Consider the following 57,430-nt stretch of genomic DNA (forward strand, 5'->3'; position numbering starts at 1 on the left):
TGGACGACCCGGCCGACGACCCGGTCGACCCGCGGGTCGCCTCGCACATCGCCTCCACCGCGATCGAGGGCGGCACCGCCCACCCCGAGCTGAAGCTGCTCGGGACGCGCTGAGCGGTGGGCCACGGGAGGGAGGGGTTGGTAAAGTGACGATGCGTCAATCGGCCGCCCTACCATGTCATATGCATGGAGGGCATAATGACGGATGTGCCTTCAGTGCCGCAGAACCGACTCAAGTGGCTGACCCTCGCGGTGTGTTGTCTGAGTCTGTTCATGGTGGGCCTGGACACGACGGTCGTGAATCTGGCCCTTCCCGCCATCCAGCACGATCTGGACGCCACGGCCACGGGACTGCAGTGGACGGTGGACGCCTACACGGTGGTGCTCGCGAGTCTGCTGATGCTCTCCGGCTCGATGGCCGACCGGTTCGGCAGGCGGCGCACCTTCCAGACCGGCCTGCTGCTGTTCAGCCTCGCTTCGTTGCTCTGCGGCCTGGCGCCGGACACCGGGACGCTGGTCGGGTTCCGGATGCTGCAGGCGGTCGGCGGGGCGATGCTCAACCCGGTCGCCATGTCGATCATCACCAACACCTTCACGGACCTGAGGGAACGGGCCAGGGCGATCGGGATCTGGGGCGGCGTGGCCGGAATGAGCCTGGCCTTCGGCCCGGTGGTCGGCGGCGCGCTGGTCGATCTGGCGGGCTGGCGGTCGATCTTCTGGATCAACATCCCGTTCGGCGTCCTCGCCCTGGTCCTGACCGCGCTGTTCGTCCCCGAGTCCAAGGCGCCGCACCCGCGCCGGCTCGACCCCGGCGGGCAGCTGCTGGTGATCACCCTGCTGGCGGCGCTGATCTTCGGGATCATCGAGGGGGCACGCCAGGGCTGGGGTTCGTGGCCGATCGTCGGCTGCTTCGCCACCACCGTCCTGGCCGCGGCGGCCCTGGTGCGGCACGAGCGGCGGCGCCCGGAACCGTTGCTGGACCTGCGGTTCTTCCGCAGCGTGTCGTTCAGCGGGGCCATCGCCTCGGCGGTCTGCGGCTTCGCCGCACTGGCCGGCTTCCTCTTCCTCAACTCCCTTTATCTGCAGAACGTGCGGGGGTACTCCCCGTTGCACGCCGGGCTCCTGACACTGCCGATGGCGGCGATGACACTGGTCTTCGGCCCGCTGGCGGGCCGGGTGATCGGTGCCCGCGGGCCTCGGCTGCCGCTGGTGGTGGCGGGGAGCGGGATCGCGCTCTGCGGTCTGCTGCTGACCGGGCTCACGGCGGACACCCCGATCTGGTTCCTGGCCCTCGCCTACGTGGCGTTCGGCATCGGCTTCGGCATGCTCGACGCCCCGATCACCTACGCGGCGGTCTCCGGGATGCCGCCGTCCCGGGCCGGGGTGGCCGCAGCGGTCACCTCCACCGGTCGCCAGGTGGGGGCCTCGCTGGGGGTCGCCGTGCTGGGTTCGGTCACGACCGCCCGGATCGCCGGTCCGTTCGCCACCGGGTTCCCGGCCGCCAGCCACCTCGGTTGGGCGATCATGGCCGGCTGCGGGCTCGCGGTGCTGGCGCTGGCCGTCCTCACCATGGGCCGGGCGGCCCAGCGGCCCACCGAGGACCCGCCGGGCCCCCTCGACCGGGTCACGCCGCCGAGCGGCGCACGGACGCCATGACCGGACGGACGCCGCAGGCCCGCCGGGTGACTCCGCTCGCCGCGTTCCGCGCCCGTCTGCTGGCCGAGGTCAACGCCTCGGTGCACGGGCCGAACCTGCACCTGGAGCGGTACGACCGGCCGGCCGGGGATCCCGGGCTGTTCGGTCCGCAGAGCGTCGTGTGGCGCGTCAACGGTCACCCGGCCGGGATGCTCACCGGCGGCTTCGCGGCCCTGTTGCTCCAGTCGCTGCACCCGCTGGCCATGGCGGCGGTGGACGGGCACTCCGACTTCCGGTCCGACCCGACCGGCCGGCTCAACCGGACGGCGCGCTTCGTCACCACCACCACCTTCGGCTCGACGGCGGCGGCCGGGGAGGCGATCGAGGCCGTCCGGCGGCTCCACCCGAGGATCCACGGCAGGGCACCGGACGGACGGCCGTACCGCGCGGACGATCCGGACCTGCTCACCTGGGTGCACACCGCGGAGGTCAGCTGCTTCCTGGCGGGCCATCAGGTCTTCTCGGCGACGCCGCTCTCGGCCGCGGAGTGCGACCGCTACTACGCGGAGGCCGCCCTCGTCGGCGAGCGGCTGGGGGCGGCGGGGGTGCCGCGCTCGGCCGCCGAGGTGGACCGGTACCTCGCGCGGATCCGCCCGGAGCTGCTGGCCACCCCCGCCGCGCTCGACTGCGTCCGGTTCCTGCGCGGCTTCGGCCGCAGCCCGCGAGAGCGGGTGGCCACCGGGCTGCTGATGAACGGGTCGATCGGCCTGCTGCCGAGGTGGGCCAGGGCCGAACTCGGGATCCGCCGGCCCGGCCTGGTACGAGCGGGCTGGGACCGCCCGGCCGCCCGCGCGATCGGACGGGTGCTGGTGTGGGCCTGCGGGCCCTCCGAGATCCAGCGGGCCGTCCGGCAACGGATGGCGGCCGGCGGATAGCACCCGGGGGCGGCCGGACCCTCCGCCCCGGGGCGATCCCCGCAGACCCTTCCCGGGCCCGACGCCCGGGCTACGACGACATACCGGCGCCGGCCCTCCGCGCGCCGCACCGTGAACGCGACCATCGCACCGATTGCCCAGGAGGCTTGGACATGGCACCAACCGCGAAGCCCATCGAGGTCGAGCTCCGACCGCTGTACAAGGCCCACTACCGATTCCAGTTCCTCAGCGCGGCCTTCCAGTTCGGCCTCTTCACCATCCTCGAGCAGGAGCCGGGCATCGCGATGCCGGACATCGCGGCCCGCGTCGGCCTGAAGGAGCAGCCGACCCGAATACTGCTGCTCGGCTGCACCACCATGGGCCTGCTGCGCAGGGAGAACGGCGGCTACTACAACACCCCGCTCACCCAGCCGCTCGCCGACAACCTCGACGAGTCGCCCGCCGCCTTCATCCCGTGGGAGCAGCAGGGCATCTACCGGGCGATGTCCTGGTTCCCCGAGGCGCTGAAGGCCGACACCAACATCGGACTGCAGCGGGAGATCCCGGGCACGGCGCCGACCATGTACGAGCGGCTGGCCGACCATCCGGAGCTGGAGTCGACCTTCCACACCATGATGGCCTCGGTGAGCCGGCTGGTCGGCGAGGAGCTCAAGGAGAAGCTCGACCTCTCCGGGTACAACCACCTGCTCGACATCGGCGGCGGCACCGCCATCAACGCCTCGAACCTGGTGGAGCGCTGGCCCGGGCTGCGGGTCACCATCGCCGACCTGCCCTCGGTCGCGGCCAGTGCCAACGCCACGATCCAGAAGCTCGGGCTGGCCGACCGGGTGAACGCGGTGAGCCTCGACGTGTTCAAGGACGAGTTCCCGGCCGGGTGCGACTCGCTGCTCTTCGCGCACTTCCTCGAAATCTGGTCCGCCGACCGGATCCGGGCCCTGCTGGCGAAGGCCTCCCGCGCCCTCGCCCCCGGCGGGGGGATCTTCGTGGTGACGCCCTACCAGAACGACGAGGAGACCGGGCCCGACCGGGCGGCCTACCTCTCGGCGTACTTCCACACCATCGCCTCCGGCGAGGGAATGGTCTACACCGGCCGGGAGTACGAGCAGTGGTTCGCCGAGGCCGGCATCGAGCCCACCGGGCGGGTGGCGCTCGGCGCGGACACCGTGGTGATCTGCGGCCGCAAGCGGGCCTAGGCCTGTCCGGCGCTCAGGCGGCACGCCACGGCTCGGGCGGCTCCGCCCGCCGCACCCGGCGCCCCGGCGCGGCGCCCCGCCTCCGTATCCTGGCCCGATGCTCGAACCCGCACTGCTGCCGACTCCGCTGGTGGACTGCACCGACGAGGTGCTGGCCCGGGCCGGGGTGGAGCTGCGCCTCAAGCGGGACGACCTGCTGCACCCGGCGGTGCCGGGCAACAAGTGGCGCAAGCTAGGGCCCAACCTGGCGGCGGCGGTCGAGCAGGGGCAGACCAGGCTGCTGACCTTCGGCGGTGCCTACTCAACCCATCTGCGCGCGGTCGCGGTGGCGGCCGGCGTGCTCGGGCTGGAAAGCGTCGGGCTGGTCCGCGGCGAGGAGCTGGCCGATGCCCCGCGCAACTGGTCGCTGCGGGCGGCCGAGGCGGCCGGCATGCGGCTGGAGTTCCTCTCCCGGACGGCGTACCGGGAGACGGCCGGCCGGTGCGGGGCGGAGGACGCCGTCGCGGCCGAGCTGCAGCGGCGCTGGGGGCCCTGCCTGGTGCTGCCGGAGGGCGGCTCCAACGCCCTGGCGGCGACCGGGGCGGCGGCCGTCCCGGCGGAGCTGCCCGACCTCGGCGGGCGGGACGTGGTCTGCTGCCCGGTCGGCACGGGCGGCACCCTGGCCGGGATCGCGGCTGGCCTGCCGCCGGGCGCGCGGGCGCTCGGGGTGGCGGTGCTGCGCGGAGGCGCCGGCTACCTGGAGGGCGAGGTCGCCCGGCTGCACCGGGACGCCTTCGGGCGGGAGTTCGGCAACTGGCGGATCGACCACGACCACCACGGCGGCGGTTACGGCCGGGTGCCGCCCGGGCTGGCCGCCTTCGCCGAGGGGTTCGAGCAGCGCCACGGCATCGCCCTGGAGCGCCGCTACGTCGCCAAGCTGCTGGCCGCCCTGTACGAGCTGGCCGGGGCCGGGGCGTTTCCGGCGGGCACCCGGCTGACCGCGGTCGTCACCGGTCTGCCGGACCCGCCGGAAGCGGCCTGAGAGCGCGTCTGCCGGCCACGCCCGGTGTCTTGTCCGGTCGGTCTCGGCCGGTCGGTCGGGGCCGGTCGCCGCGCGGCGACCGGCCGCCCGGGGCCTAGCCGAAGGTCAGGTCGGCGCAGGGGTCGGTGTCGGCCCCGCGGCTGTTCTCGGCGATACCGGTGGGCACGCCGCTCGGCGTGGGGGTGGCGCCGGGTGTGGGGCGGGTCGTGGCGGCGGCCGTCGGGCCGGCCGGGGCGTCGGCGGCGTCGAGCCCGGTGGCCGGCGTCGGGTGGTAGTCGCGGCCCAGCGTGACGGTGATCCCCTCGGAGCCCGCCTCCTCGACCAGCCGGGCCCCGGGGAAGAGCGGTGCCAGCTGGTCGGCGACGGCCTTCAGCGCCGGGTCGTACGCGATCTCGGTCTGCAGCCGGCCGCCGTTGGTGGGGCCCAGGGCGACGTTCTGGAAGCCCTTGGCACGGACCGCCTCCGCGCCCTTGCCGGCCAGCCCCGGGGCGCCGACACCGTTGACCACGGTGATCGGCGCGGCCGTCTGCTCGGGCGAGAGCGGGGTGGGCGAGACGGCGGAGGTGGGCGTGGCCGGGGCGGGGGCGGACGAGGCGTCGCCGACCCGGCCGGTGCTCTGCCCGTCCAGCGTGCGGTCCTCGCGCAGCAGCTTCCAGAGGGTGTCGACGTCCGGGTGGACCAGGGCGACCCGTTCGCCGGAGTAGCGCCAGGGGGTGGTGACGAAGGTGATGTCGGAGAGCTTGATGCTCTGCAGCGACTGGGCGAAGTCCACCAGCTTCATCGCGGTGCCCAGGCCCTCGTCCACGGTCAGCGAGCGGGTGGCCGCGTCGGCCAGCGGGAGCAGGGTCGGCAGTGAGAAGCCGAGGCCCTGGACCTTCCTGATCATCGAGGAGAGGAACGCCTGCTGGCGCTTCATCCGGCCGATGTCGGAGTTGTCGCCGATCCCGTACCGGGCCCGCAGGTAGTCCACCGCGGGCTGTCCGGAGAGCTTCTGCATGCCCTTCTTGAGGTGGATGTTGTGCGAGTTCACGTCGTTGGGGACGCAGGCGTCCACGCCGTTGACGGCCTCGGTCATCGCGGCGACGCCCTTGAAGTCGACCACGATGGTGTGGTCGATCCGCAGGCCGGTCAGCGTCTCGACGGTGTTCTGCGTGCAGGCCGGGTTCCCCTTGGGGAACTCGCCTATGGTGAACGCCGAGTTGAACATCTGGTTCGTCCTGGGCGATGTCCAGCCGCCGTTCGGCAGCCGGCACGACGGGACGGTCACCAGCGCGTCGCGGGGTATGGAGACGCCGACGGCGTGCTTGTGGTCGGCGTAGATGTGCAGCAGCACCGCGGTGTCCGAGTGGCCGACACCCTCCTCGCCGCCGCCGAGGTCGGCGTTGCCGTCGTTGCGGGTGTCCGAGCCGAGGACCAGGACGTTGACCGGCACCGAGGCGCCGGGCGTGACCGGGACGGGGGCCGGCGGCCGTTCGGTGGCGACGCCGCCCGCGTCGAAGGTGGTGATGTTGCTGTCCAGCCGGTGGTAGAACCAGGCGCCGGCCCCCGCCACCGACAGCACGAGAACGGCGGCGAGGCCCACGGCGGTCCGTACGATGCGCCGCCGGCGCGAGCTGCTGCTCATCCCCCCGGGCCCCCCGTCTTCTGGTGTCGTTCCCTGCACGCACCGGCTCATGGGCAGGCCGGTGCGAATCTCGAACGTTAGACGCTTCGGGGGAGTGTTCGGTTACATCCGATGGCCGGCCAATTGCTCCGGAACGGCCGCCGCGGCCGTGATGCTGCTCACGCCCCCGGGCCGGAGGCGCCCGAGAGCATCCGGCGGAGCAGGTCGCGCAGCGCCGTCCGCTCGTCCGGGCCGAGGGCGGCCAGCGGCTCGCGGGCGAAGTTCAGCGACTCCCGAAGCTCCTCGGAGGCGGCCGAGCCGCTCTCGGTGGCGGCGACCAGCTTGACCCGGCGGTCCTGCCGGTCGGCCTCCCGGGTGACGAAGCCGCGCGACTCAAGCCGGTCGACGATGCCGGTGATGTTGGACGGCTCGCAGCTGAGGGTCTGGGCGATGTGGCGCATCGGCATCGGGCCGCGCCGCAGCAGGGCGAGGACCTTGGCCTGGGCGCCGGTGAGCGAGCGGGCGGCGGCGGCCTCCTCGTACTCGCGATGGAAGAGCGCGACCAGGTTGGCCATCAGGTCGACGACCTCACGGGTGATCTCGTCGGGCTCCGGCGCGCCGGACGGGGTCGGCTGGGTGTCCATGCCTCACAGTCTACCTGAACAGTTGACAACATGAACCTTTCATGTCCATCGTTACTTCAGTAAGTCAACCTTTTAGGCGACAAGGAGTACCCCCAGATGGCCGAGCAGGAAGCGCCCGCCACCGCCCGCGAATGGCACCTCGCCGCCCGCCCCCAGGGCTGGCCCGTTCCGACCGACTTCGCCCTGGTCGAGGCGCCGGTCCGGACCCCGGGACCGGGCGAGATCCTGGTCCGCAACGCCTATCTCTCGGTCGACCCGTACATGCGCGGCCGGATGAACGACGCGAAGTCCTACGTCCCGCCGTTCGAGCTCGGCCGGCCGATGGACGGCGGCGCGGTCGGCTACGTCGTCGCCTCGGAGGCCGAGGGCTTCGCCCCGGGCGACGCCGTGCTGCACGGGCTCGGCTGGCGCGAGTACGCCACCGTCGACGCGACGCAGGCGGTGAAGGTCGACCGGTCCGTGCCGCTCTCCGCCTACCTCGGCGTGCTCGGCATGACCGGCCTCACCGCCTACGCCGGCCTGCTGGCGGTCGGCGACTTCAAGGAGGGCGACCGGGTCTTCGTCTCCGGCGCGGCCGGCGCCGTCGGCTCGATGGTCGGCCAGATCGCCCGGCTCAAGGGCGCCTCGCTGGTGGTCGGCTCGGCCGGCTCGGCGGAGAAGGTCGCCAAGCTGACCGACGAGTACGGCTTCGACGCCGCGTTCAACTACAAGGACGCGCCGGTCGCCGAGCAGCTCGCCAAGGCCGCCCCGGAGGGCATCGACCTCTACTTCGACAACGTCGGCGGCAGCCACCTGGAGGCCGCGATCGGCGCGCTCGGCGTGCACGGCCGCGCGGTGCTCTGCGGCGCGATCGCGCAGTACAACGAGACCTCCGCGCCGGCCGCCCCGCGCAACCTGGCGCTGGCGATCGGCAAGCGGCTGCGCCTGGAGGGCATGCTGGTGCGCGACCACGCCGCCCTGCAGCCGCAGTTCGTCGCCGAGGTCGGCGGCTGGCTGAAGGAGGGCAGGCTGCGCAACGAGGAGACCGTGGTGGACGGCTTCGAGAACACCGCGGAGGCCTTCCTGGACCTCCTGCGCGGCGTCAACACCGGCAAGATGGTGGTCCGCCTCGACGGCTGACGTCACGTCAACACAGCTGCCGCCAGGCCGCCCCGCCGCCCCTCGGGCGTGCGGGGCGGTTTGCGTACCGGGCGCAGGAGATCCGGCCGCACTACCGCATTCCGGCCGGATCCGAAAGCGCGTCATCCATCGTGCGGGGCGGCGCGGTACGGTGGTCCCGCCTGGCGATGGGGCCGTTCGGGGGAGAGATCCGACCGAGGGGTGGACCTCGTTGAGGATTCGACTAGCATTGAGCGAAAGCCTGTCCGTTTTGCTCAATTTAGTGGCTTAATGTCGGCTAACGTGGGTAACTGTGGATCAACTACAGGCGCGAACGCGAGGCAGCTGGGGAAGGCGACCCTCGTCCACAGCCTGGAGGTCCCGGTGACGACACGTGGAGTCCTGTACGTCCACTCCGCGCCCCGCGCGTTGTGCCCGCACGTCGAATGGGCCGTCGCGGGGGTGCTGGGTGTGCGGGTGAGTCTGGACTGGATCCGCCAGCCGGCCGCGCCCGGACACTGGCGCGCCGAGCTCTCCTGGCAGGGCGAGCCCGGTACGGCCTCGAAGCTCGCCTCCGCACTGCGCGGCTGGCAGCTGATGCGGTACGAGGTCACCAGCGAGCCCTGCGCCACGGCGGAGGGCGAGCGCTACAGCAGCACGCCTACGCTCGGCATCTTCCACGCCGTCACCGGCATCCACGGCGACATCCTGATCCCCGAGGACCGGCTGCGCGCCGTCCTGCTGCGTGCCCGCAGCGAGGGGGCCGACCTGGAGGCCGAGATCTCCCGGCTGCTCGGCAAGCCCTGGGACGACGAGCTGGAGCCGTTCCGCTACGCGGGCGAGGGCGCCCCGGTGCGCTGGCTGCACCAGGTGGTCTGACCGCGAACGGCGAAGGGGTCCGGCGCTCGTGGCGAGTGCCGGACCCCTCTGCTGTCAGCGGTCTCAGACGGTGCGGAAGGCCAGCACCACGTTGTGGCCGCCGAAGCCGAACGAGTTGTTCAGCGCCGCGATCCGGCCCTCGGGCAGCGGGCGGGGCTCGTCCCGGACGATGTCCGCGTCCACGTCGTCGTCCAGGTCCTCGACGTTGATGGTCGGCGGGGCCAGCCGCTTGTACAGGGCCAGCACGGTGGCGACGGTCTCGATGCCGCCGGCGCCGCCCAGCAGGTGGCCGGTCATCGACTTGGTGGCCGAGACGGCGATGTGGTCCAGGTGCTCGCCGAGCTCCTTGCGCAGCGCCTTCAGCTCGGCCGTGTCGCCCTGCGGGGTCGAGGTGGCGTGCGCGTTGACGTGCACGATCTCGGCCTTGTCCAGGTCGTTGCGCTCGAACAGGTCGGCCAGCGCGCGGGCCACGCCGGCGCCGGTCGGCTCGGGCTGGGCGATGTGGTGGGCGTCCGAGGACAGGCCCTGGCCGATCGCCTCGCAGTAGATCCGGGCACCGCGTGCCTCGGCGTGCTCGACCGACTCCAGCACGACCACGCCCGCGCCCTCGCCGAGCACGAAGCCGTCGCGGCCCTTGTCGTACGGGCGGGAGGCGCGCTGCGGCTCGTCGTTGTTCTTGGACATCGCCATCATGTTGGCGAACGCCACGATCGGCAGCGGGTGGATCGCGGCCTCGGTGCCGCCGGCCACCACGACGTCGGCGCGGCCGGTACGGATCATCTCGATCGCGTAGCCGATCGCCTCGGCGCCGGAGGCACAGGCGGAGACGGGGGTGTGCACACCGGCACGGGCGCCGACCTCCAGACCGACGTTGGCCGCCGGGGAGTTGGGCATCAGCATCGGGACGGTGTGCGGGGAGACCTTGCGGACGCCCTTCTCCTTCAGCACGTCGTACTGGTCGAGCAGGGTGGTGACACCGCCGATGCCGGAGGCGATCACGGCGCCCAGGCGCTCGGGGGCCAGCTTCGACGACTCGTCGGTGGCGGGGGTCTCGTAGCCGGCGTCGGCCCAGGCCTCGCGGGCCGCGATCAGCGCGAACTGCGCCGAGCGGTCCAGCCGGCGGGCGAGCGGGCGGGGGAGGATCTCGCCCGGGTCGACCGCGGTGCGCGCGGCGATCCGGACGGGCAGCTCGGCGGCCCACTCCTCGGTGAGGGCGGCCACACCGGAGCGGCCCGCGACCAGGTTCTCCCAGGTCGTGGCGGCGTCGCCGCCCAGCGGCGTGAAGGCGCCGATACCCGTGACTACCACGGTACGGTTTTCAGCGGTCACTGGTTCTTCTTCTCTCACGTTGCGGGGTTTCGGCGGCGGGCCGGGGGGTGGGGCCCGGCCGGGCGCCCGCAGGGGCGTCCGGCCGGAGGGTCGGCCGGCTCGGGGAGCCGGCCGACATCAGGCGTCGAACGAGTCGAACGCTCAGGCGTTGGCGAGGATGTAGTCCACCGCGTCGCCGACGGTCTTCAGGTTCTTGACCTCGTCGTCCGGGATCTTCACGTCGAAGCGCTCCTCGGCGGCCACGACGACCTCGACCATGGAGAGCGAGTCGACGTCCAGGTCGTCGGTGAAGGACTTGTCGAGCTCGACGTCCTCGGTCGGGATGCCGGCGATCTCGTTGACGATCTCAGCGAGACCTTCCAGGACCTCGTCCTTGGTAGCCATACTGGCTGCTCCTCTTCGGTGTTGAATGCGGCCGCCCGGCGGACGGACGCAGGCTTTTGATGGGGGTTGGGGCGAAACGCGCCTAGGGGAGCGTAACGACTGCCGCGGCGTAGACCAGACCCGCCCCGAACCCGATGATCAGCGCGAGGTCGCCGCTGCGTGCCTCGCCGCTCTCCAGCATGCGCTCCATCGCCAGCGGGATGGACGCCGCGGAGGTGTTGCCGGTCTCGGTGATGTCGCGGGCGACCGGCACCGACTCGGGCAGTTTGAGGGCCTTGATCATGGCATCGGTGATGCGCATGTTGGCCTGGTGCGGGATGAACGCACCCAGCTGGTCGGCGGTCACCCCGGCGGCGTCCAGCGCCTGCTGGGCCACCTTGGCCATCTCCCAGACCGCCCAGCGGAAGACCGTCTGGCCCTCCATCCGCAGGGCCGGCCACTTGCTGCGACCGTCGTCATGGGCCTCGCCGACGCCGTTGACGGCGTCCTCCTTGCCGAAGGCGGTGTCCCAGGCCTGGGTCTGCGAGATGACGTCCTTGTGGGAACCGTCCGAGCCCCAGATGACCTTGCCGATGCCGGGCGTGTCGGACGGGCCGACGATCGCGGCGCCGGCGCCGTCACCGAAGATGAACGCGGTCGAGCGGTCCGACTGGTCGGTCAGGTCGCTGAGCCGCTCCACGCCGATCACCAGCACGTACTCGGCACTGCCGCCGCGGACCATGCCGTCGGCCAGGCCCAGGCCGTAGCCGAAGCCCGCGCAGGCGGCCGAGATGTCGAAGGCCGGGGCGGTGCCGCAGCCCAGCCGCTCGGCGATCTCGGTGGCGATCGCGGGGGTCTGCTTGAGGTGCGAGACGGTCGCGACGATGACGCCGCCGATCCGGTCGGGGTCGATCCCGGCCTGGGCGATGGCCTTTCCGGCGGCCTGCACCGACATCTCGGCGACGGTCTCCTCGGGGCCGGCCCAGCGGCGCTCGGCGATCCCGCTGCGGGTGCGGATCCACTCGTCCGAGGAGTCGATCCAGTTCAGGACCTCGGAGTTCGGGATCACCCGCACCGGACGGTAGCCCCCGACACCGTGGATGCGCGAGTACTGCGCACCGGTGACGGGGTTGATCTGGGCCTTGGTCATGCCTGCTGCTCCTGACCGCCGTGCTCCGCGACGAGCTCGCGGGCCTTGTCCAGGTCGGCGGGGGTCTTGAGGGCAAGCGTGGCCACACCCTTGAGGTTGCGCTTGACCAGTCCGGTGAGGGTGCCCGCGGGGGCGAGCTCGACGACGGCGGTCGCGCCCAGCTCCCGCAGGGTCTCCATGCAGAGGTCCCAGCGGACCGGGTTGGAGACCTGCGACACCAGACGGTCCAGCACCTCGGCGCCGGATGCCACGACCTGGCCGTCCTGGTTCGAGACGTAGGCGACCTTCGGGTCCGCGACCGGCAGGGTCGGGGCCAGCTTGGCCAGCCGCTCGACACCGGGCGCCATGTGCGCGGTGTGGAACGCGCCGGCGACCTTGAGCGCGATCAGCCGGGATCCGGCCGGCGGGTCGGCCTGCAGGGCCTCCAGCTGGGCCACCGTGCCGGCCGCGACGATCTGGCCGCCGCCGTTGTTGTTGGCCGCGGTCAGGCCGTGCTCGGCGAGCTTGGCCGAGACGGCCTCCGGCTCGCCGCCGAGGACGGCGATCATGCCGGTCTCGGTGGCCGCGGCGGCCTCGGCCATCGCGAGGCTGCGCTCACGGACAAAGGTGAGTGCGTCATGGGCGGAGAGCACGCCGGCACCGGCGGCGGCGGTGATCTCGCCGACGCTGTGGCCGGCCACGGCGCCGACCAGCGCACGGGCGCGGTCCTCGTCGGGGAACAGCTCTCGGGCGGTCACCAGGCCGGCCGCGACCAGTAGCGGCTGGGCGACGGCGGTGTCCTTGATGTCCTCGGCGGACGCCTGGGTACCGGCGTGCACCAAGTCGAGCCCGGCGACCTCCGACCAGCCGTGGAGGCGGTCGGCGACACCGTCCAGCTCCAGCCAGGGGCTGAGGAAACCGGGGGTCTGGGCACCCTGTCCAGGGGCGACGATTACGAGCACGGTTCAACCCTCTCTCGCCGGACGCCCGGGGGCGGGTAGGCGACGGTAACGAAGAAAAGCATCCGGGATTGTAAGTTCCCTACATCGGGCTCAGCTCGGCTCCCCGGCGGCCGTGAGTCGTCCCAGCGCCAGTGCGATACGCAGCGTGAACGCCGAACGTACGTCGGATGGAGCGTAGCCCGTGACGTCTGTCACACGTCGGAGCCGGTAGCGCACCGTGTTGGGGTGGACGAAGAGCATCCGGGCGGCTCCCTCCAACGAGGAGGCCTGCTCCAGGTAGACACTCAAGGTCTCCAGCAGTGCCGAGCCGGCCTCGTCCAGCGGTGTGTAGATCTCCTCCACCAGCTGACGGCGCGCCGCCTGGTCGCCGGCGAGCGCCCGTTCGGGCAGCAGGTCGTCGGCCAGCACCGGGCGGGGCGCGTCCGGCCAGGCGGCGCAGGCCCGCAGGCCGGCCGCGGCGGCGTGCGCCGAGCGGGTCGCCGACAGCAGGTCGGGCACGGTCGGGCCGACCACCACCGGGCCCGGCGCGAACTGGCCGATCAGCGCCCGGGCCGCGTGCACCGGCTCCTTGTCGCCGCCGACCACCACCACCAGGCGCTTGCCCAGCACCCCGGTCAGCACGTGCAGCTTGGCGTACCGGGCGGCCCGGCGGATCGCCTCCACCACCAGCTCGCTGTCGCCGTCGGGGGCGCTGCCCATCACCACCCGGACCTGGCTCGGCTGGCCCCAGCCGAGCGCGGCGGCCCGGGAGAGCACGCCCTCGTCGGCGTCGCCGGAGAGCAGCGAGTTGACGACCAGCGCCTCCAGCCGGGCGTCCCAGGCGCCGCGCGCCTCGGCCGCCTGGGCGTACACCTGGGCGGTGGCGAAGGCGATCTCACGGGCGTAGACCAGCACGGACTCGCGCATGTCGGCCTCGTCACCGGGGGCGGCCACCTCCTCGATGGCCTCCTCCATCACCTCGATCGTGGTGCGGATCAGCTCGACGGTCTGGCGCAGGGTGATGGCCCGGGTCAGCTCGCGCGGCGCGGTGCCGAAGACGTCGGTGGAGATCGCCTGCGGGGCGTCGGGGTGGCGGTACCACTCGGTGAAGGCGGCGATACCGGCCTGGGCGACCAGACCGATCCAGGAGCGGTGCTCCGGCGGCATCCGCCGGTACCAGCCGAGCTGGTCGTCCATCCGCGCGATCGCGGCGGTGGCCAGCTTGCCGGCGGACTTCTCCAGCCGCTTCAGCGTCGCGGCCCGGCGCTCGGCCCGCTCGGCGGCGAGTCTGCGCTCCTGCGCGGTCAGACGCGGCGCAGCGCGGCCGGGCCGGTCGCGGCCGGCCCCGGGGGCCGGGCCCTTCCCGTCCTGGTGGGGCTGGGCGGTGGGATCGCTCTTGGAGTTCGCGGATGCGGCTGGCACAAGGACAAGACTGCCTCACCGGAGTGACTGCTCGTGCACAGCCCCCGGCGGAGCGGCACGGTGGCAGCCGTCACACCGGCTACCGTGGGGCCCGTGACCGACGCCCCCGCCCGCCCCCGCGCCGACCTGCGCCGTACCGCGGAGCGCTACCTCTCCGCCCCGGCCGAGGGCATCGAGACCAGACACGCGTTCTCCTTCTCCGGCCACTACGACCCGAGGAACACGCACTTCGGCGCGCTGCTCGCGTGCAACGAGGAACGGCTCGCCCCCGGCTCCGGGTTCGACGAGCACAAGCACCGGGACACCGAGATCGTCACCTGGGTGCTGGAGGGCGCGCTGGCCCACCGGGACTCCCACGGCCACGGCGGCGTCGTCCGTCCGGGCATGGTCCAGCACCTGAGCGCGGGCTCCGGCGTCACCCACACCGAACGCAACGTCGGCGGCGCCGAAGGGCCGGTCCGCTTCGTCCAGATGTGGCTCCAGCCGGACGTGTTCGACGCGCCCCCGGCGTACGGGCTGCGCCGGGTGGAACCGGCGGACGGCGGGTTGACACTGCTCGCCTCCGGGCTGGACCGGGACGCCGGCACCGACGCGCTGCGGCTGCGCCGCAGCGACGCCGCGCTCTGGCTGGCCACCGCCGGGCCGTGGCAGCCGCTGCCCGAACTCCCGGCCGCCGCCTGGCGGTACGCGCACCTGACGGCCGGTTCGCTGGGCTACCGCACGGTGCCCGGACCGCAGGGCGGCGGGCGCTCGATGGCGCCCGGCGACAGCGTCCGGATCACCGGCGGGGCCTTCGCCGACCCGACGGCCGGCGAGACCGGCGCCGAGCTGCTGCTCTGGGAGATGCACTCGCCGGTGTCGTACGGCTGACAGGCCCTGCCCGGGCGGGGAGTCCGGCTCCTTCTCAGGAGGGGAGGCCGGCCAGCACCGCGTCACTGAGCGCCGGCCAGACCTCCGCGGCCCACGGCCCGAAGTCCCGGTCGGTGAGCGCGACGCAGGCCACGCCGGCCTCGGGGTCCACCCAGAGGAAGGTGCCGGACTGGCCGAAGTGGCCGAAGGTGGCGGGGGAGTTGGCCGTCCCCGTCCAGTGCGGCGCCTTGCCGTCCCGGATCTCGAAGCCGAGGCCCCAGTCGTTCGGCCGGCGGTGGCCGAAGCCCGGCAGCACGCCGCTGGTGCCCGGGAAGGCGACCTCGCGGGTGGCCGCGCGGACGGTGGACGGGTCCAGCAGCTCGGGCGACTGCAGCTCGGCCGCGAACAGCGCGAGGTCCGCCACCGTGGAGAGGCCGCCGGCCCCGGCGGGGGACTTGTGCGCGGTGTTGATCAGCGTGGAGCGCATGCCGAGCGGCTCGAACACGGCCTCGGCGGCGTACCGGCCGAACTCGATGCCCGAGGCCTGCTGGAGGGTCTGCGCCAGCACGTCGAAGCCGGCGTTGGAGTAGAGCCTGCGGTTGCCCGGCTCGGCCATCACCCGGTGCTCGTCGAAGGCCAGGCCCGAGGTGTGCGCCAGCAGGTGGCGGACGGTGGAGCCCTCCGGCCCGGCCGGGTCGTCCAGTTCGAAGACGCCCTCCTCGACCGCGACCAGCACGGCGTACGAGGTCAGCAGCTTGGTCACCGACGCCAGGGGGAACAGGTGGTCCTGCGGGCCGTGCCCGCCCAGCACCGCGCCGTCCGCACCCCGCACCACGGCCGCCGCGGCGTGGGGCACCGGCCAGGTCTCGATCATCCGCAAGCTCTCCATGCGCCCGACTCTAACGGGACGGTGCGAGCCGGTTGGCGGGACCACCCGGGTGGCAGGCTTGCTTGGAGTGCACTCCAACTCATTAGCGTCGTACCGACCCACCACCGCGTGGGCCACCGCACACCACTGGGGGTTCCGGTCATGGCAATGCTCACGCCGATCAAGGTCGATCTGCGGACGTGTTCCGACGTGTTCAACACACCGCTCGGCGAGCCGGACCGCACCCCCCGGCACAGCATCAGCGAAGTGGCGGCGGCCAGCGGACTGACCGCCCACACCCTGCGCTGGTACGAGCGGATCGGCCTGCTCGACCCGGTCGGCCGGTCCGCCTCCGGCCAGCGCCGCTACCGCGACGCCGACCTGCACCGGCTGGCCTTCCTGGGCCGGCTGCGGCTGACCGGCATGACGGTGGCCGACATGCTCCGCTACGTCGAACTGGCCCGCCGTGGTGAGCAGACCCTCGAGGACCGGCGCGACCTGCTGGTCGCCCACCGGGACGAGGTCCGGCAGCGGATCGCCGACCTCCACGCAACCCTCGCCGTCATCGACTACAAGATCGATCTCTACGCCGGCAAGATCGCCGACCGCGGCGAACCGGCGGACCGCCCGCAGAGGAAGCAGAGCGCATGAGTCTCCCCACCCTCCCCACCGCCCAGCTCGGCACCGACGGTCCGGTCGTGGGTGTCCAGGGCCTCGGTTGCATGGGCATGAGCGAGTTCTACGGCCCGACCGACACCTCCGAGGCACTCGCCACCCTGGACGCCGCGCTGGAGGGCGGCGTGACCCTGTTCGACACCGCGGACGCCTACGGGTTCGGCCGCAACGAGGAGCTGATCGGCCCCTTCGTCCGCGCCAACCGCGACCGGGTGGTGGTCGCCACCAAGTTCGCCTTCGAGCGGAAGCAGGACGACCCGGCCCACCGCGGCGTCCGCAACGACCCGGCGTACATCCGCGCCGCCGTGGACGCCTCGCTGCGCCGGCTCGGCGTGGACGTGATCGACCTCTACTACATGCACCGCCGCGACCCGGCCGTGCCGATCGCCGAGTCGGTGGGCACGATGGCCGAGCTGGTGGCGGCCGGCAAGGTGCGCCACCTGGGGCTCTCGGAGGTGACCGGCGCCGAGCTGCGCGAGGCGTACGCGGTGCACCCGATCGCGGCCCTGCAGTCCGAGTGGTCGGTCTTCGCCCGGGACGTCGAGCGCTCGGCGGTGCCGGCCGCCGCCGAGCTGGGTGTCGCCTTCGTGCCGTACTCGCCGCTCGGGCGCGGCTTCCTGACCGGCTCCTTCGCCGCCGCCGAGGAGCTGGCCGAGGACGACGTGCGCCGTACCCAGCCCCGGTTCCGCGGGGCCAACGCCGCGGCCAACCTGGTGCTGGTCGAGCCGATCCGGGAGATCGCGGCGGCCCGCGGGATCACCGCCGCCCAGGTGGCGCTCGCCTGGGTGCACCAGCGGGCCGAGGTCCACGGTCTGACCGTCGTGCCGATCCCCGGCACCCGCAGGCGCGGCCGGCTCGCCGAGAACACCGCGGCCGCCACGCTCCGCCTGACCGCCGAGGAGCTGGCCGTCCTGGAGCCGATCTCCGGCCAGGTGGCCGGCGACCGCTACCCGGACATGACGTTCACCTCGGTCGGCCGCGAATAGCGGCGGCCCCGGGGGCGGCCCGCCGGCCCGCACCCGGCCGTGGCCCGCACCCGGCCGCGGCCCGCACCCGGCCGTGGCCCGGTCACGGAAGGGGTTTCCCTCCCGGAGGCAATCTCCCGGTAAAGCTGACAACGGGCGTCAGGGTTTCTGCGATCCTTCCGGCATGAAGGCCGACCGCCTGCTCTCGATCCTGCTGCTGCTCCAGACCCGCGGCCGGGTGTCCGCCACCGAACTGGCGGACCGCCTGGAGGTGTCGGTCCGCACCATCTACCGCGATGTGGAGTCGCTCTCCGCGGCCGGCGTCCCGGTCTACACCGAGCGCGGCCGGCACGGCGGGATCGCGCTGCTGCCCGGCTACCGCACCGACGTCAGCGGCCTCACCGCGGACGAGGCGCGCGCCCTCTTCGTGCTCTCCGCCCAGGGCGCGCACAGCGACCTCGGGCTCGACGGCGCACTCGGCTCCGCGCTGCGCAAGGTGATGGCCGCGCTGCCCGCCCCGCACCGCCCGGCCGCGGAGCGGATCAGCGAACGCGTCCTGGTCGACCCGGCGCGCTGGCTCCAGCCCGGCGCGCCCGCGGGCCCCGACCTCGGCGAGTTGCAGCACGCCGTCTTCGCCGACCGCCGGCTGCGACTGCGCTACCGGCACAGCGGCACGCCGGCCCCGGTCGAGTACACCGTCGACCCGTACGGCCTCGTCTCCAAGGCCTCGGTCTGGTACCTGGTGGCCGATCTACGCGGCGAGCCCCGGCTGTTCCGGGCCGATCGGGTGGTCACCGCCGAGGCCGCCGAGGAGCCGGTGCGCCGCCGCCCGGGGGTCGGGCTGGGCGAGGCCTGGGCGGTGCTGCGCGAGCAGGTCGAGCGGCCGCCGAAGGAGGTGCCGGTGAAGGTCCGGGTGCGGCGCGGTCGGGTGGACATCTTCGTCCGGATCCACGGCGCCCGGCTCACCTCGCCCCCGCCGCCCGACGCGGGGACCGGGGCCCCCGAGGAGTGGGTGGAGCTGGCGCTGGGGTTCCAGGCGCTGCCGTCGGTCCGCGCCCTGCTCTCCTTCGGCGCGGACGCCGAGGTGCTCTCGCCGCCGGCGGCCCGCCGGGAGCTGGCCCGGGCGGCCGCCGAGGCCGCCCGGCTCTACCGGGACTGACGACCCGCGAGTCTCACGCGTCCGCGGCCGGGCGGACCACGTCCTGGTAGTGGCCGAGGGAGATGGCCGCGAAGTTGTGCAGGCTGTCGGTGCCCTCGGTGAAGTAGCCGTTGTGGCCGGAGGAGCGGGCCGACGAGATCTGCTCGGCGCCGAAGTCGGCCGAGGTCGGGTCGGCGCCGTGGCCGAGCCCGCCGACCTCCAGGTAGGGCACGTTGCCGATCCAGTCGCTGCCGTTGCGGGTCGCCCAGACGTGGACGCCGGTGCCCAGCTCGGAGGTGCTCTGCACGCCCATGCCGGGACTGCCGAACACCATCAGGTCGGTGACGCCGGAGGTGTCGGACGGCGAGGCGGCCGCCCGCGGGATGTCGGGCGCGGCGGTGCCGCAGACCACCGAACCGTAGGAGTGGCAGAGCAGGGACGGCGGGACGTCCGGCCGGGTGGTCTCCTTGAGTCCGGCGAGCAGCCGCTCCAGCCGGGGTGCGCCGAAGTCGGCGAGCCGGGAGGTGACGGCGTCCGGGCCGAGGCCGGAGGGCGTGACGTAGCCGGTCCAGGCGATCACCGCGGTGCGGGTGCCGGGCGCCTGCCGCCGCTCCTCGGCGTACAGCGCGCGGGCCATCCCGGCGGGGGAGCGCAGCGGTTCGACGGCCTGGTCGAAGTGGCCGAGGTCGGCGTCCGAGCCGGGGACGACGACGGAGATCCGGTCGGCGTCCGTGAGGTCGCCCCAGACCTCGCTGACCAGTCCGCGGCCGCGCGGGTCGAAGGCGAGGACCTGGCGCTCGGGGGCCAGCAGGTGGTCGACGTCGTTGGCCCGGGAGACGGCCAGCGCCCGCAGGTCGGAGTCGAGGTTCCGGTCGGCGGCGCGGGCCCGGGCGCGGTCGCGTTCGGCGGTGAGCGCGATCCGGTTGGCCCGGTAGCGCAGCTCGACCGGGGCGCCGTCGAAGTTGCCGACCACCAGCGGGTAGTCCTGGATCAGCCGGTCCAGTTCGGTGGGCGCCAGCGAGGCGAAGAACTCGGCGGCGGCGGCCGGTGTGGTGGTGGCCGGGTCGGGCAGGCTGCGGTCGAAGGAGTGGTCCTGGACCCAGGCGCTGCTGCCGGCCGGGGGCGTGGAGATCGCCAGCTGTTCGGTGGAGGCGGCGGCCTGGGCCGCGGCGGCGCCGGCATCGGCGAGCACGGCACACCCTGCGAAGGCACCGATCAGTACACGCTTCCACCGCCGACGGCGCATCGCGTCAACTCCCTTGGGGCCCGTGACCGTTCCACGGGCGGGGCCCGGAGGGTGGTACGCCTGCCAACTTCGACTGCTGTTCCCTGCGCAAGCCTAGGGCGCCCGGCGGAATGCCGGGGCGCCTCAAACTGTGGGATGGATCACATGAACCGGAGGTATCCGGCCGGCGTCACGGAGGTCTCAGCGGGCGGTGTCCGCGTCGAACTCCCTGACCAGCCGCTTCGGCGCGGTCAGCCGCCAGGCCTCGGTGAGGAGGTCCCGCAGCTCCTCGGGGTCGACCCGGTCGAGCCGGACGCCGACCCAGCCGTGCCGGCCGACGTACTTGGGGTAGGAGAACACCTCGGGCTCGGCCGCGAGCAGCTCGGTCTGGTCCTCCCGGGAGGCCTTGACGCTGACGGTCTCGCCGTCCGGGGAGCCCATCGCGAAGATCTTCGTACGGACCCTCAGGGTCTCGATCTCCCAGGTGGGCTGCTGCTCGGCCTCGGGCAGGGCGAGTGCCATCGCCCGGAAATCGTCGAACGTCACCATGGCGGCAGCCTAGGGCGTGCCCGCGCGGGTACGCCCCCGCCCCCGGTGCGTGGCGCGTACCGGGGGCGGGGGTCTTCCGGGCGAGCGGCTCCGCCGGCCGGGGATCCCCGGCCGGCGGAGCGTCGGGGATCTGCGGCGGGAGGGCTCAGAGCAGCGAGTTCCAGGCGTCGCAGGAGCGGTCGCCGGCGATCTGGCGGTCGGGGTGGCCGCTGCCGTCGGAGACCGAGATCCGGCGGTAGTTCTCGCCGTGGAACACCCAGTACTCGCTCTTCCCGCCGACCCGCTGGCAGTCGGGCACCGGCAGGAAGCAGTTCACCGCGGAGACCCCGTTGAGGGAGCCCCACTGGGAGAGCTCGCGGTCGGTGCGCTCGCAGATGTCGGTGTGGGCGGCGCCGTCGGCGATCGAGATCAGCCGGTACTGCTGGCGGCCTCCGGTGGTGTGGAACACCCAGTACCAGCTCTTGCCGCCGACCCGCTGCTGGTCCGGCACCGGGAGGAAGCAGTCCACCCGGCCGACGCCGCCGAGCGACGCCCAGGCCGTCAGGTCGCGGTCGGGGCGCTCCAGCGCGCCGCTGTGGTTGCTGCCGCAGGTGATCGAGACGGCGCGGTACTGCTGCTTGCCGCCGGTGCTGTGGAACACCCAGTACCAGCTCTTGCCACCGGGGTTCTGCAGGTCGGGCATGGGCAGCACGCAGTCGATCCGGCCGATGCCCTGGACGCACGCGTGGTCGCCGAGCCGGCCGTCACCCTTGACGGTGCGGTCGGTGTGCGCGGAGCCGTCGGCCACCGAGATCTTCCGGTACCGGTCGCCGTGGCAGGCCCAGAACTGGCTCTGCCCGCCCTTGCGCCACTGGTCCGGCACGGCGACGAAATCGTCGGCCGGGTACGCCCTGCCGGGCTGCGGGGTGGTCTGGCCGCCCTGCTGGCCCTGCGACTGCCCGGTGAGCCGTCCTTCGGCGAGCGCCTTCAGGGTGCTGATGGACGGTGCGAACGCGTACACCGAGCCCTGTGTCTGGACGAACTGCTGGAAGCTCAGCGGGGTGTGCTTGATCGCGCCGTCCGGGCCGCGGCTCTCGAAGTCGACGTTGTCGGCCTCCTGCGTCACCGGGTCCTTGCCGGGCTGCGGGTTGCGGCCGGGCGGGAAGTCCGGCTCGTCCATCCAGTCGGCCTGGATGAACTCGAACTGCCGGGCGATGTCGGCCTGGTAGCAGACGAAGAGCAGGCCGCGCGGGTCGTCCGGGCCGCCGGGGCCCTCGGAGGCCGGGTCGAACGGGTGCCCGTAGGGGGCGCCGCGCCGCATGATCCGCCGGCCGTCCAGCTCCTTGGCGTCGAAGGGGGGCCGGCTCGGGTTGGGGGCCTGAAGGCCGGCGCGGGGGCTGGTCTTGCGCAGGTGCGAGAAGAGCGGGGTGGCCAGGCCCTCCAGGTCGTCCCGGAAGTCGAAGTCGTTGTCGGAGGAGGCGCTCGGGTTGTTCGGGACGTCCCGGTCCTGGTGCTTGCAGACCGGAGCACCGGAGCGCCAGCGGCCGACCAGCCGGGCGGCCAGCCACTCGGCGGTGGCGGTCTCCGGGACGGCCTTGGCCTGCTTCAGCTCCTTGAGCTTGACCGAGACCTGCGACCACCAGCCGGGGACGTCCTGGGCGAGGCGGCGGACCACCTGGAAGGAGCCGTTGCGGGCCCACTCGGGGAAGTCGGTGAAGCTGCCGGGGGCGGGCTGCTCGCCGACGACGAACTCGCCGGCCGGGATGATCCGGGTGCCGGGGTGGTTCTCGACCTCCTCCTGGTTGTCCGGGTTCGGCCGGTCGAAGAAGCGGACGCCGGGCTCGCTGATGCCGTCCTTGAAGCCGAAGTGCTCCTTGCCGCGGCGGCTGCCGAGCAGGGTCTTCGCGTTCTGCTGGAAGATGATCACGATCTTGGCCTCGGCGGCGGCCTCGCGCTGGGCGGTGACGGCGGCGGCGAGGTCCGCCTCGGTGTCCGAGGCGATCGTCAGCACCGCGTGCACGGGCTGGTTCTTGCCGTTGCCGAAGAGCCAGTTCTCCGGCGAGTTGTCGCCGGTGTCGCCGAGCGCGCCGGCGCGTTTGGCCGAGCCCTCCTTGAACGCCTCCAGACCGCTGCCGGGCGGCGGGGCCATCTCGAACGGGTCGGTCGCGGAGAGCTGGCGCATGCCCTCGTAGGTGAGGCTGACGCCCAGCCAGGTGGCCTTGAGCGTCTTGGGGTCGTCGCCGCCCGAGGACTTCCGGGCGTCGCTGAACGCCTCGTTGAAGTCGGCGACCTGGCGGGTGGTGGCGATCTGCGGGGCCAGCACGCGCAGCCAGCTGCGGGCCCGGGCCGCGTCCTCGAACTTCAGGAACAGCAGCGTGACGTTGTCCTTCTTGAAGCCGGCGACGACGTCGCCCTGGATCTCGTCGCTCGTGCGCAGTCTCAGATCCGTTGCCATGGGGTTCCTCCGGGTGGGGATGGGTGAGGGGGATCAGGCCGAGGAGCTGAGCTGTACCCACTGCGCGACGCTGGGCACGCCCTGGTCGTTGAGCAGGAAGAGCATGTACCAGCCGGGCGGCGCGGCCTTGGCGTCCGGCGGCGCCTGGAGCTCCAGCCGGTTGCCGGCCCGGCTGCTGAGCCGCAGTTCGATGTGGCGCTGGCTGGTGTTGACCGAGTGGGTGGAGGTGGTCGGCGCCAGCAGGACGGCCTTGGACGCGCGCTCCGGGGTCGAGGTGCTGACCAGGAAGTTCTTGTCGTAGCCGACGGGTGTGGTGGGGGCCCGGTCGAGCGAGGGGCGGTTGCCCTGGTGGAGGTAGGCGGGCTCGTAGATCTCGATGGTGCCGTTCATGGTGACGGGGCCCGTCGTGCCGGGGATGCCGCTCACCGTGCCGTTGATGTCCGGGTTGTTGGCGAGCTGCTGGAGCTCGTCGCCGGTCACCATGACGCGGCCGTCCGGCAGCACCACGGCGTTGGAGTGGTAGCCGCGCGGCAGCCGCTGGACCGGGCCGAGCTTCCAGTTGCCCTGGGCGTCGCGCAGCTCGATCTGGCGGTACTTGAGGTCGGCGTTCGGGTTGTAGGGGCCGTTGCCGTAGTCGCGGATGTCGTACGCGCCGTTGACGGTCATCAGCTTGCCGTCGGGCAGCAGGATGGTGTCGTCCTGGGTGCGGCCGAACGCCCGCGACTTCTCGGCGGTCCAACTGCCGTTGGAGAAGCGCAGGGTGCTCGGGTTGTCCCGGTCGCCGCCGAGGACCAGCGCGGAGTCCGGGCCGTTCGGGCCGCTCGGCAGCATGACGGCCGAGCCGTAGTTGCGCTTGCGGCCGTCCGGGCGGGCCGCCAGGTCGCTGCGGGATTCGGCGACCGGGTCGAACTTCCACTGCTCGTCGGCCTGGCGGCCGAAGCCGTAGATGTTGCCGTCGTTGAGCGAGAACAGGTGCGGGTAGTCCAGGGTGAACGGGGCGTCGGCCTTGAACCGGTCCACCGGGGTGTTCTTCGGGATCTCGGTCTTGAGCGAGGGCACCGGGTGACCCTTGGCGGGGAAGCGCTCGACCACCGGGGTCGGGGTGCCCCAGCCCAGCTCGGACTGGCCGGACATGATCAGCTGCCGGCCGTCGGCGCCGGTGACCACGGACGGGTACCAGCGGCCCACCGACATGTCCGGGTTCCTGGTCCAGGTCTCGGTCCACGGGTCGAAGATCAGCGAGAGCTTGGCGCCGGTGCCGCCGTTGCCGCCCAGGTTGCCGCCGAAGACGCCGAGCATGCCGTTGGGCAGGAACGAGTGGCCGGAGCAGAAGAACGGGGCGGGGCGGGGCTCGTTCAGCCCGTCCGGCATGTCGACGACCGGCGGGGTGACCTCCTTGAAGGCGTCCTCGCCGTAGCCCTTCGCCGGGTCCCACAGGTAGGCCCGGCCGGCGTTCTCCTTGCCGGTGGTCTGGGTCGGCGCGGGCTCCTTCTCCGGGTTGGTCTCGATCCGCTCGAAGGAGAACACCAGTACCTTGCCGGTCGGCAGCAGTGCGATGTGGTCGCCGAAGTCGGGCGAGGAGAAGTACTGGTTGAACGCGCCGAAGACGGTCGGGTCGAAGCCGGCGTTGGTGGTGGTCTGGGAGTCCGTCAGCGCCTTGAGCCGGTTGGTCCGGGTGGTCTGCGGGTAGTCGCCGATGCCGCGGACGGCCGCCCGCATGCGGGCGTGCTCCTCGGCGTGCTCCTGGCCGAGCGCCGCGACCTCGTCGTCCCGCATCTCGGCCAGTACCCGGGGCGAGGTGACGTGTGGGGCCAGGTCGTCGTCGGCGCCGCCGTGGCCGGGGACCAGGGCGACGGCCGGCGCGGTGGCGGCCAGGACGGTACCGGTGGTCAGCGCGCAGACCAGGGCGGTGGCGACGGCGGACAGCCGGCGGCGGGCCCGCGGCCGGTGCGGCGGCCGCGGTGGGGACAGGGACATGGGGCTCCTCGTGAGGGGGAACGTCGGGAGAAGGGCCGGCGGGCGCGGGGCGGACGGGCCGTGGGCGGGCGCGGGCGCAGAGGCGGTTGCCGACCGTCACAGGACATCACAGTGCGTGGTGGTTCGCATGCGGATGCCCTGCTTTGGTGGGGCGCGTGTCGCATGCGAACGGGGCGTGGGCCCGAACGGCTCACGCCCCGTCAGTCCCCGTCGGGGGACGCCTGCTCAGACCACGCCCAGCGCGTACGCGGCGAACAGCGCCGCCGCCGCGCCGGCCACCGCCTTCCAGGTGCGGGAGAACGCCGTCCACGGGCCGTCGAAGCGGCGGGTGAACCACCCGATCGCGACCAGTACGGCGCCGAACAGCGGAAGCAGCGCCAGCCGGGCGGCCACCCAGCCGAGCGAGTCGGGGGCGTCGGTCAGCCCGGGCACCGTGCCCAGGCCGGCCGCGCCGGGCACCGCGACGGCGAGCATCGCGCTCTGGTGCCAGCAGAAGATCGTCATCGCCGAGAGGTTGACCGTCACCACCGGCAGCCAGAGCAGCGGACGGCGCTTCAGCAGCCGGCCGAGCCGCTCGCGCAGCAGCACCGCGGCGCCGCACTGCAGCGCCGCCAGCGCCAGCACCAGCAGGGACGGCGGGTGCGAGTTGGTCCGCTCGGCGCCGGGTACGCCGACCATGCTCGCCGGGTAGTGGAAGGCCAGCAGCAGCACGGCGAACAGGGCGCCACCGCCGAACAGCAGCAGCCGCGCCGCCCGGCGGCCGAGCTGCTCCCGCGCCCAGAGCACGCCCAGCTGATATCCGAAGAGCCAGCCCGGCAGGATGTTCAGCAGCCCGACCCAGGACGGCACCGCCTCGGCCCACGGGCCGTACCGGAGCAGGTCGACGACGGCGACCACGGCGGCCAGGATGCCCGCCGACCAGCCGCGCAGCCGCCGGGCGGCGGCGACGCAGAGTGGGGTGAGCGCGGTCAGCCCCAGGTAGACGGCGATGTACCAGAGCGGTTGCACCACCAGCACCGAGCCGGTCCGGACGGTGTCGCCCGGGACACCGAGCCGCTCCATCAGCGGGATCAGCAGCGCCCACACGGCCGCCACCCCGAGCACCGGGCGCAGCAGCCGTACCGCCCGGCCGCGCAGCCAGGCGGCGTGGCCCAGCCCCTTGGCCCGCGCCCGGTCCAGCGAGCGGACCGAGGAATGACCGCCCACCAGGAAGAAGACGCCGAGCATCTGGAGCACCCAGCTGGCCGGGGCGAGGAAGCCGAGCGAGCTGAGCGGGCTGGCGTTGTGCAGCGCGCCGTCGGCGGAGAGGGTGAAGCCGCCGAGCATCCAGTGCCCGGCCGGCACGGCGAGCAGGGCGAGTGCGCGCAGGCCGTCCAGGGCGCGGTCGCGGGTCTCGGGGGTGCGGGCGTCGACCTGGTCGGCGGCGCGGCGCAGGGCGGTGAGCGGGTGGACCACGGCGGTGCTCCTTACTGCTGGTCGGGTGGGGTGCCTACGGCGGGTTCAGCGGCCGAGGGCGACGGCGGCGAAGGCCGCGAGCGAGGCGGTGCCGGGGGCGAAGTAGCCGGTGTGGCCGTGGGATCCGGTGGCGGGCAGCGGGTGGGCGCCGAAGCCGGGGGCGGTCGGGTCGGGGCCGTGGCCGAGGCCCAGGAGCGAGACGTTGGGCACGTTGCCGATCCAGTCGGAGCCGTTGCGCTCGACGGCCCAGAGCGGCACCCGGGGATCGAGGTCGGCCGCGGAGCCGATGCCCATCCCGGGGGAGCCGAGGACCACCACGCCCGAGGTCTGCCGCGGCCCGAGGCCGGCCAGTCCGCAGACCACCGAGCCGTAGCTGTGGCAGAACACCGTGGCGGGCGCCGCCGGGGCGGTGGAGACGGCGAGCCCGTCGAGCAGCCGGGCCAGCCGCGGCGCCCCGGCGTGGGCGAGCGTCTCGGTGGCGGCGTCCGGGCCGACGCCGACCGGGGTGGTGTAACCGGCCCAGGCGATCACGGCGGTCTGCCGGCCGGTGGCCTCGTACAGCGCGCGGGCCATCCCGGCCGGGCTGCCGTACGGATCACCCGGCCGGTCGTAGCTGTGCAGGTCGATGTCGGAGCCGGGCACGATCACGGCCGTCCGCCGGGCGGTGGCGAGGTCGCCGTAGACCTCGGCGACCTGGCCGCGGCCGCGCGGGTCGAAAGCGAGGATCTGCCGGCCGCCGTCGAGCAGGGTGCGGTAGCGCTCGGCGCGGTCGCGGGCGGCGGCGTGGTCCTGCGGGGTGAGTGCCGGGTCGGTGGCGCGGGCCAGTTGGCGTTCGCGTTCCTCGGCCAGCGCCAGCGCGTTGGCCCGGTACCGGAGCGCGACCGGCGCGCCGTCGAGGTTGCCGACCACCAGTGGGTGACGGACGGCCAGCGCGTCCTGCGGGCCGGCCGGCAGCCGGTCGAAGAAGGTGGCCACCTCGGCCGCGGAGGCGGTCGCCGGGTCGGGCAGCCGGAGGCCGAGGGTGGTGTCCGCGACCCAGGCGGCGCTGCCGGGCGGCGGGCCGATGACCGCCTGCTGGGTGTCGGCGGCCCAGCCGCCCGCGCCCAGGACGGCGGCCAGGGCCACCGCGGCGGCGGCGACCGCCCGCCGGAAACGGCGGGGCCTGTGGTGGGTGCGCGGCTGCCGCATCTTCGCTGTCTCCCTTGTCCGTTCGGTCTCGACGGAGAGGAAGGTAGAAATGCGACGGCCCCGCGGACGTCACACCGCGGGGCCAACTCCCGGGTAGCACCCGGGTATCACCTCCGCCCCGGGCCGAAGGGCGCGCCGGTACCGGGAGGGAGGGGTGGGGAGGCGAGGGAGGAGCGGGGGCGCCGGTACCGGGTCAGGAGCGCCCCGCGGGCGGGCGGGCGAGTGGACGCCGGCGTCACCGGCCCCGCGTCGCCGGCCCGCGTCACTGACCCGCGGCACCGGCCCGGTGCCGGCGCCCGCCGTCACTGACCCGGCGTCACCAGCCCGGACTCGTAGGCGAGGACCACCGCCTGGGCGCGGTCACGCAGGCCGAGCTTGGCGAGGATGCGGCCGATGTGGGTCTTGACGGTCTGCTCGGCGAGCACCAGCCCGGCGGCGATCTCCTGGTTGGAGAGGCCGCGGGCGATCAGCTCCAGCACCTCCGTCTCCCGCGGGGTCAGGCCGTTCAGCCGCAGCTTGGGGTCGCGGCGCTTGGCGGGCTTGGTCCGGGCGAAGTCCTCGATCAGCCGGCGCGTCACCGAGGGGGCGAGCAGCGCCTCGCCGGCCGCGACCACCCGGACGGCGGCGATCAGGTCGGCCGGGGGCGCGTCCTTGAGCAGGAAGCCGCTCGCCCCGGCGCGCAGCGCCTCGTACACGTAGTCGTCCACGTCGAAGGTGGTCAGCATCAGGACCTTGGGGCGGTGCGCGCCGGGGACGGCCGGGTCGAGCAGCCGGCGGGCCGCCTCCAGGCCGTCCATGCCGGGCATCCGGACGTCCATCAGCACCACGTCCGGGTGGGTGCGGCCGGTCACCTCCAGGGCCTGCGCGCCGTCCGCCGCGTCGCCCACGACGTCGATGTCGCTCTGGGCGTTCAGCAGGGCGGCGAAGCCCGCCCGCACCATCGCCTGGTCGTCGACGATGATCACGCGGATGGTCATGCGGGTGTCTCCCCGGGGGTGTCGAGCGGCAGGACGGCGGCCACCTTGAAGCCGCCGTCGGGCAGCGGGCCGGTGTCCAGCCTGCCATCCAGCAGCCGGACGCGTTCGCGCATTCCGACCAGTCCCTGGCCGGTGCCCTCGACCGACGCCTCCAGCGACTCGGTGCGCGCGGGCGGAGCGCCGTTCACCACGGTGACCAGCAGGCCCTCGCCGTCGACGGCCAGCGAGACCCAGGTCTGCGCGCCGGGCGCGTGCCGGACGACGTTGGCCAGCGCCTCCTGGACGATCCGGTAGACGGAGAGGTCGACGGCCGGCGGCAGGGTGCCGGCCAGCTCCGGCGGCGCGGCGAGCTCGGCCGGCACCCCGGCCCGGCCGACCGTCTCGACCAGCTGGCCCAGCTGCCCGACCCCGGGCTGCGGCGCCTTCTCGGCGGTGGACTCCTCGCTGCGCAGCACGCCCAGCAGCCGCCGCATCTCGGCCAGTGACTCGCGGGCGGTGCCGGCGATGGCGCCGAACTCCTCGGCGGCCTCCGGCGGGACGTCGGGTATCCGGTACGGGGCGCTGGCCGCCTGGACGGCGATCACCGACATGTGGTGGGCCACCACGTCGTGCAGCTCACGGGCGATCCGGGCGCGCTCCTCCAGCAGGGTGCGCCGCTCGCGCTCGGCCTCGCTGATGTGCTCCTGCTCGGCGAGCAGGCGTTGGGCCTCCGCCCGTTCCCGCAGGGCCCCGCCGAGCACCAGCACGGCGCCGGTCAGGGCCACCGCCAGCAGGCTGTTGTCGCCACCGAAGCGGCCGGCGGGGGCGAGCGCCGAGAGCACGAGGCTGACGGCGCCGGTGACCAGCCAGACGGAGAGCAGGGTGCGCCGGCGTTCGCGGAGTGCGAGCGGCAGCATCAGGAACAGGTAGCCGACCAGGCCGGTGGCGGGCCAGGGCCAGGGGGCGTGGGTGTCCCGCCCCGTGGTGAGGATCAGCAGGGAGGTCAGCAGGTCGGCGCCGCCGATCATCCACCAGGCGGGCAGCGGGCGGCTCACCGCCAGCAGCAGTGGCACGGTCTGTCCGACGGCGAGCCCCGCGGCCAGCCCGGCGTTGAGCCCGTAGTCGTTGGCGAGGACGTTGATCGCGCTGGGCAGCAGGGAGGAGAGCGCTGCCACCGCGAGGGCGTAGGGCAGGTAGCGGACCCAGCGGCGGGAGGCGTGGGCCAGCAGCGGGGCGTGGTCGGAGGAGGGGCGGGTGAGCGGGGCGAGCAGGGCGGGCAGCCGGCCGCCGCCCCGGGTCGGCCCGGCGGGCGGATCGATCATCCCGTCAGGTTAGGCGGCCCGGGGCGCTCCGGCGTCCGACCGGGGGCTGGATCCGGCCGTAGTACCCCGGTATGACACGCGGGTCTCAGTGCCGCCAGTCTCCGGCCAACGCGGGCCCCAGCTGGTCGAAGTAACGCCCGATCAGGGCGATCATTCCCTCCGGCCCGGACTCCTCCTGGTCGGCGGTCCAGGACAGGTGGGCCGCGCGCAGCACGCTGCCGAAGACGGCGGCGATCACCGTGGGGCGCAGGTCCTCGGCCGGGTCCAGGCCCTCGCGGGCCGCGATCACCTGGGCGACCACCCGTTCCTGCTCGGTGACCCGGCACAGGTGGGCGGCGAGCAGGGTGGGTGACTCCTCGATCATCGCGATCAGCTCCAGCGCGCTGGTGACCGAGCCGGGGCCGGTGTGCAGCGGGGAGCCGAGCTCGCGCCAGGACTCGACGATGGCGGCGCGCAGCGCCTGGATCGGGTTCTCCGCGGCGGGGCGCCGGCGCAGCCGGTCGATGAAGTAGTCCTCGGCGTCGGCCAGGACGGCGAGTGCGACCTCGTCCTTGTTGGCGAAGTAGCGGAAGAAGGTGCGCTGGGAGACGTCGACGGCGGCGGCGATCTCGTCCACGGTCGTCCGGGCGAAGCCCTGGCTCAGGAAGAGCCGGTGGGCGGCCTCGATCAGGGCGTCCCTGGTCTGCTGCTTCTTGCGCTCGCGCAGGCCGGGGCCGGTGCCGTGGGCGGTCCCGTCGCGGCCGGCGGTTCTGCCGGCCGCCGGGGTGGTGGCGGCGGGCGAGGGCTGAGCGGCCATGGCGGGGCCTTCCGGGCGGTGGGTGCGGCTGGGGTGCAGGAGCACAACTGTAGCGGTCTGACAAATGGCAGTGACGGACACTAGTCAGCGTTTGCCGAATGGCAGTCGCTGACATAATCTGCCGAACGTGGCGCCCTACGGCCGGGTAACTCGTGGGGACGGGTGGCCGGGGCGCCACACCCATGCCCGTTGTTCCGCCGCAATGCCCCCGGAGGGCCCAGATGAGCCAGTCCGTCGTCAAGAGCGCCAGGGCGGACGTGCCGCCGCAGCGCAAGCCTCCGTCCGGGGGCCGCCTCCAGGGGCACCCCTGGCTGACCCTGCTGACCGTCGCCGTCGGCGTGATGATGGTCGCCCTGGACGGCACGATCGTCGCGATCGCCAACCCCGTCATCCAGGCCGACCTCAAGGCCGCGCCCTCCGAGATCCAGTGGGTCACCAGCGGCTACCTGCTGGCCCTGGCGGTCTTCCTGATCACCGCAGGCAAGATCGGGGACCGGTTCGGCCACAAGAACACCTTCCTGGTCGGTGCCGTCGGCTTCGCCGCCACCTCGGCCGCGATCGGGTTCGCCACCGACATCCAGATGGTGATCGCCTTCCGGGTCCTCCAGGGCCTGTTCGGCGCGCTGCTCCAGCCGGCCGCGCTCGGCCTGCTGCGCGGGGCCTTCCCGGCCGAGAAGCTCAACATGGCGATCGGCATCTGGGGCGGTGTGATCGGCGCGTCCACCGCGGCCGGCCCGATCGTGGGCGGCCTGCTGGTCGAGCACGTCAACTGGGAGTCGGTGTTCTTCATCAACATCCCGGTCGGCCTGATCGCGCTGGCCCTCGGCATCTGGATCCTCAAGGACGTCCGCGCGGAGAACGCCGCCAAGTCCTTCGACATCCCCGGCATCGTGCTGCTCTCGGTGGCGATGTTCGCGCTGGTCTTCGGCATCATCAAGGCGCCCGAGTGGGGCTGGGGCGACACCCGGACCGTGCTCTTCCTCGGCGGCGCGGTGGTCCTGATGGCGCTCTTCGCGTTCTGGCAGAGCAAGGCCCGCGAGCCGCTCATCCCGCTCAGCCTGTTCCGCTCGCTGCCGCTCTCGGCCGGCACCCTGCTGATGGTGCTGATGGCCTTCTCGTTCTTCGGCGCGATCTTCTTCGTGACCTTCTACCTGCAGAACGTGCACGGGATGTCGCCGGTCTCGGCCGGCGTCCACCTGCTGCCGATGACCGGCATGATGATCGTCGGCTCGCCGCTGGCGGGCCTGGCCATCGGCAGGCTCGGCCCGCGGATCCCGATCGTGGCCGGCATGCTGATCACCACCGCCGCGATGTTCGGCATGTCCACCCTGGACGCGGGCTCCGGCACCGGCGTGATGTCGCTCTGGTTCGTCCTGATGGGCCTCGGCATCAGCCCGGTCATGGTCGGCGCCACCGAGGTGATCGTCGGCAATGCCCCGCTGGAGCTCTCCGGCGTCGCCGGCGGCCTCCAGCAGGCGGCGATGCAGGTCGGCGGCAGCCTGGGCACCGCCGTCCTCGGCGCGCTGATGGCCGCCAAGGTCACCGACGTGCTGCCCGGCAACTGGGCCAGGGCCGGACTGCCGCCGGTCGAGAGTGCCCAGGCCGAGGGCCTCGACCAGGCCGCCCAGCTCGGCATCGCCCCGCCGGCCCCGCCCGGCACCCCGCAGCAGGCCGTCGACGCGATGGCCGGCGCCGTCCACGACTCCTTCGTCAGCGGGATGTCGCTCGCCTTCGCGGTCGCCTCCGTGGTGGCCTTCGCGGCGGCCCTGCTCGGCCTCCTCACCCGCCGCGGCGCCACCGACGCCGGCCCGGCTGTGCACATCTGACCCCACCCCGCGGTACGCGGGCGGCCCCGGACTCCACCGAGTCCGGGGCCGCCCGCGTACCGGGACGCTCCGACGGGCCCGGGAACGGCGAGGGGCCGGACCTCCGGGTGGAGGTCCGGCCCCTCAGGGTCCGACTGCCGGTCAGGCGTCGCCGCCGGCGGCGCCCGGGTCGGCGGCCGCCACGTCGAGCAGCTGGTAGCGGTCGATCGCGTCCTTCAGGGCGCTGCGGTCGACCTTGCCCTGCTTGGCGAGCTCGGTGAGCACGCCGAGGACGACCGACTGGGCGTCGATGTGGAAGAAGCGACGGGCCGCGCCGCGGGTGTCCGCGAAGCCGAAGCCGTCGGCACCCAGCGACTGGTACTGGCCCGGCACCCAGCGCGAGATCTGGTCCGGCACCGCGCGCATCCAGTCGGAGACGGCGACGAACGGGCCCTCGGCGCCCTGGAGCTTCTGCGTCACGTACGGGACGCGCTGCGGCTCCTCCGGGTGCAGGAGGTTGAACTCCTCGGCCTCCACCGCGTCGCGGCGCAGCTCGTTCCAGGAGGTCGCGGACCAGACGTCGGCCTTGACGTTCCACTCCTCGGCGAGGATGCGCTGGGCCTCCAGGGCCCACGGCACCGCCACGCCGGAGGCGAGGATCTGGGCCGGGATCTGGCCGGCGGTCGCCGGGGCGTACCGGTGCAGACCCTTGAGGATGCCCTCGACGTCGACGTTCTCCGGCTCGGCCGGCATCTTGATCGGCTCGTTGTAGACGGTCATGTAGTAGAACACGTCCTCGCCGTGCGGGAACTCCGCGGACGAGCCGTACATCCGCCGCAGGCCGTCCTGGACGATGTGCGCGATCTCGAAGCCGTACGCGGGGTCGTACGCGACGACGCCCGGGTTGGTCGAGGCCAGCAGCTGCGAGTGGCCGTCGGCGTGCTGCAGGCCCTCACCGGTCAGGGTGGTGCGGCCGGCGGTGGCGCCGATCACGAAACCGCGGGCCAGCTGGTCGGCCATCTGCCAGAACTGGTCGCCGGTGCGCTGGAACCCGAACATCGAGTAGAAGACGTAGACCGGGATCAGCGGCTCGCCGTGGGTCGCGTAGGACGAGCCCGCGGCGATGAGCGAGGCGGTGCAGCCGGCCTCGGAGATGCCGTCGTGCAGCATCTGCCCGGTCGGCGACTCCTTGTACGCGAGCAGCAGCTCGCGGTCGACCGACTCGTAGGTCTGGCCGAGCGGGTTGTAGATCTTCGCCGACGGGAACAGCGAGTCCATACCGAAGGTGCGGTACTCGTCCGGGGCGATCGGCACGAAGCGGTTGCCGATGCCCTTGTCGCGCATCAGGTCCTTGAGCACCCGGACGAACGCCATGGTGGTGGCGATGGTCTGGTTGCCGGAACCCTTCTTGACCGCCTTGTACGCGTCGTCGCCCGGGAGCTCCAGCTTGCGCGGCCGCACCTTGCGGGTCGGCACGTAGCCGCCCAGCTCCTTGCGGCGGTCGTGCATGTACTGGATCTCCTCCGAGTCACGGCCCGGGTGGTAGTAGGGCGGGTAGCCCTCCTCCAGCTGCTTGTCCGTGATCGGGATGTGCAGGCGGTCGCGGAAGCGCTTGAGGTCCTCGACCGTCAGCTTCTTCATCTGGTGGGTCGCGTTGCGGCCCTCGAAGTTGGGACCGAGCGTCCAGCCCTTGACCGTCTGCGCGAGGATGACCGTCGGCTGGCCCGTGTGCTCGCGGGCGGCCTTGAACGCCGCGTACACCTTGGCGTGGTCGTGACCGCCGCGGCCCAGGTGCTGGATCTGCTGGTCGGTCATGTTCTCGACCATCTTGCGCAGCCGCAGGTCGCCGCCGAAGAAGTTCTCGCGGATGTACGCGCCGGTCTCGGTGGCGTAGGTCTGGAACTGGCCGTCCACCGTGGTGTTCAGCTTGTTCACCAGGACGCCGTCGCGGTCCTGCGCGAGCAGCGGGTCCCAGCTGCGGTCCCAGACGAGCTTGATCACGTTCCAGCCGGCGCCGCGGAACTGCGACTCCAGCTCCTGGATGATCTTGCCGTTGCCGCGGACCGGGCCGTCCAGACGCTGCAGGTTGCAGTTGACCACGAAGGTCAGGTTGTCCAGGCCCTCGCGCGCGGCGAGCGACAGCTGGCCCAGCGACTCGGGCTCGTCCATCTCGCCGTCGCCGAGGAAGGCGTAGACGTGCGAGTCGGAGGTGTCCTTGATGCCGCGGTGCTCCAGGTAGCGGTTCATCCGGGCCTGGTAGATCGCGCCGAGCGGGCCGAGGCCCATCGAGACGGTCGGGAACTCCCAGAAGTCCGGCATCAGCCGCGGGTGCGGGTAGCTGGAGAGGCCGTACGGGGCCTTCGACTTCTCCTGGCGGAAGGCGTCGAGCTGCTGCTCGGTCAGTCGGTCCAGGAGGAAGGCGCGGGCGTAGATGCCGGGGGAGGCGTGACCCTGGAAGAAGATCTGGTCGCCGGACTCGCCCTCGGCGTCCTTGCCGCGGAAGAAGTAGTTGAAGCCGACGTCGTAGAGCGACGCGGAGGAGGCGAAGGTGGCGATGTGGCCGCCCACGCCGATGCCCGGGCGCTGGGCGCGCGAAACCATGACGGCCGCGTTCCAACGGGTGGCGTTGAGGACCTTGCGCTCGATCTCCTCGTTACCGGGGAAGAAGGGCTCGTCCTTGGTGGCGATGGTGTTGACGTAGTCCGTGCTGCGCATCTCGGGCACGGCGACACGCTTCTCGCGGGCGCGCTCGATCAAGCGGAGCATCAGGTAGCGGGCACGCTCGCGCCCCCGCTCGTCGATGGCCGCGTCAAGCGACTCCAGCCATTCCGCGGTCTCCTCGGGATCGAAGTCCGGGACCTGACTCGGAAGGCCGCCAATGATGATCGGGTTGCGATCGGATCCGGAAGCCACGCTGTTCCTTCACTGTCGGTCGAAACTTAGGTGTGTCGCGCCGCCTCCATCGTGCTACCGCGCTCGGAGATCCGTCATCTCTACCGATCGGTAACCGTTCCGCCTGGTGGGCGGTACGGTCTGGCGGAGTGCGGAACAGGCGCTGTTGCCTGCGCCGCGCACCACCGGGTGTTACGAAAAGAGGTGGTCCGACCTGGTTGCCCGACCGTCCGATGGCGGGCGGTCGGGGTGAGGGCCAACAGGAGACTCTACGCCCGCGCACGCGCGGACCCGAATGCCGTTCGCATCTCGGGCACGCGTACGGCCTGTGGACCGGGACCACCCGAAGCATCCTTGTCTCACGCAGAGAAGGGCAAATCGGTGTGATTCGCGACACCTCGACCGGCGTGTCCCCCTGCGACACGTCAACCTTTGGAGGGGATCGGGGGTCGGGTACTTGCGCGAACCGCCGCGCCCGTGTGGACTACGGCCACAGCCTCGGCATGGATGCCGGGCCGAATACTGGAGGTTATTCCCGTGAGCGCGACCGCGGACCCCGCGGACAAGTCCAACCCGGCGCACCGTCTCGGTTTCGAGAAGGACCAGATCATCCAGGAGCTGGGGTACGACGACGACACTGACCAGGAACTCCGCGAAGGCATCGAGGAGCTCACCGGGACGGATCTCGTCGACGAGGACTACGACGACGTCGCCGACGCCGTCCTGCTGTGGCACCGCGACGACGACGGGGATCTGACCGACGCCCTCGTCGACGCCCTGGAGTACCTGGCCGAGGGCGGCCTGATCTGGCTGCTGACGCCCAAGACCGGCCGCGACGGTCACATCGAGGCCTCGGACATCGCCGATGCGGCGCGGACGGCCGGCCTCTCCCAGACCAGCTCGATCGCGATCGCCAAGGACTGGGCCGCCACCCGTCTGGCGACCAAGGCCACCAAGGCGGGCAAGCGCTGAGCGCCCCGCGGAGCTGAGCCGCGAACCAGGACCGGGCCCCGCTGGAGGAAGCTCCAGCGGGGCCCGGTCGTTTCACCGTCCCGGCTGGAGACCCCGCCGGTGAGTGCGTTCGCCCAGGGCGAAAGTGACCGGCCCGGACGAGGGCGCCCTCACCCGTTCGGCCGAATCGGTGCAAACGGATGCGAGGATGTCGCTCGCCGCGCCCGCCGCGCGGCCCCGTCGCGTCAGAAAGGTCCCACCATGGCCATCGAGGTCGGCACCGAGGCTCCGGACTTCGAGCTGAAGAACCAGCACGGCGAGCTGGTCAAGCTCTCCGACTTCCGGGGCGAGAAGAACGTCGTCCTGGTCTTCTACCCGTTCTCCTTCACCGGCGTCTGCACCGGCGAGGTGTGCGCGATCCAGAAGGAGCTGCCGCGGCTGCAGAACGACGACGTCCAGGTGCTCGGCGTCTCCAACGACTCGCCGTTCACCCAGCGCGTCTTCGCCGAGCAGGAGGGCCTGGACTACCCGCTGCTCTCCGACTTCTGGCCGCACGGCGAGGTCTCCCGCGCCTACGGCGTCTTCAACGAGGAGAAGGGCTGCGCGGTCCGCGGCACCTTCGTGATCGACAAGGCCGGCGTGGTCCGCTGGAGCGTCGTCAACGACCTCCCGGACGCCCGTGACGAGCAGGAGTACCTGAAGGTCCTCGGCTCGCTCTGAGCCCGCCTTCCGCCCCCGCGGGCCCGGTCCGGCCGAGAATTCGAACAGCCACGCCGGGCCCGTTCCCTGCCCAGGACGGGAACCCGGCACTACGATCGGTCCGTTGGCTGGTCAGAGGCCCGGGGGCAACCGCCGCCGACGCCTTGGACCGCACCACGGGGGCACCACGGCGTGCCTCCCGATTCTTGGAGGACAAGTGGGTGTCAGCCTGAGCAAGGGCGGCAATGTCTCGCTCACCAAGGAGGCCCCCGGCCTGACCGCCGTGGTCGTCGGCCTCGGCTGGGACGTCCGTACCACCACCGGCACGGACTTCGACCTGGACGCCAGCGCCCTGCTCTGCAACGACCAGGGCAAGGTCGGCACGGACGGCAACTTCGTCTTCTTCAACAACCTGAAGAGCCCCGACGGCTCGGTCGAGCACACCGGCGACAACCTGACCGGTGAGGGCGAGGGCGACGACGAGCAGATCAAGGTCAACCTGGCCGGCGTTCCGGCGGACGTGTCCAAGATCGTCTTCCCGGTGTCCATCTACGACGCCGAGAACCGGACGCAGAACTTCGGCCAGGTCCGCAACGCGTTCATCCGCGTGGTGAACCAGGCCGACAACAAGGAGCTGGCCCGGTACGACCTCTCCGAGGACGCCTCGACCGAGACCGCGATGGTCTTCGGCGAGCTCTACCGCAACGGTGCCGAGTGGAAGTTCCGCGCCATCGGCCAGGGTTACGCCTCCGGCCTGCGCGGCATCGCCCAGGACTTCGGCGTCAACGTCTGAGCCCGGGGCGGGCCCCGGAGGCCTGACGCAGCACCACCGGCCGGGGGGGGGGGGGGGGGGGGGGGGGGGGGGGGGGGGGCCCCCGCCCCCGGGGGGGGGGGCGCCCCCGGGGGGGGCGGGGGGGGGCCCCGGGGGGCCCCCCCCCCCCCCCGGGGGGGGGCCGCCCCCCCCGGGCCGCCGGGGCCCCCCGCCCCGGCTTCGCGTTGCCCCGGCGCACTGGAAGGATAGGAGTTCAGGAAGTTCAGCCGGCCGGAAGAGGCCGGGCGGGGCCACGGGGGAATAGACCTAGATGCGCCCCGGGAGGCAAAGGGAGGAAGGACAGCCATGAGTGTCACGCTCGCCAAGGGTGGAAACGTCTCGCTCACCAAGGCCGCGCCGAATCTGACGCAGGTGCAGATCGGCCTCGGCTGGGATGCCCGCTCGACCACCGGGGCGCCGTTCGACCTCGACGCCAGCGCGCTGCTCTGCTCGGGAGGACGGGTGCTCGGCGACGAGTACTTCGTCTTCTACAACAACCTGAAGAGCCCCGAGGGCTCGGTCGAGCACCAGGGCGACAACCTCACCGGTGACGGCGAGGGCGACGACGAGGTCGTCCTGGTCAACCTGGACCTCGTCCCGCCGCAGGTCGACAAGGTGGTCTTCCCGGTGTCGATCTACGACGCCGAGTCGCGGACGCAGAACTTCGGCCAGGTGCGCAACGCCTACATCCGCGTGGTCAACTCCGTGGACGGACAGGAGATCGCGCGCTACGACCTCTCCGAGGACGCGTCCAGCGAGACCGCGATGATCTTCGGTGAGCTGTACCGCTACGCGGGGGAGTGGAAGTTCCGGGCAGTGGGCCAGGGGTACGCCTCGGGCCTGCGCGGTATTGCCCTCGATTTCGGCGTAAACGTACAGTAAAGGCGCGAAACTCGCCTGCTGCGCTTCGGCCGCAGGCGGCGCCATGAACTCGAAAGGTAACCAAGTCCCGTGTTCCTCCGCACATTCGGCTGGTCATTCGCGATCACCGTCATCGGGCTGATCGCAGCCGGCCTGCTCTGGGGAGCCGAGGGATTCGGCATTGTGCTGATCCTCTCCATCCTGGAGATCTCCCTGTCGTTCGACAACGCGGTGGTCAACGCCACGGTGTTGAAGCGGATGAACCCGTACTGGCAGAAGATCTTCCTCACCGTCGGTGTGCTGATCGCCGTCTTCGGTATGCGGCTGATCTTCCCGCTGCTGGTGGTCGGCCTCACCGCACACCTCAACCCGGCGACGGTCATCGACCTCGCGCTCCACTCGGACGCGACGTACGAGGGCATGACGTACGCCCAGTACCTGGAGGCCGCCAACCCGGCCATCGCGGCTTTCGGTGGCGTCTTCCTGCTGATGATCTTCCTCGACTTCATCTTCGAGGAGAAGGACTACAACTGGCTGGCCTGGATCGAGCGTCCGCTGGAGAAGGTCGGCAAGCTGGAGGCCTTCTCGACGGTCGTCGCGCTGGTCACGCTGCTGCTGGCGTCCAACTTCTTCGCCGGTGAGCACGCCGAGACGGTGCTGCTCGCGGGTGTGCTCGGCCTGGTCACCTACCTCGTCGTGAACGGACTCTCCTCGGTCTTCGAGGCGGGCCTGGAGGAAGAGGCCGAGGAGGAGGAGAGGGCCGAGAAGAGCGGCAAGTCCATCGTCCAGGTGGGCGGAAAGGCCGCGTTCTTCCTCTTCATGTACCTGGAGGTTCTGGACGCGTCGTTCTCCTTCGACGGCGTCGTCGGCGCGTTCGCGATTTCCAGCGACATCTTCCAGATCACCCTGGGCCTCGGCATCGGCGCGATGTACATCCGCTCGCTGACCGTCTTCCTGGTCCGCAAGGGCACCCTGGACGACTACGTCTACCTGGAGCACGGCGCGCACTACGCGATCGGCGCGCTCGCGGTGATCCTGATGGTCGGCATCAAGTACCACATTCCGGAGATCGTCACCGGCCTGATCGGCGTCGCCTTCATCGGCCTCGCCCTCGGCTCGTCGATCCTGCGCAACCGGCGCGAGTCCGCCGACGGCGACGGAGGCGAGGAGCGGGAGCTGGTGAGCACCGGCAAGTAACACCCGGCCCAGTCCGGCCCGCAGCGCCCCGGTGGCGCTCGGACGGAAGCGGAACGGCCGCCCCCTTCGAGATGAAGGGGGCGGCCGTTCCGCGTGTTCGGGGCTCTGCCCCGCAGTGCTGGAGGCCTAGCCCAGCTGCTGCTCGATGGCGCGCAGCTTGCGCTCCAGCGAGTCCAGCTTGGGCATCGACAGGGTGTCGTCGTCGGCCGTCAGGTCGATGGCCGAGCTGCGGTACGACGAGGAGGAACTGCTGCTGCCGCTGCCCGTGGTGCGGTACGACGACTCGTCGGAGGAACCGTACGAGGAGGACGACCCGTAGGTGGAGGACGACCCGTAGGAAGAGGACGAGCCGAGCGGGGAGGCCGAGCCGTACGCGGACGAGCCGAGCGAGGAGGACGATCCGGTCGAGGAGGAGCCGACGGCGGCGCGCGGGCGGCGGCCGGCGTCCAGGGCGCTCATCGGGGCGTGCTCCAACGCGGACGAGGTGTTCTCGGAGGCGGCAGCGTCAGCGGCTAGGGCAGGCTCCGTAGCGCTCGGGCCGTCTCCGGCAGCGGTGAGCGCGGGCACCTGGCGGCCGCCGCGGGCCCGGGCGAGCATGCCGCCCTGGCGCGAGATGGCCTTGAGCTCGGCGCGCTCCCGGCGGTCGGCGCTGCGGGCACGCACCTTGGCGTCCAGCTTCGCCTGGCGCTCCTCGCGCACCTCCTCGACCGCCTCGTCCAGGCTGCGGACGTTCTCCAGCAGCATCAGCGACCAGGCGGCGTAGGTCTCGCGGGGGGCGCGCAGCCAGCGGACGATGCGGATCTGCGGCAGCGGACGCGGGACGAGGCCCTGCTCGCGCAGTGCGGCCTTGCGGGTCTGCTTCAGCGCCCGGTCGAACAGGATCGCGGCCGAGATCGACATGCCGGAGAAGAACTGCGGGGCACCGTCGTGCGACACGCCACGCGGGGCGTGCACCCAGTTGAACCACGCCGAGGCGATCGCGAACACCCAGACCAGCAGACGCGAACCGAGCGCCGCGTCACCGTGGCTGGCCTCGCGCACGGCGAGCACCGAGCAGAACATCGCCGCGCCGTCCAGGCCGAACGGGACGAGGTACTCCCAGCCGTTGGACAGGCCCAGGTTCTCCTTGCCGAAGCCCACCAGGCCGTGGAACGAAAGCGCGGCCGCGACGCCGGCGCAGCAGAACAGCAGGACGTAGGAGGAGATCCCGTAGATCATCTCCTTGCGCCGGCGGCGCTCCTCGCTGCGCTCCCAGGAGTCGCCCGACTCCTCGGTCCTGCCGGTGTTCTTGAAGCGCAGCGTCGCCACCAGGATGGCGGTGAACAGCAGGGCTGCGCCGCCGATGACGGTCCAGACCAGCTGTATGGAGGTCAGGTTCATTGCGGGTCGGGCCTCGGGTTTCCGCAGGGGACAGGTCACAGTGGACACAGGCGGTCAGGTTCCGTCCCCGGGACCGGGCCTGACGGTGCGTCCTTGCTGTCGGCGCGATCGCCTCACCCGGGCAAGGGGCGGGCGGGACACCTGTGCGGCTAGACGATATCGCGTCCGAAGGGGCGGCATGTTACGGGAGTCGGGGTTCCCCCCGCCAACCGACCCGCCGATGCCGGTTGTCGGGGCGTGCCGGTTGTTCGTGGTGGTGGCCCTCCGTGGCGGCGGCCGGTGTTCGGGGTATGGGGCTGGGTAGGGAGTCCGCCGGGTGGGAAGTCCGGCTTTCCGGCCGGCGGGCTGATGCCCGATCATGGAGCGGTGGACCGCCAGATCGACTGGCGGGACCAGGGGGAGGACTGGGATGGCCTCGATTTGGGAGTACCTGCGCGGGGAGCGGAACACCCTCGACCCGGGCGGGCAGCACAAGATCACGCTCACCAAGTCGACTCCGCAGCACGCGATCACCGGGGCCGCGGCCACCACCGGGTACCTCTACGTCAACCTGCACTGGACCACCCGGATAGGAGCTCCGCGGCCGTCCGGCCGGGACACCCTCAAGCGTTGGCTCAGCCCGCGCATCCTCAGCCCGATGGAGCCGGACTCCCAGCAGTCCGCGCAGCTCAACGTCGACCTCGACCTCGCCTGTCTGTACGAACTCTCCGACGGCAGCCGGGGCGTGGTGCAGCCGCTCGGCGGCTACTTCGGCGACCTCCAGCGCGCGCCCTACGTCAAACTCAGCGGGGACGACCAGTACGGGGCGCCGTCCGGCGAGACGATGTACGTCAACCTGGAGAAGAAGGACCAGTTCAAGCGGCTGCTCATCTTCGTCTACATCTACGACGGCACGCCCGCGTTCGAGCAGGCCAACGCGGTGGTGACGATCGTGCCGCAGACCGGCCCGCGGATCGAGATCAAGCTGGAGGAACGGGCGGCTGCGGCGCGCTCCTGCGCGGTGGTGCTGATCGAGAACACCGGGGACAACACGCTGACCGTCCGGCGCGAGGTGCGGTACGTCAACGGGTTCCAGGCGGACATCGACCGGCTGTACGGCTTCGGGATGCAGTGGCAGCGCGGGTACAAGAACGCTTCGGGGCCGGAGTAGACGGAGCAGTTGGAGCAGTTGGAGCAGTCGGGGGCGGTTGGGAGCGAGCGGGGGCGCTTGGGAGCAGTCCGGGGGCGGGCGGGGACGGCCGCGGGCGGTCGCGGGACCGTGAGCGCCGGGAGGGTGGTACGTCGGGCGGCCCCGTGGGCGGCGGGCACGCCGGGGCGGGTGGGCGTGCCGGGGTGGTCGGGCGTGCGGAGTGGCCCCGCGGTGCCAGGGTGGCCGGGCCGGTCGGGGCGGTGGCCCCGGGCGGCCCGGCACGGTGCGGGCAGGATCAGCGCGGCTGGAACTGCGGGCCCTGCGGCGGCAGCGCGAACTCCTCGGTGGTGGCCGGAGGCTGGGCCTGCGGCTGTTGGGCCTGGGGTTGCTGGGGCTGCGGGCCGGTGTTCGGCGGGGGGTAGCCGTAGCCGCCGGCCTGCTGGGGCTGCTGCTGCGGGTAGCCGTAGCCGGGGGGTGGTTGGTTCGGTGCCTGCTGGTTCGGTGCCTGGTGGGGCTGCGGGTAGGGCTGCTGCTGCGGGTAGCCGTACGCGGGGCGCGGCGCCTGGGGCGGGTAGCCGTAGCCGCCCTGCTGGTGCGGCGCGGGCTGCTGCGGGCCCGGCTGGGGGTAGCCGTACGCCGGCTGCGGGACCGGGGGCGCCTGCGGGGCGGGCGGGGCGGTCGGCGGCATGGTGGGCGGGGCCGTCGGCGGCGGGGGAGTGTTGGCGGGCACGGACGGGGCCGTCGTCGGCGGCAGGGGCACGGCCGGGGCCAGGGTGAACGTGCCGGGCTCGGCCCGCGCGGCCGGGCGAGGGTCCGGTACGGCGGTGCGCGGGTCCACCGCGGGGGCGGCCGCGGCGACCGCGTCCGAGATCCCGGAGCTGCCGGCGTCGTCCTCGACGGTGATGCCGAAGTCGGTCGCCAGGCCGATCAGCCCGGAGGCGTACCCCTGGCCGACGGCCCGGAACTTCCAGGACCCGGCCCGCCGGTAGAGCTCGCCCGCGACCAGCGCGGTGACCTCGTCGGCCTCCGGCATCGCGAACTCGGCGAGTGCGGGTGCGCCGTCGCCGCCGGCGGCGTCGAAGAGCAGGACCCGCAGCCCGGTCACCGAGCGGAACGAACCGCCCTCGGAGGAGCCGGCCAGCACCACCCGGTCCACCTCGGGCGGCAGCTTGCCGAGCTCGGCCTCGATCGTGTCGGCGATCTCGGTGCCGCCGGCGGTCTGCTGCTTGGGCAGGTGGCGCACCAGCCCCGAGGGGTGGCGCGGCTGGTTGTAGAAGACGAAGTCGGCATCCGAACGGACCCTGCCGTCGGCGCCGAGCAGCAGTGCGGAAGCGTCCACGTCCGGCGCACCGGGCGTGGCGCTCCAGCGCAGCACGGCGCGGACCGCCGCCACCGGCAGTGCGATGTTGGCGCCCTTGGCCATCACGTGCGTCATAGCCGACCATCCTGCCTGTTCGCCACCCCTTCGGACAACGTGACCGAAGGTGGCGAAACGGTGGGACTTTGCCAACGCTTGCGCTTTGTGAAGCGGAGGGTAACCTTCCGAGAATTCGATGTTTCCGAGCTGCATTCGGCCGGAAGTCGTCCGTACGATAGGCGGCCAGAGGGCCCCGGGGGGTTCGGCAGGGGGTAATCAGACGCGCGGCGCCGGGAACCACGGCGCCCGGCGGGCCGGTTAACCACGGTGAGGCCCCGCACTCCGGGACGGGGTCCGACCGCCCCGCTCCGACCCCGGCACCCCGCATCCACGCACGATCCGCCGCCCGCCCCGCGCCTGACCGCCCCGGGCTCGCCCGAGCACCGCATCGCGTACCCGTCCGAGCAGCCTGCCGCACGCCCCCGAGCCCTTCGCACCCGCCCCAACCGGCGGCCGCAACCCCTGAGGAGAGCACCTTGCGCCATTTCGGCCACCTCGCCGACGACGTACGCGGCCGGCTCTTCCTCGAACAGCCCCGGGCCTTCACCCCGGAGAGCGACGCGGCCGTGCTCGCCACCGCGCTCGGCGCGACCCTGTACAGCCCGGCCACCAGGCCCACCCTGGGCGCGGACATCCGCAAGCAGGCGGCCCGGGGCGTGGTCTCGATGGTGCTCTGCCTGGAGGACTCGATCGCCGACCACGAGGTGACCGCCGCCGAGGCCAACCTGGTCGCGCAGCTCGGCGCGCTGTCCGGCGAGGCTTCGGGGGCCCCTGAGAGCGCTCAGATCTCCACCGATTGCGCACAGGATCTGCCCCTTCTCTTCATCAGGGTGCGCGCGGCCTCCCAGATCACCGACCTCGCCGACCGGCTCGGCCCGGCGGTCGGACTGCTCACCGGTTTCGTGCTGCCGAAGTTCACCGACGAGAACGGCGGCGCGTACCTGGAGGCGCTCGCCGCCGCCGAGGCCGCCACCGGCCGGCGGCTGTTCGCCATGCCCGTCCTGGAGTCCCCCGAGCTCGCCCACCTGGAGACCCGGCGCGAGCAGCTGTTCGGCATCGCCCGGCTGCTCGACAAGTACCGCGAGCGCGTCCTCGCCGTCCGCCTCGGCGTCACCGACCTGTGCTCCGCGTACGGCCTGCGCCGCTCGCCCGACCTGACCGCGTACGACGTCGCCCTGGTCGCGGCGGTGATCGGGGACGTGGTCAACGTGCTCGGCCGGGCCGATGGCACCGGCTTCACCGTGACCGGGCCGGTGTGGGAGTACTTCCCCGTCCAGGAGCGGATGTTCAAACCGCAGCTGCGCCGCACCCCGTTCGCCGAGGCCGAGCCCTCCGGGGAGGCGGTCCGGCAGCGGATCATCGAGCACGACCTCGACGGCCTGATCCGCGAGCTCGAACTGGACCGGGCCAACGGCCTGCTCGGCAAGACCTGCATCCACCCCAGCCACGTCCCCGCCGTGCACGCCCTCGCGGTGGTCACCCACGAGGAGTACTCCGACGCCCGGGACATCCTCGACCAGGAGCGCGGCGGTGGCGGCGTCCTGCGCTCGGCGTACACCAACAAGATGAACGAGGCCAAGCCGCACCGGGCCTGGGCGGAGCGGGTGCTGCTGCGCGCCGAGGTGTTCGGAGTGGCCCGGGAGGACGTCAGCTTCGCGGAGCTGCTCTCGGCCTGCCTCTGCGGCTGAAGCCGGGGCTGGCGACCCGGACGGCGCGGCACCACCCAGCAGTAACCCCGACGGCTTGGCGCTGTCCCGCAGTAACCCGGACGGCTCAGCACGACCCAGCAGTAACCCGGACGGCTTGGCGCCGTCCCGCAGTAACCCGCAAGACTCCGCACCATCGAAGGCAGGACCAGTAGTGACAGCACAGCAAGAGTGGACCGGCCGCTGGGTGGCCGACCGGGCCGGCGTCGGCCTGACCGGCTCCGACCGGCTCCCCGAACTGGTCGGCCTGGCCCTGCGTGAGAACCGCAAGCGCGCCCACCTGCTGGTCTCCACCGTGCTCGGCAAGCACGTCCCGCAGCGCCCGTCCGTCGTCCACGGAGCCGGCCTCGACCTCGGCCGCCGGGTGCACGAGCTGCTCGGCGCGGACGCGGCCGCGCGCGCCGTCGTCCTCGGTTACGCCGAGACCGCGACCGGGCTCGGCCACAGCGTCGCCGACGGCCTGGACGCCCCCTACCTGCACTCCACCCGCCGCCCGGTCGACGGGGTGACCCCGGTCGGCGGTTTCGAGGAGGAGCACTCGCACGCCACCTCCCACCTGCTGCTGCCCGCCGACCCCGCGATGCTCGCCGGCGACGGCCCGCTGGTACTGGTCGACGACGAGTTCTCCACCGGCAACACCGTGCTCAACACCATCCGCGAGCTGCACGGCCGCAACCCGCGCGGCCACTACGTCGTGGTGGCCCTGGTCGACCTGCGCGACGAGGCCGACCGTCGCCGCCTGGCCGACACCGCCGCCGAACTCGGCACCCGGCTCGACCTGGTGGCCGCCGCCAGCGGCGGCGTCGAGCTGCCCGCCGACATCCTGGACCGTGCCGAGCGCCTGATCGCCGAGGCCGGCCCGGCACCGGCGCTGCCGCCCGCCGCGCACGCGCCGCTGGTCCGGGCCGCCCTGGACTGGCCCGACGGTCTCCCGGACGGCGGCCGGCACGGCTTCACCTCCGAGCACCGCGGGCAGCTCGACGCCGCGCTGCCGCAGCTGGCCTCCCAGCTCGCCGCGGCGCTGGAGCCGGTCGGGGACGGCGGACGCGTGCTCGTGCTCGGCTTCGAGGAGCTGATGTACGCGCCGCTGCGCCTGGCCGGGGCCCTCGCGGAGCTCCTGCCCGGCGGCGACGAGAGGGTCCGCTACTCCACCACCACCCGCTCGCCCGTCCTCGCGGTCGACGACCCCGGGTACGCCATCCGCACCCGGCTCGCCTTTCCCGCCCACGACGACCCGAGCGACTCCGCCTCGCGCGAGCGCTACGCGTACAACGTCGCCCCCGGCACCGACCCGGCCCGCCGCTTCGACGCCGTCGTCCTGGTGGTCGACGACGTCGCCGACACCCCGGCCCTGCACGAGGGCGAGCGGGCCCTGCTGACGCAGCTGCGCCAGGTCACCGACCGGGTGGTACTCGCCGTCCTGCCCTCGCACCGGCCCTCGGAGCGGCCCTCGGGGTGGTCCTCCACCCGTCTGCCGGGCCGCCTGCCGGGCCGTCTGCCCCGGCCGCTGTACGGCCCGGAGTTCTCCTCCTACCGCCCCGACGAGGTGGCCTGGCTGCTGAAGGACCTCTCCGACGTCCCGCTGGAGGCCCCCACCGAGGAGCGCGAGGAGGCCGTCCAGAACGGCGGCGCCCACTACGCCGAGTCGCTGCCGGTCGAGTACCAGCCCAGCCCCGCCTACCAGGAGCTGTTCCACCAGGCCCTGAGGGTCTCCGCCCGCCGGATCGCGCTCGCCGTCGGCACCGTCGCCGAGACGCTGGTGCGCGAACGCGGCCGCGGCCTGGTGCTCGCCTCGCTGGCCCGCGCCGGCACGCCGGTCGGCGTCCTGATCCGCCGCTGGCTCGCCTTCGCCCACGGCCTGGACACCCCGCACTACGCCGTCTCGATCGTCCGTGGCCGCGGCATCGACCCCGTGGCCCTGCGCTACCTGGACGCCCACCACCACGCCCCCGACGTGGTGTTCGTCGACGGCTGGACCGGCAAGGGCGCGATCACCCGCGAACTCGCCGGCGCCCTGGCCGGATCCGCGTTCAACCCCGAGCTGGCCGTCCTCGCCGACCCCGGCCGCTGCGTGCGGACCTACGGTACCCGCGACGACTTCCTGATCCCGTCCGCCTGTCTCAACTCCACCGTGTCCGGCCTGATTTCGCGCACCGTGCTGCGCGCCGACCTGATCGGCCCGGACGACTTCCACGGCGCCAAGCACTACACGGACCTGGCCGGCGGGGACGTCTCCGGGGCCTTCCTGGACACCGTCGCCGACCACTTCGCCGAAGTCCGGGAGGAGGCCGCCGGCGCCGCGGCCAGGCTCGCCGCCGAGGACCGCACGCCCGACTGGGCCGGCTGGGCCGCCGTCGAGCGGATCAGCGCCGACTACGGCATCGACGACGTCAACCTGGTCAAGCCCGGCGTCGGCGAGACCACCCGGGTCATGCTGCGCCGCGTTCCCTGGAGGGTGCTGGCCCGCCGCGGCACCGGCGCCGACCTCGACCACGTCCGCCTGCTCGCCGCCCAACGCGGCGTCCCCGTCGAGGAGGTGGACGACCTGCCGTACTCCTGCGTCGGCCTGATCCACCCCCGCTACAGTCGGGGAGCGACCGGTGCCTCCGGCACGGCCGTCCTGGTGAAGGAGTCCTGAGCCCGATGAGTCCCAGTGGTTTCCTGGTCGCGAGCGACCTCGACCGCACCCTGATCTACTCCAACCGCGCCCTCGCCCTGGACGTGCCCGACCGGCTCGCCCCGCGGCTGCTCTCGGTCGAGGTGCACGACGGCAAGGCGCTCTCGTTCATGACCGAGCAGGCCGCCGCGCTGCTGGTGGAGCTGGCCCGCGAGGCGCTCCTCGTCCCCGCCACCACGCGGACCAGGACCCAGTACGAGCGGGTCAACCTGCCCGGCCCGACGCCCGGTTGGATTCCGGCCTACGCGATCTGCAGCAACGGCGGCCGGCTGCTCGTGGACGGCGTGCCGGACGAGGACTGGCAGACCGAGGTGGCCGGCCGCCTGGCCGCCGCCTCGGTGCCGCTGGCCGAGGTGGTCGAGCACCTGGCGCTCTGCGCCGACCCGGAGTGGACCCACAAGCGGCGGGTCGCCGACGACCTCTTCGCCTATCTGGTCGTGGAGCGCGCCGAGCTGCCGGCCGGCTGGCTGGACGAACTCACCGGCTGGTGCGGCGAGCGCGGCTGGGCCGTCTCGCTGCAGGGCCGCAAGGTGTACGCGGTGCCGGCGCCGCTCAGCAAGAGCGCCGCGCTGGCCGAGGTCGAGCGGCGGGTCGGCGGGGCCACCGTGCTGGCGGCCGGCGACTCGCTGCTCGACGCCGACCTGCTGCTCGCCGCAGACGCGGCCTGGCGCCCCGGGCACGGCGAACTCGCGGACAGCGGTTGGACGGCCCCCGGCGTCACCGCCCTCGACCAGGTGGGCGTGGCGGCGGGGGAGGAGATCGTCCGTCAGTTCCTGGCCCGGGTCCGGGGCGCGGTGGACGTGGTCGGTTCGGTGGGACCGGTCGTCGCGGGCTGACGGCTGTGCCCGGTACCGGTGCCCCTCGTCTAGCCGCTGGTGCCCCCGGTACCGGTGCCCCTGGTGTAGCCGCTGGTGCCCCCGGTACCGGTGCCCCTGGTGCCCCCGGTACCGGTGCCCCTGGTGTCGGTGCCCTCGGTGCAGGTGTCAGCCGCAGCAACCGCCGCCGCAGCAGCCGCCCCCGCCTCCGGACGGGGCCTGCTGCGCGGCGCCGCCGGAGGCCCCGCCGGTGACGGCGACGGCCGACAGCAGCTTCACGGTGTCCTCGTGTCCCTGCGGGCAGACCGCCGGGTCGTTGGCCTGCGCCATCGTGCGGCGGAGTTCGAAGGTGGCGCCGCAGGAGCGGCAGCGGAAGTCGTAGCGTGGCATACCCCGCAGGGTAGCCCGGTTCAGGCGGTGCGGCGCTTTTCCCGTACGTAGAGCTGCTTGCGCACCCGGGCCACCACCGAGCCGTCCGCCGCCAGGACCTCGGTGTCGAACCAGACCAGGGCCTTCTTGCCGTCCTGGGTGAGTTCGCGGATCTCGGCCAGCCGGTCATCGGTGAGCACGAACTCGGCGACGATGTCGCCGCGCCCGGGCGACACGAAGCTGATCTCGGCGGCGGCGTCCCAGACCACGTAGCCGCGCCCGAGGTTGTGCATGACCAGCAGCATCCAGAACGGGTCGGTCATCGCGAAGATCGACCCGCCGAAGTGCGTGCCCACGTAGTTGCGGTTCAGCCGCCCGAGCCGGAGCCGGACCGTCGTCCGCCGGAAGTCGTCGGAGAGGGCCAGCACCTTGATTCCGGCGAAGAGGAAAGGCGGCCAGAGGTTGATCCCGCGCCGGAACGTACGGGCGGAGACGTTGCGCTTTCGAGCCATGGCGCGACTCTAGCCCACAAAGTTACTCGCGGGTAACCGCCTTTTGTTCGCGGCTCTTCTCCCTGTCCCGGCCCTGCCGCCCGGCCTACTCTCCCGGCCTGCCGCCGCCTGCCCCCTACCTTTCCTGGCCCTACCGTCCTTGTCCTTCCGGCCGGCCGGCGGTCGTTCCCCCGCGCTACCGGTGACCGCCGATGTCGCCGCGGATCAACTCGACCACCTTCGCCGCCGTCTCCCGCACCCCGGCCAGCTCGGTCAGGAAGTGCCAGTAGTCGGGGTGCCGTCCGGCCGCCTCCAGCTCCGCCACCGCGCGGTCGAGCCGCCCGACCGCCGCGTCCAGCGGAGCCGCGTGCCGAGGGTCCGGCGCCTGCCGACCCGCCATCGCCAGCCGCTGGGCGTCGCGCAGGGCGAACCGGGTGCGCTCGATCTCCCGGTTCGGGTCGTGCTGCACCTCGTTCAGCTGCCGCAGCCGCTCGTTCACGGCGACCACCGAGCCGTCCGCGGTGTCCAGCAGGGCGCGCACCGTACCGATCGCGCCCGTCGCGTCCGCCCAGCGCTGCTCGTCACGCGCCCGCGCCGCCTCCATGAGCTTCTGCTCCGCCGCGTGCCCGGCCTCCGCCACCTGATCCGGCACCCGCTGGAGGTCCTGCCAGCACGAGGTGGAGAACCTCCGGCGCAACTCGCTCAGCGCCGGCTCCACCGTGGCGGCCTTGGTCTCCAGCGCCTGGATCCTGGTCCGCAGGCTGGCCACCCGCCGGTCGATCTCCCGCGCCCGCTCCGGCAGGTGCGAGGCATCCGCCGCGACGGCCTCGGCCCGCTCCTTCACCTGCTCCGCGCGTTGCAACGTCGCCGCCACCCCGTGCCGGGCCGCGCCCTCGTTCAGCCGGCCCAGCTCCGGCGCCAGCTCGGCCAGCCGGGCCGCCAGATCGTCCGCCTTCAGGCCCGCCCCGCGCACCGCCTCCAGCGCGTTGGTCGCGGCGAGCAGCGCCCGCTTCGCCTGCTCCACCGCCGGCGTCACCCGCATCAGCTGCGACTCGGCGTGCTGCAACACCGGCTGCAGCCGCTGCAGGAACCCGTTCAGCTCCGCCAGCGCCTGCCCGAGCTGCCCCTGCACGTCCTCCAACTGGCGCCGGGCCCGGGCCGCCGCCCCGGACTCCAGCTCCTCCGCGTCCAGGTCGTGCGCGTCCAGCGCCGCCAGGTAGTTCACGGTCACCTGGTCGACCCGGCCGGAGATCGCCTCGAAGTCCGCCGCCGCCTGCCGGGCCGTCGCACCGTCCTCCGCCGCGCGCACCGTCTCCACGGCCAACCGCACCTCGCGCTGGGTCGAGTCCAGCTCGTAGAACGCCTGCTGCGCCGCGTCCCGGGCCGCCTTGGCGTCCGCCCGCACGCCCTCGCCGCCGCGCCGCCCCCACCAGCCGCCGCCGCGCCCGCCACCGGCACTTCCGAACGCCGCAGCCCCGGCCGCCCCCAGCGCACCCGCCACCACGAGCGGCAACACCAGCGCCTCGGCCGCCGCACTCCCCGGCCGCCGCCCCCGCCTGACCCCGCCGGCCACCCTCACTGCGCGCTCCCTGCTCCGACCGCTGATCCACCGCCCATTCTTCCCGATCGCCCCACCCGACCGGCACCCCACCCGTCCCACTCCCCGACCACGTGCACCACACCACCTCCCGGACCAGGTACGCTAGGCAGTCGTCGTTGCCCGAACCGGGCCACGGCCGGGGGCGCGTAGCTCAGTGGTAGAGCGCTGCTCTTACAAAGCAGATGTCGGCGGTTCGAAACCGTCCGCGCCCACCCCTTGAACAGGCAAGACTGAGGCTTCGGCCCAGGCCGGGACTACTGTCCCGGCCTGGGCCGCAGTCGTGTGCGTATTGAACCTGTAGCCGCTCCGAGGCTGCCTGTTGTCCGGCTGGTGAGAGCCGCCCCCTGGATTCCTCCCAAATGATCATGCCGTTTCCGCTGGGCACGGTACGGATGACAGAGAAGCGCCCCCGGCCGACCGTCATGGCCGGGCGCATCAGGCGGGGGAGGGAAGGCGGAGCCGGTTGAGAGCCGCGACCGCGGTGGTCGGCGAGCCGGGTGATCGCATCCTGAGCCTCGCGCAGGCAGGAGAACGGCCGTCAGTTCGTGGCTTGCTGATCGTAGGTGGGCCGGCTGAGCTGCGGGGGTCACGCGCTCCGCTTGCCGATCTGGCCCCACACGTAGCGATGCCGCGCGATTCTGAAGATCTGCTCCAGCGTGGCTGGGGGAAGCTCCTCTGGCCGGGACGGCAGGATTGAGCCGATCTGTTCGGCGTCGATGACGGCCACGGCAGGGGCGGCGCGGTAGGTGATCTTCTGGGCGCCCACCACGGCGATCACCGGGTGCACGGGCACCTTGAAGCCGCACCATTCGGTCAGGAGCTTGGCGGTTCGCCGGGCCTCGAACTCGGAGTTCTCCAGGTAGGGGAAGCCATTGCGGTTGACCTTCACGATCTTGTCGCCGACCCACACCGTGGCTCCGGGGTGATGCTTCGAGTTGACTGTGAAGACGCCCGGCGGGCCGATCGCCACGTGGTCGATGTCCGCCCCAGACGGCAGCGGCACTCCGTGCAGAACCTTCCACCCGGTGGCTTTCAACGCTTCCAGGTGAGCGCCCACGATCTGCTCGCCTTCCAGTCCCTGAAGCGTCCTGGGGTCGCCGAGGCGTTGCCGGGAGACCTTGGCTGCCAGCCGAACGAGAAGCTTGTAGGTCTCCTCACCCTGACGTACCAGCCGCTCCAGCCCAGCGCCGGGGAGGTTCCGCGCAAGGTCGTCCTCTTCTCGCATGGGCGGAAGGAGGGGCAGCCCCGACGGAGGCTGCGGCACCTGAGGCGGGGCTACCCGCGTCGACTGCTGCTTCTCCTCGCGGCGTCGAATGGTTCGCGGTGGCACATGGCTGCCGAAGGAGCGGCACCACTCCTCGACCATGACCAGGGCAGCGCCCTCGAACTCCGGGATGTCCACCCGGACCACGCCGGTCTTGCAGTCCAGCCAGGCAACCGAGTCACCACGGGCGCCGGCCTTGTTCACGTAGAGCCGTTCCCTGCCCGGCACCCGCCATGGCTTGACCACCAGGTCAGTCATGTTGCCCCCTCCCGCGTGTCCTCCCTGGCACAGGATCAGCATGCCCACGCACCGATCGACAGGAACGCGGCGATCCCAGGAGCCGGGCGGTTCGGCCAGTAGCGGGAGAGCAGGACAGGGATGAGGGGGAGGAAGGGTGCGTAGAACTCTTCTCCACGGGTTCAAGGGCGTGCGTTGCGCGCCAGGGCGAGGTATTTGCCGCTCGCCTCGCCCCCTGTCTTCGCCCGGGGCGGGCGGCGGCCGGCCGCGCCAGGCATCGGACCGAAATGGAGGGGTGAAGGCCACTGCCGGCCGTGGCTGGTGACGGGCTCCCCGCGGCTTTACCCACCTCCCTGGCTCGGGGACCGCACCGAGCAAGGCCGGGGGCCACTCGGCCAAATTGCGGTCAGGCCCGGAAGCCCTGACGGAGTCGCAGTAGCTTACGGCCCCCGAGCATGCTCGGACCTAGGCCGGACAGGACACGGGCCAAAGCCGCTCCACCACCCGCGTTGGCCGGCTCACGCACTGCCGCTTGGCACACTCGATGGTCCGGACGGTGCCGGGGTGGCCTGGGCGGTGCCGGGGTGGCCCGGGGGCTTCCGGGGTGGCCCGGGCGGTGCTGCAAAACGTGGCGGGCGGCGTGCTCGCGATGGCCCGTGACGTGCAGCGGCGGCGTGCTGCTCGACCGCTTCACTGGGTGAACCCGGCCGTCCTGCGGGGTGAATCGGGTGGACGGCCGGGCCGGCCGGGGGCGGATCGTTCCGGGAGGCGGGTGGCCGACACCTGTGTTTGTGTGGGGCTCGAACTGCTTGGGAGAGGTGATCCACCGTGACGATTCCCCCGTTCGGGTCGAACGATCCGTTCTCCGATCTGCTCAGCCGGTTCTTCGGCATGAGCCCGCTGGCCTCCCCGCCCGCGGTGCAACGGGTGCCGATCGGGCGGTTGCTGAGTGAGTCCTCGCAGGAACTGCTGGCGCTCGCCGCACGGCGCGCCGCCGAGGACGGGAGCAGCGACCTCGACACCGCGCATCTGGTCTGGGCTGCCACCCGGGTGGAACCCTCGCGCCGGATGCTGGAGCGCGCCGGCATCGATCCGGACCGGCTCGCCGACGACCTGAGCCGGGAGCTGCCCGCCGGGAACGCGGAGGTCGAGGCGGACGGGCGCCCGGCGCTCACCCCCTCCGCCAAGCGCGCGCTGCTCGCCGCGCATGCCCGGTCGCAGGCCGCGGGCGCCTCCTACATCGGGCCGGAGCACATCCTCGGCGCGCTGTTGGAGGAGGAGCGCTCGGGCAAGGGCACGGCCCTGCACAACGCGGCGCCCTCGCAGGAGGCGCTGCGCACGGTGATGGACGGGCGCGGGGTGGGGGGCGAACGCAGCAGCACCGGCGCGCGTCCGAGCCAGACGCCGACCCTGGACGAGTACGGCCGGGACCTCACCGAGGAGGCGCGGTCCGGCAGGCTGGACCCGGTGGTGGGGCGGGCCGAGGAGATCGAGCAGACCGTCGAGATCCTCTCCCGGCGGACCAAGAACAACCCGGTGCTGATCGGTGAGCCGGGCGTCGGCAAGACCGCGATCGTCGAGGGGCTGGCGCAGCGGATCGTCTCCGGGGACGTGCCGCAGAGCCTCAAGGACAAGCGTGTGGTCACCCTCGACCTGGCCGCGCTGGTGGCCGGTTCCAAGTACCGGGGCGAGTTCGAGGAGCGGCTGAAGAGCGTGATCGACGAGGTCACGGCGGCCGAGAAGAGCGTGATCCTCTTCCTTGACGAGCTGCACACCGTGGTGGGCGCGGGCGGGGGCGGCGAGGGCTCGATGGACGCGGGCAACATCCTCAAGCCGGCCCTGGCCCGGGGCGAACTGAGCGTGGTCGGCGCCACCACGTTGGACGAGTACCGCAGGCACATCGAGAAGGACGCCGCGCTGGAGCGGCGGTTCCAGCCGGTGCTGGTGCCCGAGCCGACGGTCGGGGAGACGATCGAGATCCTCCAGGGGCTGCGCGACGCCTACGAGGCGCACCACCAGGTGCGGTTCACCGACGGGGCGTTGGACGCCGCCGCGACCCTCTCCGACCGGTACGTCAGCGACCGCTTCCTGCCGGACAAGGCGATCGACCTGCTCGACCAGGCCGGTGCGCGGGTGCGGCTGCGCAGCCTGAGCGGCTCCACCAAGGCGATGCCGGTGCAGGACCGGATCACCAAGCTGCGCCGGGAGCTGGAGGAGGCGGTCGCGGACGAGGAGTTCGTGCGGGCGGCCAACCTCAAGACCGAGCTGCGGCAGACCGAGGACGAGCTGGCCGCGATCGCCGAGGGCCGCGAGGAGGTCGTCGAGGTCACCGCGGACGACATCGCGCAGGTGCTCTCGCGGCGGACGGGCATCCCCGTCGCCGAGCTGAACGCGACCGAGCGCGAGCGCTTGCTCAAGCTGGAGGAGCACCTCCACCAGAAGGTGATCGGGCAGGACCAGGCGGTGACGGCGGTCGCCCAGGCGGTGCGGCGCGGCCGGGCCGGGATGGGCGACCCGGACCGGCCGACCGGCTCCTTCCTCTTCCTCGGCCCGACCGGCGTCGGCAAGACCGAGCTGGCCAAGGCGCTGGCGGCGCTGCTGTTCGGCGACCCGGACCGGATGATCCGCTTCGACATGAGCGAGTTCCAGGAGAAGCACACCGTCTCCCGTCTCGTCGGCTCCCCGCCCGGGTACGTCGGCTACGACGAGGCCGGCCAGCTCACCGAGGCGGTCCGCCGCAAGCCGTACAGCGTGCTGCTGTTCGACGAGGTGGAGAAGGCGCACCCGGACGTCTTCAACCTGCTGCTCCAGGTGCTGGACGACGGGCGGCTGACGGACTCCCAGGGGCGTACGGTCGACTTCCGCAACACCGTGGTCATCATGACCAGCAACATCGGCTCGCAGCGGATCCTCGACCATTCGGGTGACGTCGACGAGATCAAGGACGACCTGATGAGGGACCTGCGGACGCAGTTCCGTCCGGAGTTCCTCAACCGGATCGACGAGGTGATCGTCTTCCACGCGCTCACCCGCAAGGACCTCCTCCAGGTGGTCGACCTGATGCTGGACCGCAGCCGGCGCCGGCTGAAGGCGCAGGACGTGCGGCTGGAGGTCGCCGAGGAGGCCAAGGAGTGGCTGGTGAACCGGGGCTACCAGCCGGAGTTCGGGGCGCGGCCGCTGCGCCGGACCATCCAGTCGGAGCTGGACAACCGGATCTCCAATCTCCTGCTGGACGGCAGTGTGCAGGAGGGGGACACGTTGATCGCGGGCGTGAGTGACGGGGAGCTGGTGGTGACGACGGCCCGGCCGGAGGCCTCGGCCACCTCCGAGGAGGCCGAGGAGCCGGCTGCGGCGGAGGGTCAGAGGTGAGCTCGCGTTCGCGCGTACTCCCGCGGGAGTACGCGCGAACGCGACTCTCGGGTGACGCGGCGGGGTGTGCGCGGGGTCTAGCCTTCCGGGCATGACGCCGCGTACACCTCAGCCGCCGTCGGCGCGTTCCGGGCCGCCGCCGGGGGAGCATCCCGCGCCGGGCGGGTTCGGCACGCCCCCGGGCGGGCATGCCGAGCCGTGGCGCCCGCCGTGGGTGCGGGCCGCCAAGGCGGGCTGGCCGGTGGCGGCGGCGGTCGTGTTCGCGGCGCTCCAGGTGGTGGGGTCCACCGCGGCCGGCCGGCACCAGAGCGGGCGGGTCCCGCTGGACGCCTTCGGGTACGTCCTGCTGGTGCTCGGGCCCGTGCTGCTGGTGCTGCGCCGCCGGTGGCCGGTGGCGGTGGTCGCGGGGACCTCACTGGTCACCGCGGTGTACCTGACCGCCGGGTATCCGTACGGGCCGGTCTTCCTGAGCTGGGTGATCGCCTGTTGTGCGGCGGTCGGCTCCGGGCACCGCCGGGCCGCCTGGGCCGGGCTCGGCGGGGTCTACCTCGTCCATGCGCTGGTCACGTTCGCGGTGCCGGCCGACTGGCAGCGCGCGGCTCCGTCGACGATCACCTGGTGGCAGGAGCTGGGGCTGATCGCCTGGCTGCTGCTGGTGGTGTCGGTCGCCGAGATCGTGCGGTTCCGGCGGGAGCAGATGGCTGCCCACCGGGAGTACGAGCAGCAGCTGGCTCAGCGCCGGGCCAACGAGGAACGGCTGCGGATGGCGCGGGAGTTGCACGACATCCTGGCGCACAGCCTCTCGCTGATCAACATCCAGGCCGGGGTGGCGCTCGCGCTGATCGACAGCCGGCCGGAGCAGGCGCGGACGGCGCTGACCACGATCAAGGCGACCAGCAAGGAGGCGCTCGGCGAGGTCCGCCAGGTGCTCGGGACGCTGCGCGCGCCCGGGGCGGCGGCGCCGCGCGGCCCGGCGCCCGGGCTGGACCGGCTCGACGAGCTCACCGAGCAGGCGGAGCGGGTCGGGCTGGAGGTCGAGGTGCACGAGACGGGCCGCCGGCGCGCGCTGTCCGCCGGCGTCGACCTGACGGCCTTCCGGATCGTCCAGGAGGCGCTGACCAATGTGATCAGGCACTCGATCGCCCGGCAGGCGGCGGTCGTGCTGGACTGGA

Annotated in this window: 46 protein-coding genes and 1 tRNA gene (1 of these 47 cut by a window edge); 23 read left to right on the forward strand and 24 right to left on the reverse strand. The window is 72.8% G+C overall.

From position 1 onward, the window contains the following. Positions 1-197: 197 nt before the first annotated feature. From ACZ3YO_RS00005 to ACZ3YO_RS00020, 4 genes are all read left to right on the forward strand, one after another. Entirely contained in the window at positions 198-1,655 is a 1,458-nt protein-coding gene (locus ACZ3YO_RS00005) for an MFS transporter (RefSeq protein ID WP_465562764.1), read from the forward strand. Beyond that, positions 1,652-2,569 (forward strand): oxygenase MpaB family protein, encoded by a 918-nt coding sequence (locus tag ACZ3YO_RS00010; protein WP_465545264.1) that lies wholly within the window; start codon positions 1,652-1,654, stop codon positions 2,567-2,569. The genes ACZ3YO_RS00005 and ACZ3YO_RS00010 overlap by 4 nt, the downstream gene beginning before the upstream one ends. A gap of 152 nt (positions 2,570-2,721) precedes the next feature. Further along, positions 2,722-3,762: a methyltransferase gene (locus ACZ3YO_RS00015; protein WP_465562767.1), complete on the forward strand. Its 1,041-nt coding sequence runs from the start codon at positions 2,722-2,724 to the stop codon at positions 3,760-3,762. 97 nt (positions 3,763-3,859) lie between these two features. Continuing rightward, positions 3,860-4,783, forward strand: coding sequence for a 1-aminocyclopropane-1-carboxylate deaminase/D-cysteine desulfhydrase (locus ACZ3YO_RS00020; protein ID WP_465562770.1), 924 nt, complete (start codon positions 3,860-3,862; stop codon positions 4,781-4,783). Between the two features lie 94 nt (positions 4,784-4,877). Here the strand turns inward: ACZ3YO_RS00020 and ACZ3YO_RS00025 are convergent, their stop codons facing one another. Together ACZ3YO_RS00025 and ACZ3YO_RS00030 are read right to left on the reverse strand one after the other, a co-directional pair. Then, complete coding sequence (locus ACZ3YO_RS00025) at positions 4,878-6,407, reverse strand: LCP family protein (RefSeq protein WP_465562773.1); 1,530 nt, start codon at positions 6,405-6,407, stop codon at positions 4,878-4,880. Between the two features lie 158 nt (positions 6,408-6,565). Further along, entirely contained in the window at positions 6,566-7,030 is a 465-nt protein-coding gene (locus ACZ3YO_RS00030) for a MarR family winged helix-turn-helix transcriptional regulator (RefSeq protein ID WP_396319624.1), read from the reverse strand. Between the two features lie 96 nt (positions 7,031-7,126). Here ACZ3YO_RS00030 and ACZ3YO_RS00035 point away from each other — a divergent pair, with 96 nt between their 5' ends. After that, positions 7,127-8,149 carry an NADP-dependent oxidoreductase gene (locus ACZ3YO_RS00035; RefSeq protein WP_465562776.1) on the forward strand — a complete coding sequence of 341 codons (1,023 nt, stop codon included), beginning with the start codon at positions 7,127-7,129 and terminating at the stop codon, positions 8,147-8,149. A 363-nt stretch (positions 8,150-8,512) separates the two neighbouring features. After that, entirely contained in the window at positions 8,513-9,007 is a 495-nt protein-coding gene (locus ACZ3YO_RS00040; RefSeq protein ID WP_238740953.1) for a DUF3145 domain-containing protein, read from the forward strand. A gap of 63 nt (positions 9,008-9,070) precedes the next feature. Here ACZ3YO_RS00040 and fabF read toward each other — a convergent pair whose 3' ends face one another. The 5 genes from fabF to ACZ3YO_RS00065 all read right to left on the reverse strand — a co-directional run bounded on the left by fabF (position 9,071) and on the right by ACZ3YO_RS00065 (position 14,077). Then, positions 9,071-10,336: a beta-ketoacyl-ACP synthase II gene (fabF, locus tag ACZ3YO_RS00045; protein WP_396319621.1), complete on the reverse strand. Its 1,266-nt coding sequence runs from the start codon at positions 10,334-10,336 to the stop codon at positions 9,071-9,073. A gap of 141 nt (positions 10,337-10,477) precedes the next feature. After that, the gene (locus ACZ3YO_RS00050) at positions 10,478-10,720 is read right to left on the reverse strand and encodes an acyl carrier protein (protein WP_360183576.1); all 243 of its coding nucleotides are present in this window, start codon (positions 10,718-10,720) and stop codon (positions 10,478-10,480) included. Positions 10,721-10,802: 82 nt separating this feature from the next. Continuing rightward, the gene (locus tag ACZ3YO_RS00055; RefSeq protein ID WP_465562779.1) at positions 10,803-11,849 is read right to left on the reverse strand and encodes a beta-ketoacyl-ACP synthase III; all 1,047 of its coding nucleotides are present in this window, start codon (positions 11,847-11,849) and stop codon (positions 10,803-10,805) included. Continuing rightward, on the reverse strand, positions 11,846-12,790 hold the full coding sequence (locus tag ACZ3YO_RS00060) for an ACP S-malonyltransferase (RefSeq protein WP_465562782.1): 945 nt from the start codon (positions 12,788-12,790) through the stop codon (positions 11,846-11,848). Before ACZ3YO_RS00060 ends, ACZ3YO_RS00055 begins: the two co-directional genes overlap by 4 nt. A 90-nt stretch (positions 12,791-12,880) precedes the next feature. Next, positions 12,881-14,077 (reverse strand): PucR family transcriptional regulator, encoded by a 1,197-nt coding sequence (locus ACZ3YO_RS00065; RefSeq protein WP_465564114.1) that lies wholly within the window; start codon positions 14,075-14,077, stop codon positions 12,881-12,883. Positions 14,078-14,284: 207 nt separating this feature from the next. Between ACZ3YO_RS00065 and ACZ3YO_RS00070 the strand changes: the two genes are divergently transcribed. Then, positions 14,285-15,061: a pirin family protein gene (locus ACZ3YO_RS00070; RefSeq protein WP_465562784.1), complete on the forward strand. Its 777-nt coding sequence runs from the start codon at positions 14,285-14,287 to the stop codon at positions 15,059-15,061. A gap of 34 nt (positions 15,062-15,095) precedes the next feature. Here ACZ3YO_RS00070 and ACZ3YO_RS00075 read toward each other — a convergent pair whose 3' ends face one another. Continuing rightward, positions 15,096-15,929 carry a serine hydrolase domain-containing protein gene (locus ACZ3YO_RS00075; protein ID WP_465562787.1) on the reverse strand — a complete coding sequence of 278 codons (834 nt, stop codon included), beginning with the start codon at positions 15,927-15,929 and terminating at the stop codon, positions 15,096-15,098. 141 nt (positions 15,930-16,070) lie between these two features. On the opposite strand from ACZ3YO_RS00075, the gene ACZ3YO_RS00080 reads away from it, so the two are divergent. The 3 genes from ACZ3YO_RS00080 to ACZ3YO_RS00090 all read left to right on the forward strand — a co-directional run bounded on the left by ACZ3YO_RS00080 (position 16,071) and on the right by ACZ3YO_RS00090 (position 18,707). After that, positions 16,071-16,559 (forward strand): MerR family transcriptional regulator, encoded by a 489-nt coding sequence (locus ACZ3YO_RS00080; RefSeq protein ID WP_465562789.1) that lies wholly within the window; start codon positions 16,071-16,073, stop codon positions 16,557-16,559. Further along, positions 16,556-17,569: an aldo/keto reductase gene (locus ACZ3YO_RS00085; RefSeq protein WP_465562792.1), complete on the forward strand. Its 1,014-nt coding sequence runs from the start codon at positions 16,556-16,558 to the stop codon at positions 17,567-17,569. Before ACZ3YO_RS00080 ends, ACZ3YO_RS00085 begins: the two co-directional genes overlap by 4 nt. A 163-nt stretch (positions 17,570-17,732) precedes the next feature. Continuing rightward, positions 17,733-18,707 (forward strand): helix-turn-helix transcriptional regulator, encoded by a 975-nt coding sequence (locus tag ACZ3YO_RS00090; RefSeq protein ID WP_465545288.1) that lies wholly within the window; start codon positions 17,733-17,735, stop codon positions 18,705-18,707. 13 nt (positions 18,708-18,720) lie between these two features. On the opposite strand, the gene ACZ3YO_RS00095 is transcribed toward ACZ3YO_RS00090, so the two are convergent. The 9 genes from ACZ3YO_RS00095 to ACZ3YO_RS00135 all read right to left on the reverse strand — a co-directional run bounded on the left by ACZ3YO_RS00095 (position 18,721) and on the right by ACZ3YO_RS00135 (position 30,588). Further along, entirely contained in the window at positions 18,721-19,878 is a 1,158-nt protein-coding gene (locus ACZ3YO_RS00095; RefSeq protein WP_465562795.1) for an alpha/beta hydrolase, read from the reverse strand. A 234-nt stretch (positions 19,879-20,112) separates the two neighbouring features. Next, positions 20,113-20,460 (reverse strand): MmcQ/YjbR family DNA-binding protein, encoded by a 348-nt coding sequence (locus ACZ3YO_RS00100; protein WP_396319612.1) that lies wholly within the window; start codon positions 20,458-20,460, stop codon positions 20,113-20,115. Positions 20,461-20,605: 145 nt separating this feature from the next. After that, positions 20,606-22,894, reverse strand: a complete 2,289-nt coding sequence (locus tag ACZ3YO_RS00105; RefSeq protein ID WP_465562799.1) for a Dyp-type peroxidase — start codon at positions 22,892-22,894, stop codon at positions 20,606-20,608. A 33-nt stretch (positions 22,895-22,927) separates the two neighbouring features. Next, complete coding sequence (locus tag ACZ3YO_RS00110) at positions 22,928-24,871, reverse strand: galactose oxidase-like domain-containing protein (protein WP_465562802.1); 1,944 nt, start codon at positions 24,869-24,871, stop codon at positions 22,928-22,930. 225 nt (positions 24,872-25,096) lie between these two features. Then, entirely contained in the window at positions 25,097-26,326 is a 1,230-nt protein-coding gene (locus tag ACZ3YO_RS00115) for an acyltransferase family protein (protein WP_465562805.1), read from the reverse strand. A gap of 45 nt (positions 26,327-26,371) precedes the next feature. Beyond that, positions 26,372-27,514: an alpha/beta hydrolase gene (locus ACZ3YO_RS00120; protein ID WP_465562808.1), complete on the reverse strand. Its 1,143-nt coding sequence runs from the start codon at positions 27,512-27,514 to the stop codon at positions 26,372-26,374. A gap of 302 nt (positions 27,515-27,816) precedes the next feature. Further along, the gene (locus ACZ3YO_RS00125) at positions 27,817-28,491 is read right to left on the reverse strand and encodes a response regulator (RefSeq protein ID WP_465562811.1); all 675 of its coding nucleotides are present in this window, start codon (positions 28,489-28,491) and stop codon (positions 27,817-27,819) included. Beyond that, positions 28,488-29,792: a sensor histidine kinase gene (locus tag ACZ3YO_RS00130; RefSeq protein ID WP_465562814.1), complete on the reverse strand. Its 1,305-nt coding sequence runs from the start codon at positions 29,790-29,792 to the stop codon at positions 28,488-28,490. The genes ACZ3YO_RS00125 and ACZ3YO_RS00130 overlap by 4 nt, the downstream gene beginning before the upstream one ends. Before the next feature lie 85 nt (positions 29,793-29,877). Then, entirely contained in the window at positions 29,878-30,588 is a 711-nt protein-coding gene (locus ACZ3YO_RS00135; RefSeq protein WP_465562816.1) for a TetR/AcrR family transcriptional regulator, read from the reverse strand. 221 nt (positions 30,589-30,809) lie between these two features. On the opposite strand from ACZ3YO_RS00135, the gene ACZ3YO_RS00140 reads away from it, so the two are divergent. Next, a complete protein-coding gene (locus ACZ3YO_RS00140; protein WP_465562819.1) occupies positions 30,810-32,414 on the forward strand; it encodes an MFS transporter in 1,605 nt (534 codons plus the stop codon). Positions 32,415-32,555: 141 nt separating this feature from the next. On the opposite strand, the gene aceE is transcribed toward ACZ3YO_RS00140, so the two are convergent. After that, complete coding sequence (gene aceE, locus ACZ3YO_RS00145) at positions 32,556-35,306, reverse strand: pyruvate dehydrogenase (acetyl-transferring), homodimeric type (protein WP_465562821.1); 2,751 nt, start codon at positions 35,304-35,306, stop codon at positions 32,556-32,558. A gap of 516 nt (positions 35,307-35,822) precedes the next feature. Here aceE and ACZ3YO_RS00150 point away from each other — a divergent pair. From ACZ3YO_RS00150 to ACZ3YO_RS00170, 5 genes are all read left to right on the forward strand, one after another. Beyond that, positions 35,823-36,257, forward strand: a complete 435-nt coding sequence (locus ACZ3YO_RS00150; RefSeq protein WP_396319602.1) for a DUF3052 domain-containing protein — start codon at positions 35,823-35,825, stop codon at positions 36,255-36,257. 240 nt (positions 36,258-36,497) lie between these two features. Then, the gene (locus ACZ3YO_RS00155; RefSeq protein ID WP_396319601.1) at positions 36,498-36,956 is read left to right on the forward strand and encodes a peroxiredoxin; all 459 of its coding nucleotides are present in this window, start codon (positions 36,498-36,500) and stop codon (positions 36,954-36,956) included. A 196-nt stretch (positions 36,957-37,152) separates the two neighbouring features. Beyond that, a complete protein-coding gene (locus ACZ3YO_RS00160; RefSeq protein WP_396319600.1) occupies positions 37,153-37,728 on the forward strand; it encodes a TerD family protein in 576 nt (191 codons plus the stop codon). 324 nt (positions 37,729-38,052) lie between these two features. Beyond that, a complete protein-coding gene (locus ACZ3YO_RS00165) occupies positions 38,053-38,628 on the forward strand; it encodes a TerD family protein (RefSeq protein WP_465562825.1) in 576 nt (191 codons plus the stop codon). A 69-nt stretch (positions 38,629-38,697) separates the two neighbouring features. Beyond that, the gene (locus ACZ3YO_RS00170; RefSeq protein ID WP_396319598.1) at positions 38,698-39,804 is read left to right on the forward strand and encodes a DUF475 domain-containing protein; all 1,107 of its coding nucleotides are present in this window, start codon (positions 38,698-38,700) and stop codon (positions 39,802-39,804) included. Between the two features lie 126 nt (positions 39,805-39,930). Here ACZ3YO_RS00170 and ACZ3YO_RS00175 read toward each other — a convergent pair whose 3' ends face one another. Further along, positions 39,931-41,184, reverse strand: coding sequence for a DUF2637 domain-containing protein (locus tag ACZ3YO_RS00175; RefSeq protein WP_465562828.1), 1,254 nt, complete (start codon positions 41,182-41,184; stop codon positions 39,931-39,933). 409 nt (positions 41,185-41,593) lie between these two features. Here ACZ3YO_RS00175 and ACZ3YO_RS00180 point away from each other — a divergent pair, with 409 nt between their 5' ends. Then, entirely contained in the window at positions 41,594-42,334 is a 741-nt protein-coding gene (locus ACZ3YO_RS00180) for a Tellurium resistance (protein ID WP_465545321.1), read from the forward strand. 274 nt (positions 42,335-42,608) lie between these two features. Here ACZ3YO_RS00180 and ACZ3YO_RS00185 read toward each other — a convergent pair whose 3' ends face one another. Next, complete coding sequence (locus ACZ3YO_RS00185; RefSeq protein WP_465562831.1) at positions 42,609-43,748, reverse strand: TerD family protein; 1,140 nt, start codon at positions 43,746-43,748, stop codon at positions 42,609-42,611. A 458-nt stretch (positions 43,749-44,206) separates the two neighbouring features. Between ACZ3YO_RS00185 and ACZ3YO_RS00190 the strand changes: the two genes are divergently transcribed. The 3 genes from ACZ3YO_RS00190 to ACZ3YO_RS00200 all read left to right on the forward strand — a co-directional run bounded on the left by ACZ3YO_RS00190 (position 44,207) and on the right by ACZ3YO_RS00200 (position 48,949). Then, positions 44,207-45,418 (forward strand): HpcH/HpaI aldolase/citrate lyase family protein, encoded by a 1,212-nt coding sequence (locus ACZ3YO_RS00190; RefSeq protein ID WP_465562834.1) that lies wholly within the window; start codon positions 44,207-44,209, stop codon positions 45,416-45,418. A gap of 172 nt (positions 45,419-45,590) precedes the next feature. Further along, entirely contained in the window at positions 45,591-48,074 is a 2,484-nt protein-coding gene (locus ACZ3YO_RS00195; protein WP_465562836.1) for a phosphoribosyltransferase, read from the forward strand. A 5-nt stretch (positions 48,075-48,079) separates the two neighbouring features. Next, a complete protein-coding gene (locus ACZ3YO_RS00200; protein ID WP_405359703.1) occupies positions 48,080-48,949 on the forward strand; it encodes an HAD family hydrolase in 870 nt (289 codons plus the stop codon). A 147-nt stretch (positions 48,950-49,096) separates the two neighbouring features. Here the strand turns inward: ACZ3YO_RS00200 and ACZ3YO_RS00205 are convergent, their stop codons facing one another. The 3 genes from ACZ3YO_RS00205 to ACZ3YO_RS00215 form a co-directional block, all read right to left on the reverse strand. Then, a complete protein-coding gene (locus ACZ3YO_RS00205) occupies positions 49,097-49,318 on the reverse strand; it encodes an FmdB family zinc ribbon protein (protein WP_329487465.1) in 222 nt (73 codons plus the stop codon). Positions 49,319-49,338: 20 nt separating this feature from the next. Continuing rightward, on the reverse strand, positions 49,339-49,809 hold the full coding sequence (locus ACZ3YO_RS00210; protein ID WP_465562840.1) for a DUF4442 domain-containing protein: 471 nt from the start codon (positions 49,807-49,809) through the stop codon (positions 49,339-49,341). Between the two features lie 175 nt (positions 49,810-49,984). After that, positions 49,985-51,361, reverse strand: coding sequence for a hypothetical protein (locus ACZ3YO_RS00215; protein ID WP_465564117.1), 1,377 nt, complete (start codon positions 51,359-51,361; stop codon positions 49,985-49,987). 167 nt (positions 51,362-51,528) lie between these two features. Between ACZ3YO_RS00215 and ACZ3YO_RS00220 the strand changes: the two genes are divergently transcribed. After that, a tRNA-Val gene (locus tag ACZ3YO_RS00220) sits at positions 51,529-51,600 on the forward strand. Positions 51,601-51,974: 374 nt separating this feature from the next. On the opposite strand, the gene ACZ3YO_RS00225 is transcribed toward ACZ3YO_RS00220, so the two are convergent. Beyond that, positions 51,975-52,910: a nuclease-related domain-containing protein gene (locus ACZ3YO_RS00225; RefSeq protein WP_465562843.1), complete on the reverse strand. Its 936-nt coding sequence runs from the start codon at positions 52,908-52,910 to the stop codon at positions 51,975-51,977. 807 nt (positions 52,911-53,717) lie between these two features. On the opposite strand from ACZ3YO_RS00225, the gene ACZ3YO_RS00230 reads away from it, so the two are divergent. Both ACZ3YO_RS00230 and ACZ3YO_RS00235 read left to right on the forward strand, forming a co-directional pair. Next, the gene (locus ACZ3YO_RS00230; RefSeq protein WP_465562846.1) at positions 53,718-56,258 is read left to right on the forward strand and encodes an ATP-dependent Clp protease ATP-binding subunit; all 2,541 of its coding nucleotides are present in this window, start codon (positions 53,718-53,720) and stop codon (positions 56,256-56,258) included. A gap of 91 nt (positions 56,259-56,349) precedes the next feature. After that, a protein-coding gene (locus tag ACZ3YO_RS00235) for a sensor histidine kinase (protein WP_465562849.1) crosses the window boundary here: on the forward strand, positions 56,350-57,430 show its 5' portion. Its footprint extends 308 nt past the window's final position; the window shows 1,081 of its 1,389 coding nt (coding positions 1-1,081); its start codon is at positions 56,350-56,352; the stop codon falls past the right edge of the window.

This window comes from Kitasatospora sp. NPDC022785 (genome assembly GCF_055561295.1).

Excerpts from the sequence above, each read along its gene's own strand:
- ACZ3YO_RS00050 (WP_360183576.1), bottom strand. The coding sequence starts at position 10,720 with ATGGCTACCAAGGACGAGGTCCTGGAAGGTCTCGCTGAGATCGTCAAC.
- ACZ3YO_RS00005 (WP_465562764.1), top strand. The coding sequence starts at position 198 with ATGACGGATGTGCCTTCAGTGCCGCAGAACCGACTCAAGTGGCTGACC.
- ACZ3YO_RS00085 (WP_465562792.1), top strand. The coding sequence starts at position 16,556 with ATGAGTCTCCCCACCCTCCCCACCGCCCAGCTCGGCACCGACGGTCCG.
- ACZ3YO_RS00225 (WP_465562843.1), bottom strand. The coding sequence starts at position 52,910 with ATGACTGACCTGGTGGTCAAGCCATGGCGGGTGCCGGGCAGGGAACGG.
- ACZ3YO_RS00200 (WP_405359703.1), top strand. The coding sequence starts at position 48,080 with ATGAGTCCCAGTGGTTTCCTGGTCGCGAGCGACCTCGACCGCACCCTG.
- ACZ3YO_RS00130 (WP_465562814.1), bottom strand. The coding sequence starts at position 29,792 with ATGATCGATCCGCCCGCCGGGCCGACCCGGGGCGGCGGCCGGCTGCCC.
- ACZ3YO_RS00090 (WP_465545288.1), top strand. The coding sequence starts at position 17,733 with ATGAAGGCCGACCGCCTGCTCTCGATCCTGCTGCTGCTCCAGACCCGC.
- ACZ3YO_RS00135 (WP_465562816.1), bottom strand. The coding sequence starts at position 30,588 with ATGGCCGCTCAGCCCTCGCCCGCCGCCACCACCCCGGCGGCCGGCAGA.
- ACZ3YO_RS00035 (WP_465562776.1), top strand. The coding sequence starts at position 7,127 with ATGGCCGAGCAGGAAGCGCCCGCCACCGCCCGCGAATGGCACCTCGCC.
- ACZ3YO_RS00205 (WP_329487465.1), bottom strand. The coding sequence starts at position 49,318 with ATGCCACGCTACGACTTCCGCTGCCGCTCCTGCGGCGCCACCTTCGAA.
- ACZ3YO_RS00120 (WP_465562808.1), bottom strand. The coding sequence starts at position 27,514 with ATGCGGCAGCCGCGCACCCACCACAGGCCCCGCCGTTTCCGGCGGGCG.
- ACZ3YO_RS00030 (WP_396319624.1), bottom strand. The coding sequence starts at position 7,030 with ATGGACACCCAGCCGACCCCGTCCGGCGCGCCGGAGCCCGACGAGATC.
- ACZ3YO_RS00125 (WP_465562811.1), bottom strand. The coding sequence starts at position 28,491 with ATGACCATCCGCGTGATCATCGTCGACGACCAGGCGATGGTGCGGGCG.
- ACZ3YO_RS00165 (WP_465562825.1), top strand. The coding sequence starts at position 38,053 with ATGAGTGTCACGCTCGCCAAGGGTGGAAACGTCTCGCTCACCAAGGCC.
- ACZ3YO_RS00180 (WP_465545321.1), top strand. The coding sequence starts at position 41,594 with ATGGCCTCGATTTGGGAGTACCTGCGCGGGGAGCGGAACACCCTCGAC.
- ACZ3YO_RS00185 (WP_465562831.1), bottom strand. The coding sequence starts at position 43,748 with ATGACGCACGTGATGGCCAAGGGCGCCAACATCGCACTGCCGGTGGCG.
- ACZ3YO_RS00110 (WP_465562802.1), bottom strand. The coding sequence starts at position 24,871 with ATGTCCCTGTCCCCACCGCGGCCGCCGCACCGGCCGCGGGCCCGCCGC.
- ACZ3YO_RS00155 (WP_396319601.1), top strand. The coding sequence starts at position 36,498 with ATGGCCATCGAGGTCGGCACCGAGGCTCCGGACTTCGAGCTGAAGAAC.
- ACZ3YO_RS00055 (WP_465562779.1), bottom strand. The coding sequence starts at position 11,849 with ATGACCAAGGCCCAGATCAACCCCGTCACCGGTGCGCAGTACTCGCGC.
- ACZ3YO_RS00075 (WP_465562787.1), bottom strand. The coding sequence starts at position 15,929 with ATGGAGAGCTTGCGGATGATCGAGACCTGGCCGGTGCCCCACGCCGCG.
- ACZ3YO_RS00140 (WP_465562819.1), top strand. The coding sequence starts at position 30,810 with ATGAGCCAGTCCGTCGTCAAGAGCGCCAGGGCGGACGTGCCGCCGCAG.
- ACZ3YO_RS00100 (WP_396319612.1), bottom strand. The coding sequence starts at position 20,460 with ATGGTGACGTTCGACGATTTCCGGGCGATGGCACTCGCCCTGCCCGAG.
- ACZ3YO_RS00010 (WP_465545264.1), top strand. The coding sequence starts at position 1,652 with ATGACCGGACGGACGCCGCAGGCCCGCCGGGTGACTCCGCTCGCCGCG.
- ACZ3YO_RS00080 (WP_465562789.1), top strand. The coding sequence starts at position 16,071 with ATGGCAATGCTCACGCCGATCAAGGTCGATCTGCGGACGTGTTCCGAC.
- ACZ3YO_RS00025 (WP_465562773.1), bottom strand. The coding sequence starts at position 6,407 with ATGAGCAGCAGCTCGCGCCGGCGGCGCATCGTACGGACCGCCGTGGGC.
- ACZ3YO_RS00105 (WP_465562799.1), bottom strand. The coding sequence starts at position 22,894 with ATGGCAACGGATCTGAGACTGCGCACGAGCGACGAGATCCAGGGCGAC.
- ACZ3YO_RS00210 (WP_465562840.1), bottom strand. The coding sequence starts at position 49,809 with ATGGCTCGAAAGCGCAACGTCTCCGCCCGTACGTTCCGGCGCGGGATC.
- ACZ3YO_RS00015 (WP_465562767.1), top strand. The coding sequence starts at position 2,722 with ATGGCACCAACCGCGAAGCCCATCGAGGTCGAGCTCCGACCGCTGTAC.
- ACZ3YO_RS00020 (WP_465562770.1), top strand. The coding sequence starts at position 3,860 with ATGCTCGAACCCGCACTGCTGCCGACTCCGCTGGTGGACTGCACCGAC.
- ACZ3YO_RS00175 (WP_465562828.1), bottom strand. The coding sequence starts at position 41,184 with ATGAACCTGACCTCCATACAGCTGGTCTGGACCGTCATCGGCGGCGCA.